Origin of the sequence: Turicibacter sp. GALT-G1 (genome assembly GCF_025594995.1) — a bacterium.
GTDB lineage: Bacteria > Bacillota_I > Bacilli_A > MOL361 > Turicibacteraceae > Turicibacter > Turicibacter bilis.
Map to the genome: position 1 here is coordinate 1 of NZ_JAMQUS010000046.1, position 51,854 is coordinate 51,854.

Sequence of the window (51,854 nt, forward strand, 5' to 3'; positions counted from 1 at the left end):
CATTTTGATACAGCCCCTTGCTTTTATTCTTCTATAAATTCAATGATTCCTTCACCTAATTTACTTACACGTGCTAAGGAATACACGTCATATCCTTTATCGATTAATAATTGACGTCCTGCTTGGAATGATTTTTCAATAACAATTCCAATTCCCGCTACCTTTGCTCCCGCTTCTTCAACTAAGCGAATCGCACCTAAAGCTGCTTCACCATTGGCTAAGAAATCATCAATAATTAAAATATGATCATCTTCTGAGATGTATTTCTTAGATAATGTTAGTTCATAATCTGTTGCTTTTGTAAAAGAATGAACTGTTGTTTGATACACGTCACCTTTTAAAATTTTAGATGCTTGTTTTTTTAATGTCACCATCGGTAAGTTCATTTGCATTGCTGTCATAACCGTCGGTGCAATTCCAGAACTTTCAATCGTAAAGATTTTAGTCACTCCATGATTTTCAAAATATTTCTTAAACTCAGTTCCGATGTTATACATTAAATGAGCATCAACCCCATGATTTAAAAAAGAATCTACCTTTAGAACTGTCTCATTTAATGCCATTCCATCATTTAAAATTCGTTGTTTTAAAGCTTCCACCTAAGCAACCTCCACTTTTTTTAACTTTTCTGCACTCACTTGAGTCTCTTTTAATACTAAATTTAAAACTAATGCAACAATCGTTCCTGTTGAAATTCCTGATGAAAAAATCATTTGTAACGCTTCAGGTAATCCCGAAATAAACTCTGGGCGGAACGTTACACCTAAACCTAATGCCATTGAAGTTGCAATTATTAAAAGATTACGGTCTGTTAACTCAACACGACTTAATGTCTTAATTCCAGCTGCAGCCACCATACCAAACATCACAAGTCCAACCCCGCCTAAAACAGGTTGTGGAATTCCATTAATGACACCTGCTAACTTAGGGAATAGCCCTAAACAAACAAGTAAAATACCTGCCATTACTGCTACATGCTTACTTGCAACTTTCGTTAAAGAAATTAAACCAACATTTTGGCTAAATGATGTATTAGAGAATGACCCTACTAATCCACCACAAATACTACCAAAACCATCAGCTAAAATTCCAGCCCCAATTTTTTTATCTGTCATTTCAACATTAGATGTTTCTCCAATGGCTTTTAAACATCCGACTGTTTCAATCGTCGTTACGAAATAAGCAGGAATAAATGCTAAAACAGCCTTCCAATCAAAAATGATTCCATACTCCAAAATGTTAGGAATCGCAAACCAACTTGCCTCTGTTACTGCTGTAAAGTCAACCATCCCAAATGGAATACAAACCACATAACCAACAATCATCCCAATTAAGATAGAAGCACTACTAATCATTCCTTTACCATAACGATTTAATAATAGTGTAACAACTAAAACTAACATCGCAATAGAGACATTTAATAAACTTCCATAATCAGCTGAACCCGTTCCACCAGCTGCCCAGTCAATAGACACGGGTAATAACGTTAATCCAATTAAACAAACTACTGTTCCTGTTACAATTGGTGGGAATAACTTCATTAACGGTTTAATAAAGAAACTTAAAATAATTTCAAATAATGAACCTAAAATCGTTGCTCCAACAATACCAGCCATTCCTAACGTTGATCCTACTGAAATTGCAGGAGACACAAACGTAAAATCTGTTCCCATAATACAAGCCACGCGAGCCCCAACAGGCCCTACTCCATAAGCTTGAATAATAGTTGCTAGACCGGCTGCTAAAATTGAAGCACTAATTAGTGACGTGGTCATAGCACTATCAAATCCTAATGCTCCTGAAATAACAAGTGGGACGACGACAATTCCTGAAAAAGCTGCAAAAATATGTTGCAACCCAAATAAAACTTTCTTTCCAACCGTCGGATTATCATCGACTCCATAAATTAAATTTGTTTGACTCCCAATTTGTTCTTTGTTACTCATCTTCATCATACACTCCTTTTTCTAATAGAAACAGAGAAATAGTCTACATTATGAAAAATTATCCTCAGTTCCTAGGCCTTTTTTAATTCAAGGCTAACTATAGTCCAGATAAAATTTATCTGGACTTACCTACTTATGGCCAAGTAGTTATAAAAAAAGCAGCACCCCATTTTAAAACGAGGTGCTGCGCGAATAGATATATAATAAAAAATTATATATCAAAAAATCATCCAACAACGCCTCGTAGTCCGCACTTTTACGGTTTGCAGGTAGAAACGCCCAGTCCATATTACCAGGTATATACGAGTCTATATTCATTTTTACCACTTTATTATATTATGTTGTTCTTAAAATTACAATGAATTTCCATATTTATTAATTTTTTTTGTAAATAGCTATCTCAATTTTCATAGAAAAATGAAAAGCCACCTCTATCATTAAGGCGGCTTTTAAATATGATTAATTCCAACGTAATCCTTTTGGATAATGATTCTTTAACATATTGTTTGCAAGTTTAGCCCATCCTAGTGAGTAACCATCGACACAAATTAAATACCATCCCTTTTCTCCTTCAAAGGGAATTGTCTCACCGCGTAAATAAGCACGAATTTCATCACTATCTGCTGCAAATGAGATAGAATGCTTCACGTCTTGTGGACTTAATGATAACGCCAAGGCATGTGAAGGTTCAAAACGATTTTTCTTCATTGTTCCTAAATGCCACCCAGCACGAACCACTTTTAATTTATCAAAGGTTAGCATCTCCTCTGGAACAATATATAATTGATCACCGAATAACACGTAATCCCCTTTAGGAACTTCAACTAATGCAACTTTCGCGAACATTAAAAATTCTTGAATCTTCTTCTTATCATTTAATGGCTTCACATACTGACGTTTTGGCTCTTTAAACTCAGCATCTTCTGTTTTTCTTAATACAGCAACATAGTGTCCTTCCCCATGGATATAGTGTGGCCATAAACGGTAAGTTTCTTCAATGCCTTCAGCCTCACTATTTGACCATTCACGACGTCCCGGTTTAAAGCCCTCATAAGCTTTCATCGATTCAATTTTAAATTCGGGATGTGATTCAATAAACGCGCCAATTGCTTGCTCATTTTCTTCTGGTGCAAACGTACAAGTTGAATAAACAATACGTCCGCCTGGTTTTAACATCGTAGCAGCCTCTTCTAAAATATCAGCTTGACGATCTGCACAAATTCGAACGTTTTCTAAACTCCATTCTTCTTGTGCCACTTCATCTTTTCTAAACATTCCTTCTCCTGAACATGGCGCGTCAACAACGATACGATCGAAATATGAAGGGAAATGCTTTGCTAATTTCTGTGGGCTTTCGTTAACCACAACTGCATTTTTAATTCCCATGCGCTCAATGTTTTGCGAAAGAATTTTAGCACGCTGTGGATAAATTTCATTCGTGATTAACAATCCTTCTTGCTGCAACTGAGAAGCCACATGTGTACTTTTTCCACCTGGAGCTGCACATAAATCTAGCACCTTTTCACCTGGTACAGCTTCAACAAAAGTCCCAACTGACATCGCACTCGGTTCTTGAATATAATAAACACCTGCTTCATGATAAGGATGTTTACCTGGACGGTCAGCTTGCTGATAAAAATAACCTTCAGGGACCCATGGAATTGATTTTAAATCAAACTTATTTAATGTTTCAAACTGGTCTAATGTTGTTTTTAATGTATTAACACGTAGCCCAAGAGACTTCTCTTGTTCATAGCTATTAATAAACGCTTCATACTCCTCTTTAAGTAACGTCTGCATTTTATCTAAAAAGTCTTTTGGTAACGACATTTTGATTCATCCTTTCATCTTTAACTCTATCTATGGATTATAGTACAAAAGACGAAGTCTTTAAACAACTACTCTTTATAAATTTATCGAGATTTAATGCATTTTTTTCTGCATTATAAAAACAGATTATTATCCTGGATAGTTATCTCCCCTATGACCGCTCTCCTGCTGTGGATAAGAAAACTAAAATCATAATCTCTTCCTATGTGATACGCTTGTACCTTGTGGATAATACTGAACTGCTCTAAAAATGGTTATCCACAAATTCATTTATAGCACTCAGTCGATATGAGTCAGATCTTTTCGATTTCCCCGTCAATCCCATCCCGTTAAATAAGCTATTCTATTATTAGTTACTTCAGCGATTTTAATGACTAGTTAGCATCTCCTTTAAATAAGTTCTATCTTACAAATTAAAAAGACGTTCATTTTGAACGTCTTTTTAGCTAGATTTTTTTAACAAATTCAGATTTTAAGCTCATTGCTCCGAATCCATCAATTTTACAATCGATATCATGACCATTTGCTGAATCATGAACTAAACGGATTCCTTTAACTTTAGTTCCTTGCTTAATAGCTGAAGAACTTCCTTTAACTTTTAAATCTTTGATAACTGTAACAGTATCTCCATCAGCTAAGATGTTTCCATTAGCATCACGGATTACGTTTGCTTCTGCAGCTTCTGCCTCAGCAGCAGGGCTCCATTCATGAGCACACATTGGGCAAACTAACATGCTTCCATCTTCATATGTATATTCTGAATTACATTTAGGGCAATTTGGTAAAGCTGACATCTTTATTCCTCCATTCTAACGACTCTCATAAGTCATTATCATATCATAAAAAACAACTTTTTTCAAAGTTGCCTCTACAGTTGAATCATTAAATCTTAATCCTTTATTAGAATATACGACCTTAATGAATCTTAATCATCGTTAAATCCTTAATTCATTAATAAAATTTTTGATTGTATGATAAATCTAAATTTTTATTAATCTTCAAGATTAATTCGTGTCACCTTTATTTCCTTATCTTCTATCGTAACAATAGCCATCGTCAATGACAAGGAAAAGCGTCGTCGTCCACAACCACCTGGATTTAAATAGACCACCCCATCCTTCACTTCATATTCATATTTATGAGAATGCCCATAAATCACTAAATCAAAGTTATCCACATGTTTAGGAATATCTTTTTTATCATGAACCACGTAAATTAACAACTCATTCATCTCAAGCTCTAAATAATCAGGCAAGCCCTCAAATTTATCATTATTTCCACGTACGACAAACGTGTTTGCGATCTCGTTTAATCGTTCAATGATCTCTTCTTTACAAACATCTCCAGCATGAATAATATAATCACATTCTTTTAAATAGATTAACACATCATCTCTTAAAACATTATGCGTATCTGAAATCACTCCAATTTTCATTAAAATCATCCTTTCTGAAATAACTAGATATAAGACAAAATAATCCTCAGTTGAAACTTTTCCAAACCACTCGATGAAACAATCTAAGTTGTGGATAACTTCATCAATAACATAATAATCACTCATCATCATTTCTTTATCATCTAGTATAAATAAAAATTTTCATCCTTCCAAGACCTTTATAACAATTAAAATTTGCCCGTTTTCCACAACCTAACATAACAACATCCCCCTCATAAGCAATTCTTAAAGACTCAATATTCTATCTATTTATTCTCTTATCATGAAAAATTATGGACAAGTGTCCCTCTAACATCTTCCTTCTTATTTAACTCAGTATGGCACTTTTACAAAAGACAGAAAATCATTCATCAATATAGCTGTTCCCCCTTTGGTATATAAAAGTTTAATTTATAGCAAAAAAAATCATATCTTTTGATATGATTTTTCTAATTCTGATCATGGACTGTTAATCTTGTTGGATAAGGAAATAGTTTTAATCCTTTAGCATCTAAATTTTCTTTGTTTAAATCAATGACTTGAATTTGCTGATTACTGCTGGTCTTATAATAATATAATTGAGTCTCTAAACAAAGACATGCACTATACTTAGTCAAATGACACTCTTTTCTTTTTGGAGTCTCAACCACCCCACGTGGTACAACAAAGTTATCTAGTATATGAAAGCATTCACTAATTGCTGATTCATCACCTTCCCCAACGTTCACATGATTTCGTAAAAAAGCAGCCTTTACAAATCGTGACGGAGAAGAAAAATCGCCAGGAAGTCCAATCGTACCAAAGCCATTAGAATAAGGCGATAACATTTGTTGTCCCCATTTAGTTTCCTCTGGCTGCTCTGATTTGACATTAATATAACAATCTAAGTTATTTAAATGCCAATCAAAGGTTGGAGAATTTGCTAAAACGCCTACCTTATTATTATAAACTGTTAACTTATCTCTTGTTCGCTCAATGACGATCGATTGACCACTCGTATCACTAACAAGCCAATGAATTTCTGTCGATAATGCCGTTTGATCATCAGGAAGAGCCACAATATTTAACTGTTTAAGACCTTCCATTAATTCAGAAATCGTTGAAAAATTAGATAAAACCCAAAAAGCTACATCATATGGGGCTATATTGACCTTATCCTTCCTGATTTTATGACTCCAAGTAGAAAACTTAGATAATTGTAACATCAGACAAGATAATCCTTTTTCATTTACTCCATCACAAAAAAGAATATGATTTTCATAAAATAATCCCATTCCTAAAACTGCATATTTCGTTTTCATTTCTTCATTCGTCACACGATTTACATATTCAAATTCTCGTGGAACTAAAGCAACTGATAAATCATTCATTGGGTGAATATCAAAATTCCGTCCAACAAGATGATGATTTTCGCTTGTTTTTAATGTAATGGCTGTACACACCTTATTTCACCCTTTCTCTTATTTAGAATAAACTACATTAAAAAAGAGCCAATATTATAGTCATAAAATACTAGCTCTAACTCCTAAATAGACATCTACTTCATTACACTTATTAATAAGGATAATATGGATACGGATAATAGTAAGGATATGGCGGGAAAAAGAATGGATAAGCTAGTAATGATAAGGCTGCTATGCTAGCAAAAGGAAATCCTCTTGGTCCAAAGCGTCGGAATCTTCCTCCTCCACCACCTAGAGGTCTCCCAAAGCGGCTCTCATCTTCTATGACATTTTCACCTACTAACACAATGACTTGATCATCGTCAACACGTCCAATAATTCCATCAACAGTATTTCCATCTTTCAAGGTTAAGACAACATGATAATATAATAAACGATTGCACTTATCCTGCCATTGCTTAGAATCTTGCTGATAGCTATTCTCTTCTAAATTCATGCTTTATCCTACTCCTTTCTCGTAACATAGTATTCGAATGGATATAAAAGGGTACTTATTCCTAACCAATCTTTTTAATTTAACGCTGTGTTTTAAATAGATGTTAATAAAAATTTAAATGAAGAACCAAAAAAGGTGAGACAAATTATTTGTCCCACTTTTTTATGATCCCCCTTATCCAACCTATAGAATAAAAGTTAATGAAATTCCAAACAATAATTTTATATTTAAAGGAAGGTGACATCATGCCAACACAAGATACTATTAAACTTTTGAACGAATGTAATGCAGGAATCAAAATGGCAGTTGAGAGCTTAGATGAAGTCATCAATAAAGCTAAAAATGAAAAATTAATAACACTTTTAAAAAATTCTCTTGAAGAACACAAAAAATTAGGAAATTTAACACATCAAAAACTAAATGAATTTCATGATAAAGATAAGGAACCAAGTACTATCGCTAAAGCTATGTCTTGGATGAGTACAAATCTAAAACTACTTACGGGTGATGTTGATGAAAAGATAGCTGATATTATAACAGAAGGTTGTAATATGGGAATTAAATCTATCTCTAGATATTTAAATCAATACCCTAATTCACAAGATGATGTAAAAGAAATCGTTCACCAATTAATTAAAATTGAAGACAACTTAGTTCATGAGCTAAGATATTATCTATAATAAAAAAAAATAACTATTAACTGATGAAATGATATAGTACCTTCATGGTAGACAAAAAAATAAAAGCGACACTATCAACTATGATAGAATCACTTTAGAGTCTACTATGGAGGTATTTTTGTTATGCAATCAAAACGTATCAATCGTAACTTTACTTATTCACCAAAATTGAAACTTCAAGCAGTTAAACGTTATTTAAACGGTCAGTCTTGCTCATCTATTTGTGAACAGCTTAAGATTCAAGATCCAAAACGTATTTATGTTTGGACGAAGGCCTATCAAGACAAAGGTGAACTTGCTTTTATTGATCAACGAGGTAAGCAAGCAACAGGACGTCCTAAAACAAAATTTATGAGCCTCGAAGAAGAGGTGGAGTATTTACGTGCTCAAAATTTATTATTAAAAAAGTCCATCGAGAGAAAAAGGGGGTACTAACAAAGCAAGCCGAATTCGAATTTATTCATGAGTACTCAAAAGACTTTTCTTTGTCAGTATTATTTAAACTAACTTCTGTTTCACGAGCAGGATACTATAAGTGGAAGAAAAGCCATTCTACGCCTCAAGTTAATCGTGATGAAGAGCTTTACCGCTTGATTTTAGACGTGTTTAATGAATCAAATAGAACCTATGGTGTTAAACGAATTAAACAAGCGTTACTTAACCAATATGGATGGATTGTTAATCATAAATGTATTCGCCGCATCATGCACAAATACCACTTAGTTTGTGTTCTACCTAAACCAAAATTCAAACGTCGTCCGCAGCCTCATGGGAATATCTCTAATGTTTTAAATCGTGAGTTTCATGCGACAAAACCCCTTCAAAAATTGTGTATGGATATTACCTATATCAAAGTTAAAGCCCCCTATCCAAAATGGGCTTATTTATGTGCGGTAAAAGATTTATATAATCAAGAAATTGTCGCTTATGACGTTTGTGAATCTCAAAATATGATACAGGTGTATCGAGTACTTCACCAGTTGGAACAATTACCTTTAGAACAAAATGCCTTACTTCATACGGATCAAGGCTATCAATTTACCAATAAAAATTACATAAAAAAAGTAGCTGATATAGGACTCACACAGTCAATGTCCCGCAGAGGTAACTGCTGGGATAACGCCTGTATTGAAAATTTCTTCCGTCATCTCAAAGCAGAGATGCCATTCTTTAGTTCACCACAAACTTTAGAGGAAGTTAAACAATTCATATCAAAATACATTAACTATTATAATACAAAACGAATTCAAAATAAATACGGCATGAGCCCAGTTGAATATAGACTTCATGCCGCATAAATTCTCTTTTTATTAACTGTCTACTTGACAGGTATTACTTCAAAATAACTTAAAAAGAACCTATTATTTTTAAAATAATAGGTTCTTTTCATTCAACGTAGCTTTCAGTTTCAAAAATTAAAATACTATGCTTCCTACCTACAAAGGGCTGATAAAATTAAACTAAAGAGGCATCCATTTCAGTTTTGAATAAGAAATCATGACGGTGTCCATCAACAACAGTCATTTACCCACATATGGCATCAAAATGATTTCGTCCATCTCCAATTGGAATAGCTTCACCAGTGACACTATACATTTTCAATAAAAAAGTACTTAAATAAAATAATAGTCCTAAAAAAATAGTAGCATTTAATAAAATGTTACTATTTTTCCCAATAACTCGGCCGAACAATCCATCTAGGTAATTTTGTTGCTGCGTTTCCTTTTGCTGAATTCACCTGAATTTGCGTTAAAAATAAACAGTCCGCTAAATTCGCATCACGAATATCAGCATCACGTAAATCAGCTCCAATTAAATTAGCGCCCGATAAATCCGTATGTCGTAAATTAGCTGCAATTAATAATGAACCCGCAAGATTAGCCCCTCTCAAAGATTTTCTCGTTAAATTTTTTCCGATAAAATCAAATCCTGAAATGACTTGATTTCCTGCTACTTTTTGACTGACATACGCTTGTACTTCTTTTAAACATGTATTAACTTTCAAACGATAAGCATCCACCTCTACGATCGTAGGCTCCTCCGTTAATTTTTCTGTTTCTTTTATCAGCAGATGCAACTTTTCTTTTAATTCTTTAGGTAAAATGAACGTTGAAGCATCTGTTAAATACCACATCATCTCATGGAGCTTTCTAACTATTAGAAAATCATCATACATCTGTTGTGCAACATTTGAATTTTCCTTCCAACTCAAACCTTCATAATTAAATTGCGCCACCTTCTGACCTGCTCCAAAACAGTCATACGTGGTACAACCTTTAAGCCCTTGATTACGAAGGTTTTGATGAATGTAACAACTAAAATCATCCTTTAAATTTAAACAGGGTTTTCCTGCTCCCTTATCCGTTGGAAACCCATCGCACTTCGAAAAAAACAACGCCACACAACAAAGACCAAAACACTTGGAACAATCAATCTTTAAATGATTAAATAACGCCTCATCATATCCTTTTTCACGTAACATCCAACTCCACTCCTATCTATACTTACTAGCTTATCAGACACCTTATTTTTCGTAAACATAAAAAATACCCTGTACGCATCGTACAAGTTATCAATTTTAAGCTTAACTTGGCAATACAGTATCATCGATTCACTGTTTTGATTTTTGAGTAATTTTAATTCTAATTACATCACCTTTATCCGTTCTAAAGAAAATATTCTACGATTATACATCCGATTGATTAAAATCATTTTAATATAGTTTTGAAAAATGAAAAATACCCTGAAGAATTCATAAGCTCATCCTTCATATTATCTGAGATAAACATTTGATATAATAAAAGATGACTATACTAATAGTAGATAAAATTTATATCTAATAGAAAGGATACTATGCTATATGGAGCTTAATTTAAACATCTATGAAACGATGGCATTAGTTTCTATCGTCTTCTATCTTGGTCGATATACGAGAAATAGATTCTCAATTTTATCAAAATATTGCGTTCCACCTGCAGTTGTTGGAGGATTTATTTTTGCCTTATTCATTTTATTACTACATGAAACGAATTTAGCAACGATTAATCTAGATATGAGTTTACAAAATTTATTTATGACTGCTTTCTTTACTAGTATTGGATTCACCGCTAGCTTTAAAATTTTAAAACAAGGAGGTAAACAGGTTATAATCTTCCTTGGTCTTGCTGCATTACTAGTCACTTTACAAAATACAATCGGTGTCATACTAACTTCACTCTTCAATTTAAATCCTTTACTCGGTCTTTGTACGGGATCCATTCCTATGATTGGTGGACATGGAACAGCTGGATCATTTGGACCGATGCTTGAAGGGATGGGGGTTGCTAGAGCAACAACGGTCGCTGTCGCCTCCGCAACTTTTGGGTTAATTATGGGAAGCATTATTGGTGGATTAGTTGCCCGTAACCTAATTATTAGACATCAATTAAAAACAGTTCGTGATGAATCATCATCAACACCTCCAACAGAAATGGGAGACTATAATGAAGAGAATCATAATCTTTTATCATTTAAAAAATTAATGAATGCATCTTGTTTCTTATTTATCGCAATGGGAAGCGGTTCAATTGTCTCAAACCTGATTCAAAAATCAGGATTCACCTTTCCATCTTACATTGGTGCAATGTTAGTCGCAGCTACTATCAGAAACTTCTTTGATTTCAGAGGACGATCAATTGATGAAAAAGAAATCGAGACAATTGGTGGTCTTTCACTATCCTTTTTCTTAACGATGGCATTAATGGGACTTAAACTATGGCAACTACTCGATTTAGCTTTACCACTACTTGTGATGCTTATCGCTCAAGTTGTATTAGTTGGACTATTTGCCTACTTTATTACCTACCGTATCATGGGAAAAAATTACGAAGGAGCTGTCTTTGCCTCTGCAACCTGTGGGTTTGGAATGGGAGCCACACCAAATGCTATTGCTAATATGGGGTTCTATAATATTTGGTGTTGCTGACTAAGCAACGCCTTTTTTCATGGCATAAAAAAAAAGAGACATCACGTCTCTATCCTGTTACAATGTTATCGGCTAAAACAATATTGAAAGGATTGAATTTGATGTCTCACTCATATTTTACTAGAAAACTCTTAAATATTAAAGATAAAAACATTACATTCCCGGAAGATTATCTTGAGGAAGTGAAATTAAATGGTGTGACTAGCTTTATTTTTAAAGGAATTTTATCTTATCACCCCACTCATTGTGAACACTGTGGGACCCTTTTCGATTCAAAGTTTAAAAAGCATGGGTTCAAAACTTCTCGTTTAGTGATCCCCAAAGTATCGTTACACGATACTTATTTAGACTTAAGGAAACAACGTTACTTTTGTGGGCATTGTCATTCCACATTCACACTAAAAACCTCTATCGTTGAAAAGAACTGTTATATTTCTTACAACACCAAACACGCGATTGCGTTAGAGGTTCAAAATAAAATCTCTGAATACGATATTGCCCGTCGTCATCAAGTGTCTCATTCAACAGTTAATCGCATCATTCATAACTTCTATGAATCTCAATCTCTCAACTTTAATTACCTTCCTGAAAACCTTTGTTTTGATGAATTTAAATCGGTTAAGTCTGCTGAGGGTCACCTGGCATGCGAAGCATAAATCCTCCACTGCTAGGGAATGGGTCACATGTCCTTTATCTTTTGTGATGCTGATACGAAACAAATCATTGATATTGTTGAAGATCGTCGTTTAAGCTCTCTTCAGGCTTATTTTAAACGGTATACTGAAGAAGCACGTTCTCGTGTTAAACATATTGTGATTGATATGTACGCCCCTTATATTAGCTTGATTAAGGAGCTTTTTCCTCACGCCAAAATTATTCTTGATAAATTTCATTTAGTTCAACATATCTCCCGTGCGTTGAATAAAACGAGGGTTCGATTCATGAAGCAATTCAAAAAACACAGTCGCAAATTTAAACGTTATTGGCGATTATTTTTAAAATCTCATACCTTGCTCAATACCACCACTTATCGATCGGTTTACTGTTTCAAACAACCGATGCGAGAAATTGATATCTTAAACTTTCTACTCGATCTATCTCCTGAGCTAAAATCGACTTATGATCTTTATCAAGACTTACTTTTCGCTCTTCAAACAAAAAACTTAGATCGATTCAATCACTTACTTGAAATAGAACACCCTCTTATCTCTCCTGAACTTCAAACCGCTTTTCAAACCTTTAAAATGTATCAATCTTACATTAAAAATACGCTCACAACGCCATACACCAATGGTCCGATTGAAGGAATCAATAACAAAATTAAAGTGATTAAGCGTATTGCCTTTGGCTATCGTAGTTTCTATCATTTTAAATTCCGTATTCTCATGATTCAAAACTTAACCAAACCAAAAAGAAAAATCCTAGCAGATTAGCCACTAGGATTTCCATTTAATTATTCATTGTAAGCAGGTCACCATTTAATCAGCAACACTATTTGACAAAGTTCCAAATAAAAAAGAGACTGTATCAGAATAGATACACTCTCTTATGCTTCATTTTTATCGAAATTAACGTCTCTTTTCATTTCATATCCTTGTATATTTCTTTCTATACTTAATCTCTTCCTCTAATTTAATTAATTTTAATGCCTTTAGTTTTATTTCTTCGTCATTCAAATGAACAGATAGATTTTTGAAGCCATTCACGATATCAAATCGAATTAAAGTATAATTTTTTTCATCTGTTCAACTTTTAAAACCCTCAATCAAATGATTCATAATCATATCTTTTTGCTCTTCACCGGCTAATACAACTTGCCAAATTCTTTGCAAACTATGTCTTGCCATCACAAATTTAGGATTTTTAGCCACGTCATATAGTTTAGCAAAATCAACTAACATTCTTTTCTCATGATCACTTATAGCTAAATTAGAAAGAAGTTGAGCAGCTCTAAAACTTTTATGGTTATCTTTCCACGTTAAATCTTCTATTAACTGATTCACACCTCATAAACCCAATCCACAATATGTTCCGTCTCTAATAAAATACGATAATAAACTTCCTATTGAAAGTTTTTATCTTAGGACTCAACATTTTTAAAACAAAATTTTAGTTTATCCTTTATTTCAATCCTCTTTGATTCTCTTATAAAAATTCAAAAAAATACTTCAATGGATGAATAAATTCGTTTAAAATTTAACATAATCAATTGAAGTATTTTTTAATTTATTTTATTTATGATACGGTTCGTTATTATTGATTCGATAGGCACGATAGACTTGTTCTAATAAAATTAACTTAAATAATTGATGAGGGAATGTCATTTTAGAAAAACATAATTTATAATTCGCACGTTTTTTCACTTCGTCAGATAAACCAAGTGAACCACCGATAATGAAAGCCACATTACTATCTCCACTTAAAGCTAATTGACTTAACTGTTTAGCAAATTGCTCAGATGTCTTCATATCACCTTGTAAATCCATCGCAATCACATACATATTATCTTTAATTTTATTTAAAATTTGTTTTCCCTCTTTATCTTTAATCAGTTCCATTTCACGTTCTGACGCATTATCAGGCGTTTTTTCGTCCGGAACTTCAACCATTGTTAACTTACAATAACGAGATAAACGTTTAGAAAACTCCTCAATCCCTAGCTTAATATACTTTTCCTTAATCTTTCCGACTGAAATAATTGTAATATTCATTAAAAAACCTCCAATACATGAAAAGAAATTCCCTCATTTAATCAGGGAATTTTTTATTGTTATCTATTATAAAATCTTCGCAGAGATTATACTAGAATCTCTGCGAAGATTAGAACCTATTATTCAGTATGATTAGTCTAACTTTTCTAGATTTTATAGCTCATCCTCATCTTCGACCATCATACCTTCAATCACTTTATAAACGGCTACTTGATCGCAGTGCTCACATTTATGTTCAATTTCTACTTCAACTAAAATTGGTAACTTTCCATACTCATCTAAAAAACGATCCATTGACTCTTCAATATGTTCTAAACAACTGTACATGCCTATTCCTCCTATAACGTAATCACTTTCGATGGATGCATCGCATACGTCATATGTAAATTTAACTTACTTAAATCAACATTTTCTTCTTTTAAAATATGACGAACTGTCATTTCTGCTAAATCAGGTAAATTAGCATCCTGACTTAAATGAGCTAAATAAATATGTTTCGTCTTTTCCCCAATTAACTGACTCATCGCATACGCTGAATCTTCATTTGATAAATGACCACAATCATCTAAAATACGTTGTTTTAACGACCATGGCCTATTACACATCTGAAGCATCTCTACATTATGATTCGTCTCCATAATATAGGCATCTGCATTTCCTAATGTTTTTAAAATATCACCCGTAATATATCCGGTATCTGTCACATAAACAAGCGTCTTTTCACCTTGCTTAATCATATAACCTACCGGATCAACCGCATCATGAGAAATTCTAAATGGCATAATCGATAAATCCCCTAGATCGAACCAAACATTTTTTTCAACCGCTGTCGTCTGTTCAAAACCTGGTTTGATAATATTTTTACGATACATCTCATCAATCGTTTTTGCCGTTGCACAAACATTTAATTTCCACTTACGAGTACAAACCCCTACACCCTTAATATGGTCACCATGCTCATGAGTAATTAAAATATGTTCTATTCTATTTTCATCAAATCCACTTTTTTTAATCAATTCCTGTAATTTTTTTAACGATAACCCATTATCAATTAAAATTGCTGTCTGTTCCGTTTCAATAATCGTTGCATTTCCGACACTTCCACTCGACAATACACAGATTCTCATTCTATCACCTGTTCTTCTATTCAAAAAACTTTTTTTATACTCCAAATAAGCCTTTTTTATTTCGATTATTCATTTTAACATTTTTATCATGATGAATCCAGTACAAACCCCTATTAAGCATCAATTTGATAAAAAAAGAAAGACTATCTCATAAAAGATAACCACTTATGATGATTAATAAAAACTTAAGGGATTCGATACTCATCACTTAAAACTCTAATCATTTGATTATAAACATACACACGGTTAAATCATATCACTTCTTTGTCTGTTATGTCCACATTACATAGGAATACTGGCAAATGTAGCAAACGAGAAGATAATATACCTGATTACTCAATTTAGATGATCTATTATCCTAATATTTTAATTAAAGATAGAGTATCCTAGTGCATTCCATAAGAAAAAGAGTACCTAAGGTACTCTTTTTCTTATGGAATGCTTATTTAATAACTTCTAAATTACGCATGTATGGACGTAATACTTCTGGAATAACAATGCTTCCATCAGCTTGTTGGTAGTTTTCAATAATAGCAGCTACTGTACGTCCAATTGCAAGCCCTGAACCATTTAATGTATGAACGAATTCAGGTTTAGCTTTTGCATCACGACGGAATTTAATATTTGCACGACGTGCTTGGAAATCTTCAAAGTTTGAACAAGAAGAAATCTCTTTATATTCATTATAAGATGGTAACCACACTTCGATATCGTATGTTTTAGCAGCAGAGAATCCGATATCTCCTGTACATAATTCGATGACACGGTATGGTAATCCTAATAATTGTAATACTTTTTCAGCATTTGCTGTTAAAGTTTCTAATTCTTCATAAGAATCTTCTGGTTTAACGAACTTAACTAATTCAACTTTATTGAATTGATGTTGACGGATAATACCACGAGTATCACGACCAGCTGAACCAGCTTCTGCACGGAAACATGGACTATATGCTGTATATTTAATTGGTAATTGTTCAGCGTTTAAAATCTCATCACGGTGTAAGTTTGTAACTGGAACCTCAGCTGTTGGAATTAAGAAGTAGTCAGTATCCACTAATTTAAATGCATCCTCTTCAAACTTAGGTAATTGTCCAGTCCCTGTCATACTTGCACGATTAACGATAACTGGAGGTAAAATCTCAGTATAGCCATGATCTCCTGTATGTAAATCTAACATAAAGCTAATTAAAGCACGCTCTAAACGAGCTCCTAACCCTTTATATACAGCAAAACGGCTTCCTGTAATTTTTCCAGCACGTTCAAAATCAATAATATCTAAATCAGTTACTAAATCCCAGTGTGCTTTTGGTTCGAAGTCAAACTTAGTTGGTTCTCCAAATTTACGAATTTCAACATTATCATTTTCATCTTTACCAACTGCAATTGTTCCACATGGAACATTTGGAGTACCTAATAAAAGATTTTTGATTTCTTCATCGATGTTGCGTAATTGTTCATCTAATTCTTTAACTTTTTCTCCAACACCATTCATTTGAGCTAATAATTCAGAAGCATCTTTTTTCTCACGTTTATATTGTCCGATTAATTTAGATACTTCATTACGATTTGATTTTAATTGCTCTACTTCTAAAATGATGTTTTTACGTTGTTCATCTAACTCAGTAATTTTATTTAAATAACTGAAATCTCCACCACGTGTTTCTAAGCGATTAATTGTACCTTGTAAATCTTCACGTACTCGTTTTAAATCTAACATGTGTGTTTCCTCCTATTAGTTGATTTTGATTAGTCGTTCTAGAAAACAAAAAAATCCCGTCCCTAAATTAGGGACGAGATTTAACCCGCGTTGCCACCCTAGTTGTTCACTAAGCGTTCCACGTGGAACATTTCAGTGAGACCACTTACAAAGATAACGGTTAGACCGTGAATGAATACTAACCATTGTGTTCTTCATTCCACTCCTAGGTTGATTTCTAGTTACTCATACATCAGTTTCCACCAACCACTGACTCTCTATGCTATCAAGTAAAAAGTACTACTCCTAATCAATGCTTTTTTATTTAATTGTAATATAGCATTAACTATTTTTTTTGTCAATATTAGTATATATCGTGTTTCTAATTATATGCGCATAAGACCTAATTATTTGTATGTAACCATTCTATTCTTCTGTTGAAGTTGTTTCAGTTTCCTCAGCCTCTTCATGTTCAACAACTGCTACACTTGATACTAATTGATCATCTGTTAAACGAATTAATTTAACCCCTTGTGTTGCACGTCCCGTTTGAGAAATCTGATGAATTGGTGTACGGATAATAACACCTTTATTTGTCACGATTAATAAATCTTCATCACCATTTACAGCCTTCATGGCTACTAATGTCCCATTTTTCTCTGTAATTGTTAATGTTTTAACACCTTTTCCACCGCGTTTTGTTTTACGATATTCTTGAATTGAAGTACGTTTACCGAACCCGTTTTCCGTAACAACTAAAATCTCCTGATTCATTGTGACCATTTCCATTCCTACTGCTACTTCTCCCTCTTCTAAGAAGATACCACGGACTCCGGCAGCTGTACGTCCCATCGGACGAACTTCAGTTTCCTCAAACCAAACTGCTTTTCCACCACTTGATGCAATAATAATATCATCGTTACCAGATGTTTTTCTTACACCAATTAGCTCATCATCTTCACGTAAAGAAAGAGCAATTAAACCATTAGTACGAATATGACCAAATGCTGATAATGTGGTACGTTTTACAACCCCTGAACGAGTCGCGAAGAATAAGAATTCTTCATCATTAAACTCTTTAACAGGAATGATTGCACTAATGTACTCATCTTGGGCAATCTCAATAATATTAACAATTGGTAATCCCTTAGCTGTACGACCGTACTCAGGAATTGTATAAGCTTTCTTCTGATAAACTTTTCCTTTACTTGTAAAGAATAATAAATGATCATGAGTAGATGTTGATAATAATTCCTTAACATAATCATCATCATGTGTTCCCATTCCTTGCACACCACGTCCACCACGGTTTTGTGAACGATATGTTGAGATTGGCTGACGCTTAATATAACCATTATTTGTTAATGTAATGATGACTTGTTCTTCTGGAATTAAATCTTCATCTTCAATATCAAAGTCAGATCCACGGACGATTTCTGTACGACGCTCATCTCCATGTTTGTGTTTTACTTCTAACAACTCTTCACGGATAATCGCATGAACACGGTCTTCGTTCGCTAAAATATCTTTTAAATCAGCAATTAATGCGACTAACCCTTGATATTCTTCTTCGATTTTACCGCGCTCTAATCCTGTTAAACGGCGTAAACGCATCTCTAAAATAGCTTTCCCTTGGCGTTCAGATAACGAGAATTCAGACATTAATGAATTTAATGCCTCTTCATCTGTAGATGAACCACGGATAATCGCAATAATACGATCAATATGATCTAAGGCAATACGAAGCCCTTCTAAGATATGAGCACGATCTTCTGCTTTATTTAAATCAAATTGCGTACGACGGACAATAACCTCAACTTGGTGTTTGATATATGCGGCAATAATTTCTTTTAAGTTTAAAACTTTAGGTTGTCCATCTACAAGTGCTAACATATTAATTCCATAAGACACTTGTAATTGAGTTAATTTAAATAAATTATTTAACATCACTTGTGGATTAACATCTTTACGCAATTCAATAACAATACGTGTTCCTTCACGGTTTGACTCATTACGTAAGTCTGTAATTCCATCTAAACGTTTTTCCTTAACTAATTCCGCGATTTTTTCAATTAAACGCTCACGGTTTACTTGATAAGGAATTTCAGTGACTAAAATTGAATATTTTCCACCATGACCTTCAACAATTTCACATTTTGAACGCATCATGATTGATCCATTCCCCGTTTCATACGCCGAACGGATTCCTTTTGTTCCTAAAATTAAAGCACCTGTTGGTAAATCTGGTCCTTTAATAAATTGCATTAATCCTAAAACATCAATTTCAGGATTATCCATATAAGCTAAACATCCATCAATAACTTCAGATAAGTTATGTGGTGGAATATTAGTCGCCATCCCAACAGCAATCCCTGTTGTCCCGTTGACTAATAAGCTTGGAAAACGAGCAGGTAAAACGATAGGTTCTTGTTCTTCACCATCAAAGTTTGGTTGGAAATCAATCGTATTTTTATTGATATCACGCATCATTTCCATCGCAAGCTTAGACATTCTTGCTTCAGTATAACGCATAGCGGCCGCTCCATCACCGTCAATTGAACCGAAGTTTCCATGTCCATCTACTAATGGATAGCGATAACTAAAATCCTGTGCCATACGTACCATTGCATCATAAACTGATGAATCCCCATGAGGGTGATATTTGGCAATAACGTCCCCGACGATACGAGCAGACTTCTTATATGGCTTATCACTGTGCATCCCTAAATCATTCATCGAATACAAAATACGACGGTGAACAGGCTTTAACCCGTCACGAACATCTGGTAAGGCACGTGATACGATAACACTCATCGCATAATCGATGAATGAAGTTCTCATCTCTTTAGCAATATTATGCGGTTTAATTTGATCATATGCAGACATTTTCGTTCCTCCTTATAGATGTGATTGCTTCAAATTAGTAGTCTAGGTTTTTAACGTATTTAGCATTAGCATCTATAAATTCTCGACGTGGCTCTACGCGATCACCCATTAAAATATCAAAAATTTCATCAGCTTCAACAGCATCCTCAAGAGTAACCTGTAATAATGTACGTACTTCTGGATCCATTGTTGTTTCCCATAACTGCTCAGCATTCATCTCTCCAAGCCCTTTGTAACGTTGAACATTTGGACGAGGCGTTGCTGCTAAACTAGACATAATCTCTTCTAATTGTTTTTCATCATAAGCATATTCTACCTTTTTTCCTTGAGAAACTTTATATAAAGGAGGTTGCGCAATATAGACATACCCATGCTCTACTAAAGGTCTCATATAACGGTAGAAGAATGTTAATAATAACGTACGAATATGTGCTCCATCGACATCGGCATCGGTCATGATAACCACTTTATGATAACGAGCTTTCTCGATATCAAATTCATCTCCAACACCTGTTCCAATCGCATGGATCATACTTTTAATTTCGTTATTCGCATAAACTTTATCAATACGAGCTTTTTCAACATTTAAAACCTTACCACGAAGAGGTAAAATTGCTTGGAATTTATTATCTCGACCTTGTTTTGCTGATCCTCCGGCAGAATCTCCCTCGACGATAAATAATTCAGAAATATTCGCATCACGTGACTGACAATCGGCTAACTTGCTCTTAAATCCTAATGATTCAAGTGGAGACTTACGACGTACCATCTCACGCGCACGTTTTGCAGCCATACGAGCACGAGCCGCCATTAATGCTTTATCAATAATGATTTTAGCTGCTTGTGGATTCTCCATCAAGAAACGTTCAAATCCTTCAGAGAAAATATTATCCGCAATACGACGAACTTCGCTATTTCCTAACTTCGTTTTTGTTTGTCCCTCAAACTGTGGATCTGGATGCTTCGCAGAAATAATCGCTGTTAATCCTTCACGAATATCTTCCCCGATTAATGCATCGTCACCTTTTAATAAATTTAATTTTTTCGCATAACTGTTAATAATACGAGTTAATGCGGCACGGAATCCCGCTTCATGCGTTCCACCCTCGTGCGTATTAATGTTATTCGCAAACGAATAAATATTTCCAGCTACACCTGTATTATATTGCATCGCGATTTCAACACTAATTCCATCGCGCTCACCTTCAACATGAATCACTTCTTCATGAATGACTTCTTTATTCTTATTTAAGAAGCGTACATACTCACTAATTCCACCTTCATAATGGAACTCATGGCGTTGTGGTTTATCTGAACGAAGATCTTCTAATGTAATTTTTAATCCTTTGTTTAAAAAGGCTAACTCACGAATACGGTTGCGTAAAATATCATAGTCATAAACTGTCGTTTCTGTGAAAATAGTTGGATCCGGTTTAAACTTAACCTCAGTACCAGTAGAATCAGATTCACCAATGATGTGTAATTCATCACTTGGATTTCCTTTTTCAAACTGTTGGAAATACTTTTTACCATTACGACTTACTGTTACTTCTAAGTGTTCAGATAAGGCATTTACTACAGAGGCACCTACACCATGTAATCCCCCAGAAACTTTATATCCGCCACCACCGAATTTTCCTCCGGCATGTAAAACCGTATAAACTGTCTCAACTGTTGATTTTCCAGTTTGTTTATGAATATCAACTGGAATCCCACGTCCATTATCTTTAACGATGATTTCATTATCTTCAGTAATTGCAACATTAATTTCTGTACAGTATCCAGCTAATGCCTCATCGATTGAGTTATCAACAATTTCCCAAACTAAATGGTGTAATCCACGGCCACTTGTTGAACCGATATACATCCCAGGGCGCTTACGAACCGCTTCAAGACCCTCTAATACTTGAATATTACTAGCATCATACTGTTGTGTTTTCGATACTTCTTGCGTCATTCTTATCACCTATCCTAATCTTCGCGTTATTAATGGTAAAAATATCAGCCAGTTCAATGACATTTTCATCGATTCCATCAATATTCGTTGTCGTTATAAAGGTTTGAACTTTATTTTTTATCGTATTTAATAGCTGTGTTTGACGTGCATCATCTAATTCACTTAAAACATCGTCTAACAATAAAATGGGATACTCATTTAAAACAGAATAAATCAACTCGATTTCAGCTAACTTCATCGATAACGAAGCTGTTCGTTGTTGACCTTGTGAGCCAAACTGATGTGTATTCACACCATTAATTGAAACACTAAAGTCATCTCGATGAGGGCCTAAACTAGTTGATCCTAATTGAATATCCTGATCATATAAATCTTTATATTTCTGTAAAATTGTTTCTTCATTTAACTCAAGGTTCTTAAATGAATTGATATAATCTAAACCTATTTCTTCTAATTGATTTGAAATCTCACCATGAACTTTTTTCGAAAAACTCTCAAGCTTCTTTAAGAACTCAATCCGACTATTTAGCACATAAACCGCATGAGGCACTAATTGCTCTGTAATGACATCTAAAAGCAAATCATTCGAGCGATTCATACGAAGCTGTTTCAATAACTCATTACGTTGCTTTAACAATTTCGAATACTGTCCTAAATGAAATAAGTAAGTTGGGGATAACTGTCCAATCTCCATATCCATAAAGCGTCGACGATACTGTGGTCCACCTTTAACTAGCGATAAATCCTCAGGTGCAAACATCACCACAATAAGCTTACCGACATACTCACTTAATTTCTTTTGATCGATTCCATTATAACTTGCCTTCTTACCTTTTTTAGAAATAACTAAAGATAAATGCAAATCATCCCGTTCTCGCGTAATATCTGCCTCAATACGGGCAAAGTCTTCATTAAATAAAATCAGCTGTGAATCTTTACTTGTTCGATGCGACTTTGTCGTCGATAACACGTAAATTGATTCAATCAAGCTCGTCTTTCCTTGTGCATTATTTCCGATGATGATATTGATATTCTTCTTAAACTCTACACAAGCATCTTGATAATTTCTAAACTGTTTAAGTGACAATCGATTGATAAACAATGATAATCTCCTTTACTACTCAGCTACAATGATAAACTCACCAAATTCTTCAATCGAAACCACATCTCCAGGATAAAGTTTACGACCACGGCGGTTATCTTGCTCGTTGTTAATAAAGACAGGAATTTCTTCTAAGAAGAACTTTACACTTCCACCACTTTCAATAAGATTCTCGAACTTTAAAAACTGTCCAAGAGTAATAAATTCACTTGTAATAAATACTTCAGTTCGCATGCTAATCACCTTTTTCTTTCTATATATATTATAGCATAATTTACATTTTTTTAATACGTTAATCCCAAATAAAAAGCGTTGAAATCCATTGATTTCAACGCTTTTTTTCCAGTTTTAAAATTAGATATTTTCACTCTCTTGTGCTGACTCTAAAACCTTCTTCATCTTTTTCTTAAATTCAGGTCGTGGCATCATTAACATACGCTCACAATGACAACATTTAATCTTGATATCTGCTCCTAAACGGACCACTTGCCAACGATTTGTGCCACAAGGATGTGGCTTTTTCATCTCAACAATATCATTTAAACCAAATGTCACATTATTCATGAGATGGACTCCCTTCATTCTTTTGATAAACCATCATTTTAGAGTAAGGGATTTCAATATTCTCTCGGTCAAACGTCAACTTGATTAAGCGACGTAATTCACGTTGAATGTGCCACTGTTGAAGTGGTGAGACTTCAGCTATCATACGAATCACCACAGCTGAATCTGCTAATTCCTGTACCCCTAAAACTTGAGGAACTTGAAGGATATCGTCATATTGATTAAAAGCTTCTGACGCAACCTTCTGTAAAACTGAAATCGCCTTATCAAGATCCGCCTCATAGGCGATTCCGATATCTAATACCGCTTGACCATTTGAGACCGAATGGTTAATAACTTTTCCAATATTCCCATTTGGAATAATCACGATTTCACCCGTTAAAACACGAATTTTAACTGAACGTAATCCGATTTCTGTAACTGTTCCGGTATTTCCATCAATTTCGATAAAATCTCCAACTGAAAATAAATCTTCAAAAATAATAAAGAATCCCATGGTGATATCATCAAGCATACTCTTTGCCGCAAATCCAATGACCACAACAAGTGCACTTGAAGCGACTAATAACTTATCTAATGAGACAAAAACCGATAATAACCATAAAATTAAAACAATATTCACCGCATAACGCCAAATATTAAGAGCTAAACTTTCAAACGTCTCTTTTCGTCTTTCCGTTCCTCCCGTTACTTTTTGAATACGTTCAATATTCACGGCAAATGCTTTTTTAATCATATTCTTACCGAGTTTTCTGACGATTGACATAATTACAAGGATTAAAATAACACTAACAATTTTAAATCCAGCATTGATTAAAAAAGTATTTAACTGATCTGTTGCCAAAAAGTTCTGAATTTTATCAGCTAATACATTTGATAAAAATAATAAATTCAAATAGCTCACTCCTTAGTTTTTATTCTAAACCCATCTTCTCGAGTAAACGATTTAAATCATCCATAGTCATATAATCAATAATGATTTGACCTTTCCCATTCTTTTCTTTAAGTTTGACTTTCGTTCCAAAATACGATTTCAAATTCGACTCCACGTACTCTAAATGGGGGTTTACTTCTCTTTTCGTCTTTTTATCTTCTTCAGCTTGAGCCGTTCCAACTTGTTTTACTAAATCTTCTAACTCACGCACTGAAATTTGTTTTTCTTTAATAATATTCGTAAACTTTAAAATTAATTCTTCATCTTTTAACCCAGCTAATACTTTTCCATGTCCAACTGAAATGACACCATTTTCAATATCATCTTGCACAGAGCGTGGTAACTGTAATAAACGCATCGTATTGGCAATGTAGGCACGACTCTTTCCAAGACGTTCACCTAAGCGCTCTTGAGTTAAATCTAATTTTTGCATTAACAGACGATAAGCTTCGGCTTCCTCAATGGCTGTTAAATCTTCACGTTGTAAATTTTCAATTAATGCATATTCCATCATTAAATGATCATTAAACTCACGAATGATTGCTGGAATAGTTGGTAATCCCGCTTTTTGAGCAGCTCTAAATCGGCGCTCCCCTGCAATAATAATATAACCTTTAATATCTTTTTTAACGATAATAGGTTGGAACACACCATGTTCTTTAATTGACATCGCTAATTCTTTAATCTTATTCTCATCAAAATACTTTCGTGGTTGATATGGGTTAGGTCTTAAACTCTTCACCTCTAATTGGTGAATCACTTCCCCTTCTTTGACTTGCTCAAACGATTCAAGACTCTCAATATCATGCTCTTGAAATAGTGCACCTAAACCTCTTCCTAATCTATTAGTCGACATTATTTTTAACCACCTCTTTAGCTAAATCAATGTAAAATTGAGCAGCTGACGATTTTTGATCATAAGCAATAATTGACTTTCCGAATGATGGCGCCTCACTTAAACGAACTAAACGTGGAATAATAGTATTAAACACTTTCTCTTTGAAATATAATTTAACTTCATTGATTACATCTAATCCTAAACGAGTACGGCGATCAAGCATTGTTAATAACACCCCTTCAATCGATAAATTTCGATTTAAACGGCGTTGAACAATACGAATTGTATTTAATAATTGTGTTAATCCCTCTAATGCATAATACTCACATTGTACTGGAATCAATGTCGAATCTGCTGCAGATAACGCATTAATTGTCAAAAGTCCAAGTGATGGTGGACAATCGATAATAATATAATCAAAATATTCTTTGACTTGTTCAAGTTTTGGTAATAACTTAAACTCACGGTCTTTTTCCATGACAATCATCGACTCAAATCCTGCTAATTCTTGAGACGATGGAATTAAAAATAAATTTTCTTCATTCGTTTTTAAAATTACTTGATTAGTTGGAATTTCATCCACCAATAAATCAAAAACAGTTAACTCAGCATCGCCTTTATAAACACCAATACCAGTAGAGGCGTTAGCTTGGGGATCCATATCAACAAGTAATACTTTATGACCCAAGTAAGCCAAGGATGCTGATAAGTTAATACTAGATGTCGTCTTACCAACTCCACCTTTTTGGTTCGTTATAGCGATAATTTTCCCCATATTAACCCTCCTAAAGTCATACTTGTTAATATTTTACCACGAAATGATAGGTTATGAAAAATAAATTTGGCGCTTGATCAGTAAATTTTGAACTTTTTGAAATGACTAATCTTATTAGTGATTATTATTTACAAACTTCGATTTTTTTATTAAATAGGTGGTGAAAAATGTCGTAGAAAACTTAATATTAGAAAGCTTTCTTGAAATTATCCTCATTATAAATTTTAATATCCGATTTCTTCAATAAACGGGCTGTCATTCCATCGCCACTCGTTAATTGACCACTAAATGTTCCATCATAAACTTATCCACAACCACACGATGAACTATTACTTTTTAAAATTCCAACCTTAACTTCAAATAAATGAGCAATCTTATCAACCTCTTCTGCCCCTTTCGAAAACTACTCCGTCATATCACATCTAAACTTATCCACAGCACGCCCATTCACCAATTCAACTGATTGCCGTAGAATAATAGGTAACTCCCTAATTGTTCAGGACATAATGGAATCACTTGATGGTCCTTAATTAATTTCAAAATTCCTTCTTGTGGATAACCATCTCCACAATATCTGCAGTCTATCCCTAACAAACACGAACTAACTGTAACTCTCATTTTCTGATCTCCTCTAATTTATCCACAACAAAGAAAAACGACAGGCATTCAATCGCCTGTCTTTTCTCTTTTTATTAATGTTTATGTTTGGGTAATGAAATTTTAATCACATATGAGTCATCTAACTCTTCAGTTTCATGTTCGACTCTCATACCTGTTTTTTCAACCATCATAATAGCTTGTTTAAAAGTATTCATGGCAATACGACAATCTCTTGGCATACGAGAAATCGTTTGTGGTTTTACTGCTTTCTCTTTTGGATTTAACGTTTCATCAATTAAACGCTCAGTTTCTGAAACATTTAAATCCTTCTCAATAATCTTCTCTAAAAGTTGGAATTGCAGTTCTTCATCTTTAACTAATAATAATGCACGCGCATGACGTTCTGTCACTTTACGCTCTAAAACTGCTTGTTGAACATGCTCAGATAAATTTAATAAACGAATTTTATTTGCGACTGTTGATTGAGATTTTCCCATTTGCTTTGCTAATGCAGCTTGAGTAATCCCATGTAAATCAATCAACTGTTTATAAGCTAATGCTTCTTCGATTGCAGTTAAATCCTCTCGCTGAATATTCTCAACAATTGCAATAGAAGCTGATTGCTTATCATCATAGTCTCGGACAATCGCAGGAACTTTATCTAGTCCAATTAACTTAGATGCACGATAACGTCTTTCTCCCGCAATAATTTCATAACCCTCTTTAAACTTACGAACAACAATCGGTTGAATCACACCATGTTCTTTGATAGATTCTGATAATTCCAAAATTTTTTCATCATTAAAAATATTTCGTGGTTGATATTTATTCGGAACGATTTTTGAGATAGGCAATTGAGTTACTTCATCTTTTGGCTGATTACGTGAATCATCTCGTGAAAAAATGTTAAACACCCTATATCCCCCTTATAATAAAAATCGAAAATCAATCTTAATGTTTAAATTATAGCGTATTTTTCTTCTTTTTTCTAGAATTTCTATAGTAATGTCCCTGCCGGTGACATTTAATGCTATTTTAATGGTTTATTTTTGATTTGACCATAAGCTCGAGGATACTTATTCGGCGTCTTCTTGTATTTTTTTGTATAAATATTAGTGCGTGATCCCGCTTCTTCCGGTAACTCAACATGCTTCACATCAATGATTTCTACACCAAATGTATCTAAGGCACGTTTTGACTCTACTAATTCTTCATCACCTGTTTGTCCTTTTAACGCAATGAAATATCCACCTTCTTTAACTAATGGGACACATAACTCAGATAAAATATTTAAACGAGCAACTGCACGAGCTGTGACGATATCAAATGATTCACGATGCTTCGATGCATATTCTTCCGCACGTGAATGATACGCTTTAATATTTTCAAGCTTCGTTTCTGCAATGACATGATTTAAGAAATTAACGCGTTTTCCTAGGGAATCGACTAAATCCATCTTTAAATGTGGAAAAACGATTTTAACAGGTAAAGCTGGGAATCCAGCTCCTGATCCAACATCACATAATGTTTTGCAGTTGTGGATATCTTCAAACATTAAAAAGCCAAGTAACGAATCATAGAAATGCTTTAAATAAACTTCATTTACTTCTGTAATTCCAGTTAAGTTCATTTTCTCGTTCCACTCAACTAATAATTCATAATAACGATGTAACTGCCATTTTTGTTCTTCAGTTAACTCAATTCCAAATTCTTTTACCTTGTCATAAAATTGTTCCGGTGTCATATCTTCCACTCCTTACTACATAAAGAGTTAAGAAAGTCTCCTCTCTTAACTCTGATTTATTATTCACTTACTTTATTTGCACGTCCTGATTCAATGTAAACCATTAAAATTGAAATATCCGCTGGATTTACCCCTGAAATACGACTTGCTTGACCAATCGTTAATGGTCGAATGTCTTTTAACTTTTGTTTTGCTTCAATCGCTAAGTTTGGCACATCATCGTAATCGATATGATCCGGGATTTTTTTCTCTTCAACTTTTTGAACTTTTTCTACTTGTTGAAGAGCCTTATTAATATATCCTTCATACTTAACTTGAATTTCTAATTGCTCAATTGCTTCAGCAGAAATTGATTCATTTTTCTCTTCAATTAAGTTGTGGATATGTTCATAAGTAATCTCTGGACGTTTTAATAATTCTAATGCCGTAATTCCATCCTTTAATGGTGATGATGGAATTGTCGCTAAATACTCATTAGTATTTCCTTTAGGTGTAATTTTAATTTCAGATAAACGTTCTTTTTCTGCTGCAATCTCAGCTTTTTTATCTAAGAATGCTGCGTATTTTTCATCATTAATTAACCCTACTTGACGACCATATTCACGTAAACGCAAATCAGCATTATCATGACGTAATAATAAACGATACTCCGCACGAGAAGTTAATAAACGATAAGGTTCTAATGTTCCTTTTGTAACTAGATCATCAATTAATACCCCAATATAAGCTTCACTACGTTTTAAAATTAATGGATCTTTTCCTTGAACACGAAGGGCAGCATTAATTCCAGCCATGATTCCTTGACCCGCTGCTTCTTCATATCCACTTGTTCCGTTAATTTGTCCAGCACTATATAAGTTTTTAACTAATTTAGTTTCTAATGATGGCCATAATTGGACAGGCTTAATCGCATCATACTCAATAGCGTACGCATATTTAACAATGCGGCAATTTTCAAGACCTGGAATCGTACGAATCATTTGCTCTTGAACATCGCGTGGTAAACTACTTGAGAACCCTTGAACATAAATTTCAGGGATGTGTTTACTTTCTGGCTCTAAAAAGATTTGATGACGAGGCTTATCATTAAAACGAACAATTTTATCCTCAATTGATGGACAATAACGTGGCCCAACCCCTTCAACCACTCCAGAATACATTGACGAACGCTCTAAGTTATCCATAATAATACGATGTGTTTCTTCACCTGTATAAGTTAAATAACATGGCACTTGATCTTCAAGTGGTAAATGATCTTTAGTGTCAAAACTAAACGCACGAATGACGTCATCCCCAGGTTGAATTTCTGTTTTAGAGAAATCAACACTATCCGCTGCAACACGAGGTGGTGTTCCTGTTTTTAAACGGAATAATTCAAACCCTAAATCTTTTAAGTGTTGAGATAATCCTAATGAGGTCTTCGCACCATCTGGGCCACTTAACGTAATCTCATCACTAATCATAACTTTTGAATGCATGTAAGTTCCTGTTGTTAAAATAACCGTTTTTGAGAAAATTTGTTCCCCAGTTTCTAACTGAATTCCCTTCACTTCTGCGTCTTCAACAATTAACTTATCCACAATTGCTTCTTTAACGTCTAAATTTTCTTGTGCTAAAACTGTTTTTTGCATCTCACGAGGGTATTCCACTTTATCTGCTTGAGCACGAAGTGCACGAACCGCTGGACCTTTCCCTGTGTTTAACATACGCATTTGAATATGCGTTTTATCTGTATTAACACCCATTTCTCCACCTAAAGCATCAATCTCACGAACTACGATTCCTTTCGCTGGTCCACCGATGGCTGGATTACATGGCATATGTCCAATACGATTAATATCTCCAGTTACCATTAACGTTTTGCAACCCATTCGTGCTGGAGCAAGAGCTGCTTCAATTCCGGCATGCCCTCCACCTACGACGATTACATCATATATCATAAAGCTCACTCCTTACAGTAAACAAATAAACTTCAACTCTATCAAAAGACTATTCTTATTTTACATCTAAAACTCGACAATAAACAATAAAAATAACATCTGTGTATAAAATAGTAAACAAAAATCGATAATATAAAACAACTTTTTAGCTTTTTTCCTACATTTTTAAATTAAAAATGAAAATCATTATTCAATATCCAGTTTTTGTAACAGAAAAAAGTTGTTATTCAAAACGGTATATATCATAATAGACATATCAATGTCGTATACTCATTCGATTTGAACTTTTATTATGACAACAGGGGGGAGACTTGCATGCTAGTTTTAAAGAATGTGAATAAGATTTTTCATGATACACATGCCGTCGTGGATTTAAATCTTAGTCTTCAAAAAGGAGAAATTTATGGTTTACTTGGCGCGAATGGAGCTGGAAAAACCACAACCTTTCGTATGATTTTAGGTCTTTATGAGCAGACGTCTGGTGAAATTACGTGGGACGGTCAGAAGATGAATGAATCAATTAATGATCTTCTCGGTTATTTACCTGAAGAACGAGCACTACTTCAAAAATTAACGGTTAAAACACAAGTTAGCTATTTAGCCATGCTAAAAGGAATGTCTGAAGATAAAACTGAAAAAGAACTAGATGCGTGGCTTGAAAAATTTAATATCTCCGACTATAAAAACAAAAAAATTAAAGAATTATCAAAAGGTAATCAACAAAAAGTTCAATTTATTTGCGCCGTTATCCACAATCCCGAACTCATTATTTTAGATGAACCCTTCACTGGTCTTGATCCTATTAATCTGGAAATGATGAAAGAAGAAATTATTAACTTTAAAAACCAAGGAAAAACAATTATCTTCTCTTCTCATAGAATGGAACATATTGAAACCCTCTGCGATCGTCTAACAATTCTTCGCAAAGGACGCACCGTTTTACAAGGCCAACTCAAAGAAATTAAACAAAGTTACAATGCAAGAACGATTTTAATTCAAGGAAAGCTTGATGCCGATTACTTAAAATCAATTCCTCATGTCGTTGAGGTGACTCGCCAGCAAGACGATTGGTGCGTCCGAATTGATCATAAACAGCATACCTCAACCATCTTCAATGCTTTAAAACCTGAACATTCCATTGAAAAATTCCTCGTGTGTGAGCCATCACTACATGAAATTTTTATTGAAAAGGTGGGACAAGCCTATGAAGAGTAGTAAGTTTTGGAATTATGTTTTGTATAACTATTTACGTAAAATTAAAAGTAAAGCTTTTATTGGATTTAATATCTTTCTAATCATTGTTGGATTACTCATCAGCCAACTCGGATCCATCGTTAAATTTTTTAATGAAACTTTTGATTACTCTGAAACAATTTATATTGTGGATGAAACAAATCAACTCTATTCACAATTTCAAAAAGATTTTAATAATTTATTACCTGAAGTGATCTTAGAACAAGGGACTGAGTCAGAAGACGTTCTTAACCAAAAAGTCGAAGATGGGGATATCTCAGCCTATTTCATCATCAACTACAATGAACAAAATCTCCTTAGTGCAACCTATGTGGCCAAAGATTTTTCTAACAGCTCTTACTACACCATTGGAGAGCAAGTTCTTTCAGGTTATAACAAGCAAATTGCTATGAAATCGGCGAAGCTGACTCAAGAGCAAGTTAATTTACTCAATCAAAACTTCTCAATGGAAAAAATCTCATTAGATGAAAATGCACAAACCGCTGAGGAATCAATGGGCAACTTAGCCATAGCTTATATTGCCATTATCCTCATCTTCTTATTTTCATATCTTTACTCGGTCTATGCCGGTCAAGAAATCATGGAAGAGAAAACATCAAGAGTCATGGAAATTATTATTACTTCCATTTCGCCAATCAAACAACTTTACGGAAAAATTGTGTATAACAGCTTATACGCCTTAACGCAACTTACCATTTTCATGGTCTTATTCACTATTTCAATTCAATACATGCTAAAGAGTTTGCCTACCGAAGTACTTGATACGGTCTCAGTCATGATTTCTCCCGAACAAGCAAAAATCGTTATTTACATCATTATTTTTGCTATCGTTGCTTACCTAGTCTATCTCGTAAGTGTACTCATTTTAAGCTCAATTATCAGTTCTGTGGAAGAATATCAAATCGCCATTTCACCTATCATGGTCATTGGACTCGTTTCATTCTACATCGGAATCTTTGGAATGACTGCACCTGAGGCACCCTTTATCAAAATCATGTCCATGATTCCATTCATTTCACCTTATATCATGCCACTTCGCGTCGCTACAATGACCGTATCAACCCCAATGATTTGGCTTTCAATTGCCTTAAACATTGTTGTGATCGTCGTGATTCTAACATTTGGAGCACGTGTTTACAAAAATGGAGTCTTGAACTACTCAGGTGATTCAGTCATCAAAAAATTTATTCAGGCAACAAAAAAATCATAACTTGATTACTCCGACCAACTCTTGTAGTTGGTCTTTTTTTAACAAAAAAATCCCCTGAACTGGAGATTTTCTTTCATTTAAACTCGAACGCTCCAATGACTAACCATACCAATTTCTTCTGAAACAATACATTCAAGTTATATCTCCAATCACCTTATGTAAAAAAAAACAAATATCTTGTGGATATAGTTCGCACCACTTCTACTCAAGTTAAAATCACCACAAAAATTCCATTAAATCCTACGTCTAAAATAGACAATAAAACATGATGAATCACTTCAATTGTTGAGTCTGGCGTATCAAGTTTTACCTGATTTTTCAAGGGCAATGATCCGCACTAATTCCCATATATGAGCATAGAAATCCTCCTTACAATTGACCTCTTTTTAACGAGATATTTCCTTGTAGGGGAGATTCACCAAAAGTTATCCATCTTATCCACAAGCTCTTTCTTCTAATTTGAACTAATTTTATGATTAATCATTAGCGAACTTTTGCATAGTTTGTCGAAACTTATCAAATGTATTCCACTAGCCTGTGTATAACTGTTCATTTATCCACACAAAAAAAAGAGCCTAGCGGCTCTTAACTACTCCATACGAACTGGAACAATTAATTGAATTGTTGTTTCATCGTATTGATCACGTAAAATAAATGGACGCATATCACCATTGAAACTCATAATTACATCTGAATTATTGATTGCCTTTAAAGCATCGATGATAAATAAAGCACTACATGCAATACGTAATTCTCCACCTGAAATCATTTCAACTTGAACTTCTTCTTCAACTTTTCCAACCTCTGGAGAATTTGCTGTAATTAATAACTTACCTTCTTCAGGTAAAATATTTAATTTAACAACATTTGAAACTTGATCACGTGCAATTAAAGCAGCACGATCAAATGCATTATATAATTCATGATAATTTGCTTTGATTTCAATCCCGAATGTCGTTGGAACGAATTCTTTTGTTTCTGGATAAATCCCATCTAATAAACGAGATTGGAATGAAATATTTCCAATTTGGAATAAAATTTGATTATTTGCTAAATAGACATCCACTGATTCATGAGAATCATCTAAAATTTTTGATAACTCGATTAAACTACGTCCTGGAATAACAATGTTAAATGGTTCATGTAACTTGTTTAACGGAACAAGCTTTTTCGATAAACGGAAGCTATCTGTTGCTACACACATTAACTCATCTGCATCATAACGGAAATTAACCCCTGTTAACACTGGACGGTTTTCACTATTTGCTGTTGAGAATACCGTTTGACGAATAATCGTTTTTAATAATTGTTTTTCTAAATGAATTGGATTATCATGTTTGATTAACTCAATATTTGGATATTGAGTCACATCAAATCCATTTAACGTATACTCACTTCGTCCACATTTAATTGTGACATAATTTCCTTCAAATGTACTGATTTCGATATTGTCACCATTTAATTTTTTAATAATTTCAATAAAATATTTCCCTGGAATAATGATTGATCCGACAGAATCAATTTGAATCACTTGCGTATCGTTTACCTCTAACGGTAAAAAAGTATTAATCGTAATATCTGAATCACTCGTTGTTAAGTAAAGACCTTCTTCTGCAACAACAAACTTAATCCCTGTTAACACTGGAAGTGGTGTCTTTGTAGGAATTGCCTTGCTAATATACGACAGCTGGGTTAGTAACAATTGACGATCAACTTTAATTTTCAACTTAATCACTCCTATATAATTATATATTATAGCTTTTTAATAATCTTTTTAGTAATAAATTTTGTGGATATAGGGGATAATGACTAAAAACATCATAAAATTGAGGTTTTAGCCTTGTGGATAACTTGTGGATAGTGTGTAGATAAACCGTCATTTTCTCTCCACTTACCTGTTTATAAGTTAAGATAGAACTTGTTTTAAATCGCTAATTGCTTTTTTAAGTTCATCACTTTCTTTAAGCTCTTTTTCAATCTTTTCACAACCATGCATAATCGTTGTGTGATCTCGTCCGCTAAAAGCTTCCCCGATTTTTGGGAACGAGCTTCCCGTTAATTCACGTGTTAAAAACATCGCAACTTGTCGAGCATACGCAATATTTTTCTTACGTTTTTTCGATAAAATGTCAGCAACCGACACATCGTAGTACGCTCCGACTTCTTTAATAATGTTATTCACATCTACTTTTGAATTTTTTTGCTCTGCTTTAAATAGATCTCTTAACGCTTCATTTGCCAGTTCAATCGTAAAGTCTGAATTATTAATTGTCGCATAAAAAATCAATCGTTTCAATGCCCCTTCTAATGTACGAACATTACTATTAAACTTACTTGCGATAAATTCTAAAACTTCCTCTGGGAATTCTTCTAGATTAATATTTTCTCCGGCCAATTTTTTCTTCATGATCTCGATGCGCGTTTGCGTATCTGGAATTTGAATATCAGCTTGCAATCCCCATTCAAAACGTGAAGTTAAACGATCCATGATATCTTTTAAATCAGATGCTGGACGATCTGATGTAATAACAATTTGCTTATTATTATTATAAAGTTCATTGAACGTATTGAAAAACTCAGTTTGTGTTTGTTCTTTTTTAGATAAAAACTGAATATCATCAATTAATAAAACATCAATATTACGATACTTTTCTTTAAATGCTTCAAAATTATTATCTAGCGTCGCATGACGATAATCATCAATAAACTTCTCTGATGTACAATATAAAATTCGAGATGAAGGATTATCATCTAAAATGAAATTTCCAATTGCTTGCATTAAATGTGTCTTTCCTAGACCTACCCCACCGAAAATATAAAGTGGATTGGCAACTTCTCCTGGACGTTCTGCAACCTGTAAAGCAATCATATACGCTAAACGATTGCTTTTCCCCGCAACAAAGCGATCAAACGTATACGTCGTATTTAAGTTTCCACGATAATATTTTGGAAGATTAGGATCGGGTTTGGTTAAATCAAATGCTTGCTGATCATTTTTTACATAATCATTCGTAATAAATTTAACATCGTAGTTGAAACCTGATACTTCAGCAATCATTTCAACAACTTCTTTTAAATAAAATTTATCTAGCATAAATTGTTCGTGATTATTTTGAACCACAACATACATTTTATTATTTTTAACTTTATACACTTTCTTTGGAGTGCTAAAGAACATATCAAAAGATTGTTGAGAAATATTCGATTTTAATCGATCAATAGCATCATCCCATATTCGTTGATATTTTTCCACCGCATACACCTCATCCTAAAGTCTCTTCTATCAACATTATAGCATAACAAAATATTAAAAAAGTCCACAATGTTCAAAAAATCAACAAAAAGTTATAAACATGCTTGTGGATATGTGATATCATTTAACAAACTCCTACACTTTTCGACAATCGACAGTGGATAACTCACAGCAATTTTATTGATAATATCAACGTTTTTCACATTTATCCCCAATATCCACAGAGTAAGGTATAAACACCGTGTCGAATTGTGAATAATATTGTGGAATAAAAAAGTTAAGTGGTGTATAACTCATCTATATTCACATATCCACAATGGATAACTTTTGGATACACATATATCCAAAAAGTAATGATTGACTTTATAGTGATGATTCACTATAATATTGAACTATGCTATGGTATAAAACTCTTAGGAGGTGTTATAGATGAAACGTACTTGGCAACCAAACAAACGTAAACGTGCAAAAACTCATGGTTTCCGCGCTCGTATGGCAACACCAGGAGGACGCAATGTTTTAGCTCGTCGTCGTAAAAAAGGTAGAAAAGTGTTATGTGCATAAGACCACTCTTTAAAGTGGTCTTTTTACTAGCTAAAAAAATATAGCGGGTGAGAACATGCAAAAAAGTTATCGAATTAAAAAAAGTCAAGAAATTGAACAAGTCATGAAACGAGGACGTTCAAAAGCGAATCCTTACTTTATTGTATATAAGTATGCCAATAAAGAGACTGACAACTTCAGAATTGCAATCTCAGTTGGGAAAAAAATCGGAAAAGCCTTTGAACGTAATAAAATCAAACGCTACATCCGTAACGTCACAACTGAACATAAGCATGAAATGAATCCAGATTATGATTACTTCGTAATCGCTCGTAAAGGCGTAAAAGATTTAGACTATGCAACTTTTAAAGAAAAATTAGAACAACTATATAAAAAAATGGATATTATTCCAAAATAAAAAGGATTACAATTGTATTAGGACGTGTCGACCATCTGTTGAAATAAAAACTGGCAGACATTCATAGCATGGATTCAAACGTTGGTCGGAAATATTTCAAAGAAAGAAGTGATTTAGATGAAATCCAAAATATTCGAAGGAAAAGTTATGGATGATATCATTGTGGCAGCACAGAATCATTTTCATCACGACCAACAACATTTGACGATTCATGTATTGGAAGAGAAAAAAGGGATCTTCGGAATTGGAGCCTATGTTAAAGCAAAGGTCACATTAAATCTTGATCCAATCGAAGAAGGAAAAAAATATCTTCTTCAACTACTTAGTGATTTATGTTTAGAAGGAACTGTCGAAGTAGATTCGGCACAACATTCTGTCACATTTAACATAGACAGCAATAACAATGGAATGATTATTGGCCGTGAAGGAAAAACACTTCAAGCCATTCAAACCTTAACTAGCCAAGTCGTGAATCAATATACCAAATCTCATTTAAAAGTACTTGTGGATATTAACGGCTATAAACAACAACACAACCAAAAAATTGAGTACTTCGCACGCAAAATTGCTAAAGAAGTCACTCAAACAAAAATCGATGCTAAACTTGATCCGATGAATGCATACGATCGCCGATTAATCCATCAAGCTTTATCTGATTGGAAACACATCCAGACCGTGTCTGAAGGTGCCGATCCGAACCGATACATTATGATTAAATATAAACGATAAATAGACCTCCAAAGAGGTCTATTTTGACGTTTTTTTAGAGAAAGTGTTAAAATAAATACATCTAGAATAAAATTTAAATAAAATTAACATAACTGTAATGGAGGTGTCCACATGTTACAAGATACAATTGCGGGAATTGCAACCGCAATGGGTGAAGGTGCCATTTCAATTATTCGTGTTAGTGGAGATGACGCTTTACCAATTGCCAATAAACTATTCCGTGGTAAAGATTTAACAACAGTACCGAGCCATACCATTAACTATGGTTTTATATATGATCCTGAAACAAATAAAAAAGTCGATGAAGTATTAGTCTCTGTTATGCGAGCACCTAAAACATTCACAGCCGAAGACGTCGTTGAAATTAACTGTCACGGTGGAATCTTAGTCACAAATAAAATTCTTGAATTATTATTGGTGGCTGGTGCACGAATCGCTGAACCAGGAGAATTTACAAAACGTGCGTTCTTAAATGGACGTATCGACTTAGCACAAGCTGAATCAATCATGGACATTATTCACGCCAAAAGTGAACAATCCTTATCACTTGCTTTAAATGGATTAGATGGACGTGTATCTCGCCTAATCAAAGAAATGCGCGAAGAAATTTTAAATATTGTTGCTAACATCGAAGTTAACATCGACTATCCAGAGTACGATGATGTGGAAGAAATGACGAATGACATTTTACTTCCTCGTTCAATCGAGATTCACGAAAAAATGTTAAAACTACTCGACACAGCTAAAACAGGGAAAATCCTACGAGATGGAATTAAAACTGCAATTATCGGGCGTCCTAACGTCGGAAAATCGAGCCTTCTCAATCAATTAATGCGCGAAGAAAAAGCTATCGTAACCAACATTGCTGGAACAACACGCGACACAGTAGAAGGATATATCAATATCGGGGGATTAACCTTAAACTTAATTGATACAGCTGGAATTCGTGAAACGAAAGATATCGTTGAGGCGATTGGTGTCGAAAAATCTAAGAAATTAATCAATGAAGCCGAATTAGTCTTACTTGTTTTAAATAATAATGAAGCATTAACTGCTGATGATCGTGAATTATTACAATTAACTGCCGATAAAAATCGTATCATCATCTTAAATAAAACTGACTTAGAAACTAACATTGAACGTTCTGAATTACCATCGTATGTAGAAACATCAATGGTACTTGAGCAAGGAATCGAAGTCTTAGAAAATAGTATCAAAAAAATGTTTGAAATCGGGGACATTGGTTCATCTGATATGACTTACTTATCAAATGCACGCCATATTGCAAAATTAAAACAAGCCATTACTTCAATTGAAGATGCCATCAATGCTATGCAAATGGGAATGCTTGTGGATATGGTAGAAATCGATATAAAAAATGCCTGGTATTCACTTGGAGAAATTCTAGGAGAAGAAATTGGAGATTCGTTACTAGATGAACTCTTCAGTAAATTCTGTTTAGGTAAATAAAAAAGATTAGAGAGTTTTATCTCTAATCTTTTTTTATGCACTAATACAGGAAAAATATCTCAAAATTAAAATAAAATGCATCTTATTTTCGTGTTATAATTCCGCTTGCTTCTATTCTAAAATTTCGACAATAAAATAAGTTATCTACACACTGTAAACAACTCTGTGGACAATAATCGACACTTATCTACAACTTATTCACAAGATACACACAGGTATAAACATGGTAAAATCGACATTTTCAGACGTTTATCCACATTATTCACAACATTTATTATTATTGTTATTATTATAAATAAAAAATATATAATATAATATCAAACTTTGTCGTAAATAAAAAAATTCATCCATATTCTTTAATAAAGAATATGGCCAGCTATCTGAATTAAATTAAATTAATTTTATCTTAATATAAATTTCTCAATTAAAATTTAACCCCCAGATATTAAAACAAATTCCTTTAAAATATGTATTAATTCACATCTTATATAAAAAATTAGTTACTTTCTATCTTTTTAACTCTAAATTTGCTGAATAATCTTAAAATGTATAAAATCATTATATTTTAAAAAAAATGTCGAAATTTCCTCATTCCATTTTTATTAAAAATCTCTTATTTTTCATCATAAATCTACGAATTTTAAAAATATAACAGGGAAAATCACTGAAATTTAGATTACTAAAAACCGACAAATAAAAACAACTATCTACAACAAGTTCACACCTATGTGGACAATAATCGACACTTATCTACAACTTATTCACAAGATTTACACAGTCAAAAACATAGGAAAACCGACATTTTCAGACACTTATCCCCACTATCCCCAAACATTATTATTAAAGTTATTATTAAATAAATAATATATTAACTATAAAAAAAAAGGATCAAATCGATCCGACTCCTAAATTAAACCTAAATGTGTTAATGTACGTTTTAATGAAGCAATAGGTAATCCCATCACACTATAATAATCTCCAGAAATAGATTTAACTAATTCAAACCCTTTTCCTTGAATTCCATATGAACCTGCTTTATCCATAGGTTCTCCGCTTTGAATATAATTTAAAATCCATTCATCAGTTACATTATAAAATTCTACTTCGGTAATATTAACGAAACTTGTTAATAACTCTTTATCTTTATTAATAATACTGACTCCAGTCATTACTTGATGTTTACGTCCTGATAATGATTTTAGCATATTAAATGCATCTTCTTCATTTTTAGGTTTCCCTAAAATCTTTCCACCAAATACAACAATCGTATCAGCACCGATAATTGTCTCTTGAGGAAATAACTCAGCAACTGCACAAGCTTTTTGAATCGCAAGATCTTGAACTTGTCCCGCTACATCTAAATCCTCATCTAATATCTCATCCACTTGGCTCACAATCACACGATGTTCAATTCCCGCTAACTCTAATAATTCTTTTCGTCTTGGAGACTGAGAAGCTAATATAATTCCCATCTTAAAAACTCCTTTTATTCAAAATATAATGAGTTATTATAACACAAGTAAAGGGTCCCTATTAACGAACTTTAAAATAATCCCATATATACAATCAAATTATAACGAATTACTTCATATGATGATAAAATTATACAAAGATAAGATTCAACAACAATCTATATCATTAGACAAAATTCAAAAAATATTAAACACTATCCTATTCGTCTACAACTCGACAAAATTCTACTTTTTAAACAACATCGGAAAATAATTGGGTATGCCTTACTTATAAATTATTGGAGTAATGAATATGGAGGAGACATAGTATATGTTGACGAATTATTTGTTAAAGAGTCATATCGTAGTAAGTGAATTAGCACAAAATTTTTTAAATATTTAGAACAAAATGATACAATTTGTTTGGAAACAATATGACAAAATAAAAAAGCACAACGCTTTTATGAAAAGAATAATTTTTCTATTTACGAGAATATTTTTTACTTCAAAAAATTAAACTAAAATGACAGAATATATTTTTTGATAATTCTGGGGATAATTATTGACTAATAATGACTTACAGTATAATATCTTAATTAAGTAAATACTTACGTTGAAAAGGAGAGTAGCTTTTAATTAAGTTATAGCGAATCAGGGACGGTGGAAGCCTGATATGGCGTTGAAAGTGAAGAACACCTTGGAGTTACTTACCGAAAGCAAAATTGTGAGTAGACTAAGTCGTAGATCCTGCGTTAAAGATAAAGGGTAAGAACAGATTAGTTCTTAAACTAGGGTGGTACCGCGGATCAACAGTCATTCGTCCCTTTTGGGCGAAGACTGTTTTTTTGTTGCCCGAGGTGATTCTCAATAACTTATCCACACATTCAAAAAAACATTTGAAATTTCATCTATAGGAATTTAAGACAATCTAGATTATGTATGTTTTTCTTTAAAAAATACTTATTATAGAAGTTTAAAGTTTAATTTGATTTGTGGATATCTTTGAAATATCCAAGCAACAAAATATTGATTTATTATAAAAGGAGGACCTCTTAATGGAAAAAATCGTTGTACGTCAATTATTTAGAAACTTAGATCGTTATGCTAACCAAATCGTTGAATTAAACGGATGGGTTCGTAATAACCGTGCTCAAAAATCATTTGGATTCTTAATGGTGAATGATGGTTCATTCTTCGAGACAATCCAAGTTGTTTATGAGGAAAACTTAGAAAACTTTAAAGAAGTTCAAAAGTTCCGTGTTGGTTCAGCAGTCACAGTTCGTGGATTAGTAGTGCCAACACCAGATGCTAAACAACCATTTGAAATCAAAGCACAGGAGGTAATTTTAGAAGGCGATTGTCCTGAAGATTACCCAATCCAACCAAAACGCCACACACGTGAATTCTTACGTGAAGTTGCACACTTACGCCCACGCACAAACTTATTCGCTGCAGTATTCCGTGTTCGCTCTTTAGTTGCTCATGCTATCCACAGCTACTTCCAAGAGCAAAATTTCGTTTATGTTCATACACCAATTATCACGGGATCTGATGCTGAAGGTGCGGGAGAAATGTTCCAAGTGACAACATTAGATTTTAACAACGTTCCACGTACTGAAGAAGGAGCAGTTGATTTCAAACAAGACTTCTTCGCTAAATCAACAAATTTAACAGTATCAGGACAATTAGAAGCTGAAACATTCGCATTGGCTTTACGTGATGTATACACATTCGGACCAACATTCCGTGCAGAAAACTCTAATACTCAACGCCATGCCGCTGAATTCTGGATGATTGAACCAGAAATTGCATTTGCTGACTTACAAGATGATATGGATTTAGCAGAAGGTATGGTTAAATATATTATCAACTACGTATTAGAGCATGCTCCAGAAGAAATGGCATTCTTTAATCAATTCGTAAGCAAAGGAGTTTTAGAGCGTGTTAAAGCAGTAGCAGCATCTGATTTCAAACGCCTTCCATATACAGAAGCAATCGAAATCTTATTACAAGCTGATAAAAAATTCGAAAACCCAGTATCTTGGGGAATTGACTTATCAACAGAACATGAACGTTACTTAACTGATGAAGTATTTAAAGCACCAGTTTTCGTAACAGACTATCCAAAAGATATCAAAGCCTTCTACATGCGTTTAAATGATGATCAAAAAACTGTTGCTGCGATGGACCTTTTAGTACCAGGTGTTGGTGAATTAATCGGTGGTTCACAACGTGAAGAACGTTTAGAAATCCTAGAACAACGTATGGACGAAATCGGAGTACCAAAAGAAGAATTAGATTGGTATTTAGATTTACGCCGTTATGGTGGAGTCAAACATGCTGGATTCGGTTTAGGGTTTGAACGTATGATCATGTACATCACAGGAGTAGAAAATATCCGTGATGTAGTCCCATTCCCACGTACACCTAAAAATGCAGAATTCTAAAATACTAAAAACTCTCGTGCAAACGAGAGTTTTAATTTTGTAAAATGTGTAATAGCATATATAGTGGGCATTATAAAGAATCCTTGTCCAAAAGTATATCAATTACTAAAGTATAAAAGAGACAAAAAAACACGTCGGCTTAATTGACGTGTTTTTTAACTAATAAATTAATAAGCTTTTATGTTATTTATAATTTAGCGAGATTTTCTTTTTTTCTTTCCACCTTCATAAGCCTTTTTATGACTTGGCTTTTGATAATTTTTTTGTTGTTTTTGATTTGATTTAGTCGTTAGTTTACTTGATTTTACTGGTAATTTTGGTTTTACTGGTCTAATTAAACATTCAGGTTCATAGCCAACTAAATCTAAACGTCCGGCTTTTTGTAAGGCTTCATAAACTAAATCATAATTCTTTGGATTTTTATATTGAATTAAGGCACGTTGCATTGCCTTCTCATTAGGATTTTTTGGAACATAAACTGGTGTCATTGTACGAGGATCGACGCCTGTATAGAACATCGTTGTGGATAACGTACCTGGTGTTGGATAGAAATCTTGTACCTGTTCTGGCTGATGATTAATATCACGTAAATACTCAGCTAATTCAATGGCACCATGTAAATCACAACCTGGATGTGAACTCATTAAATATGGCACTAAGTACTGATCTTTATTTAACTTTTTATTAATTGCATAATATTTTCTTACAAATCGATCATATAAAGAACGTGTTGGTTTCCCCATATAATGTAACACCTTATCTGAAACATGCTCAGGGGCCACTTTTAATTGTCCGCTGACATGATGTTCAACTAATTCATGGAAAAATTCATCATTTTTATCATACATCACATAATCATAACGAATTCCTGAACGAACAAATACTTTCTTCACATTTGGTAAAGTTCTTAATTGTCGAAGAAGATCAAGATACTCACTATGATCTACTTTTAATTGTTTACATGGATTAGGATGTAAACATTGCTTTTTCTTACAAACACCTTTTGTTATTTGTTTATCACAACTTGGGGCATAGAAATTAGCTGTTGGTCCTCCAACATCATGAATATATCCTTTAAAATTAACATCTTCCGTGATCTTCTTAGCTTCCTCAATAATTGATTCTTTAGAACGTGTTTGAATGGTACGTCCTTGATGGAAGGTTAGAGCACAGAAATTACACCCACCATAACATCCGCGATTAGAAATTAAACTAAATTTCACTTCATCAATTGCTGGAATATGTCCTAATTCTTTATACATTGGGTGATATTCTCTTGTATAAGGAAGAGCGTACGTATAATCCATTTCTTCTTGAGTTAAACGTTCACCTGGTGGATTTTGAACTACATACCAACCTTGGCAAGGCTCAACTAATGTTTTTGCGACAATTGAATCCGTATTCTCATATTGGATATTAAAACTTTTTGCATAAGTCATTTTATCCGCTACAATTTCTTCGTAGCTTGGAAGCATGATGTAATCATAAGCACGACTTAAATCTTTAGTTTTCCAAACAGATCCACGAATATAAACTAAGTCTTCAACTGCAATTCCAGCATTTAAAGCATCAGCAACCTCAATAATAATTTTTTCGCCCATCCCATAAAGTAATAAATCAGCTTTAGCATCTAATAATAAAGAACGACGAACTTTATCATCCCAATAATCATAGTGAGCCAGACGACGTAAAGATGCCTCAATTCCACCTACAATAATCGGAACATCTGGATAAGCTTGACGTGCCATATGAGAATAAACAATAGTTGCACGGTCAGGACGTTTTCCCATTTCCCCATTAGGAGTATAAGAATCTTTTTTACGACGGCGTTTAGATACCGAATAATGATTGACCATCGAATCAATATTTCCAGAAGAAATTAAAAAACCTAAACGAGGCTTTCCAAAACGTCTAAACTCTTCAACCTCTTTCCAATTTGGTTGTGAAATAATACAAACCTTATAACCATATGCTTCAAGTGTTCTTGTAATAATCGCAGCACCAAATGAAGGATGATCCACATAAGCATCACCCGTAATATAAACGAAGTCAGCCTGTTCCCAACCACGAGCCTTCATTTCCTCGTGTGTTACTGGTAAAAATTCTGACATATTATCACCTCGTCAAATTCAGTCTATCGACATTATAACAGGTTTCTTCTTAAAACATGAAACACATTTATTAGCAATAGTTATAAAAAAGTCTAGGTATCTATTAAAATTTAAGGAAAATTAAAAGAGACTAATCTCATCGACTAGTCTCTTTTAGAAATTATTTAGAAGCTTTCTTTTTTTTATCGTAAATAATATAACTAGCTGTTCCAGCAATAACAAGTAATGCTGCTCCAGCAATTAATAATAATTGGTTAAAGTTTTCTGTTGTATTCATTGAATCATCAATCATTAATACATAAGAAGAATGTGGCGTTACTGTTATTGAATCACCTTTAATAACTTCAATTACTTCAGTTCCAGCTGTCTCACCATTTACAACTAATTGCCAGTCTGCAGATTTCGGTAAAGAAATGACTTGTTCGCTATCTGTAGCATTGTGGATAACTGTAATATCTGATGCTGAATCCCCGTTTGCATTATTTTCTAAATTGAAAGCAACAACTCCAAGAGGAATATCTTCCATGAATGTTAAATTATTTTGAATATCTTCTTGTGCAGACATACGGAAGGCCGGATGTGCCCTACGAAGTGAAATTAATCCTTTATAGTAATTATAAACATCTTGATTTTCGTTTTTCCAATTCCAATGAATTTGATTAACTTCATCCGAAGCATTGTAACTATTATGATCTCCATCTTTTGTACGCATCATTTCAACACCTGCATGTAAGAAAGGAACACCTTGTGCAGTTAATATGATAGCATTTGCTTGCTTTTGCATTAATTTAATTGTTTCTTCATCCGCATCTGGAAGAGTTGCGATTAATTTATCATAAAGCGTGTTGTTATCGTGTGCTGAGACATAGTTAATTGATTGAGCTGCCTCAGTTGCCCAAGGACCACTTGCTCCACCTGCTAAAGCTACGCGATTATAATCGATTTGAGAATGTTCTGTTGCACCAACAATACCAAATTTAACACGCTCATCAAAAGTAAATTGCCCATTTACAAAACCAGGCTCTTCAGCATTAAACACGCTACCTTTTATACCATCACGAATATCATCACTAAACATCGCAACTCCTGGCATTTGAGAAGCATAGATTTTTAATGCAGCTTCAGTTGGTTTTAATGCTGAACCACCTGCATCCCAACCTTCACCATAAGTAATGATTGTTGGATCAATTTCAGTTAAAGCATTACGAATTTCATTTATTGTGTCAATATCATGTAAAGCCATTAAATCGAAACGGAATCCATCAATATTATATTCTGTTGCCCAGTATGTAACTGAATCAATCATGAACTTACGCATCATTGAACGATCAGAAGCTGTTTCATTACCACAACCAGAACCATTTGAGAATCCACCATCTGTTGTTTGACGATAATAATATCCTGGAACAATTTTATTAAAATCTGAATCGGCGGTTGCACCTGTATGATTATAAACAACATCCATTACAACACGAACTCCATTTTGATGTAATGATTGAACCATTTGTTTAAACTCATTAATACGAACTTCACCATTTTCAGGATCTGTTGAATAAGAACCTTCAGGAACATTATAATTTTGAGGATCATAACCCCAGTTAAATTGTGCTTCATCTAAATTCGTTTCATCAATTGAACGATGATCAAATGCTGGAAGTAAGTGAAGGTGTGTAATTCCTAAATCTGTTAAGTGATCTGTTCCACCTTCTTCAGTAAATTGTAAAAACTTCCCGACATTTTCTAATCCTGACGATTCATGAGTTGACCAGTCACGCATATGTAACTCATAGATAATAGCATCTGTTGGATTTCCGCTAAATTCAGGAGCTACATCTTCAGCCCAATTTTCAGGGTCTGTTAAATCTAAATCTACAACCATCGCACGATTTCCATTGACTCCAACTGCACGTGCATAAGGATCAACAGCTTCGTTTGTTTGATTTCCAACTGTTACTTCATATGTATAATATGTAAGATTTAAATCACCAGAAACTTCTGCTACCCATGTTCCTTTAACATCGCGAGTCATATCGATTTTTTCAATTAAGTTATCCCCACTACCCGCTTCATATAAATTTAAAATGACTTTACTAGCAGTGGGTGCCCATACTCTAAATGATGTATTATCTTTAGAATAAGTAAATCCTAAATCATCACCATCATAATAAAATGCATCATGAAATTCTTCTGAATCAAAAAGTCCTGTATAAGATACCTCGATTGCATCTTTAAATCCTTCTTTTGAAATTGTATAAGAGTTTTCTAAGTTAATATCTTCTTTTAATAATACTACAATCGTAGAACCTGTTTGATCTACCAACACTTGATCTAATTCAAGTATATTTCCTGAATTATCTTTTATTTCGATTCCATCTGTTGAAGTGAATGGAATTGGTGCTGTTAGAATAACCTTTTTTAATGACGTAAAAGTAGCTGAAGATAAACGAGGTCTTAAATCTACATCATCCTCATTATAGTAAATATTAGGATCTCCTTCTAATAAATAAACATGTAATACCTCATCTTTCGCTTTTGTTAAATCAATAAAACGATCTTGATCAATATCTCTGGAGTCCCAATCTCCCTTTCTCATAATAATTCCAAGTTGTTGAGCCCCATTTAAATCTTTTAAATTCATTTTAAAAATCTTTCCGTAATCATCTTCATCGTTAAATGCATAAGATAATCCCTCTTTATCTCCAATCCATCCCCAAATATTCCACTTCTTATATTTATCATCATATCGGCAATAGTGTACAAATACTTGCATCTCAGCTTCTTCATCACTTACTGTAGATTCATTAGCATTTGCAGCAGTTGGTAATTGTACAACTTCACCACCTGCACCTTCTGGTGCTTCAGTTAAATATCCACATTGTCCTTCTGTTACCCAAATTTCAGTATCTTGTTCAACTAAGATACGTTGATCTTCATCACAGTTTTTAGCTACCCAATCCCCTTTACGAATAATGAATCCCGATTCATTACCTACAGCTACTTCGATTTCTGCAATGTAACCAAAGTCATCTCTAGCAGTAAAGTCAATTTGTTCCATATCTTCCGTTCCCGTATCCCAAGCCCAGATATTCCAATCATCATATACTCCATCAGTTCGTTGATAATGGATTGTTAGTTTTGCATTATCTGTTGCATAAATCCTCCCATTTGGTAAAAGTGATGTTACTACAATCGCTATTGCTAGTAGTAATGAAATTAAACGCTTCATATTATCCCCCCTATATTAAATTACATTTTAAATTGTACCATTTTTTGGTCAATCAAAGTATACGCTTACAGTGGTGTGTAAACGATTACTTTGAAAATAAAAGAGATGTCTGACTTTAATAGCATTTCAAAGATTATAACCTATTAAAAATATTCCTTTTTCAAAAATAAATTTTTGTAAATTAAAACTACTTTACATATCAGATAATCTTATAAATTTAAGACTTATTTCTTATGCAAATAGGAGAAAAAAATTAATGATTCTTTACAATAGAGCTTTTAAAGAACAAATAGATTAATCTACATAACTGTTAAATGATAGTTTGTATTGTATATATTTATAAAGTTATTGCAATAATCATATAGAATCGATAAAATAAATTGTGCTATAATTAATAGATAAACTTACACATTATGGATGATGGTAAAATGAGTATGAATAAAATATCTGGATTAGTTAGTTTTTGTATGAAAGTTATACAAGGATTAGATGTAACTGAGACTAATTATGAGACTTCAGGGATTCTTTATAAAAAAAATGATAAATATTATCTATTTTTCGATGAAACAAACTTTGATGATAATTCAACTACAAAGTGTAGGATTGAGTTTAATCATGATCAAATTCGTGTGCGTCGTGATGGTCAAGTCATTATAGATCAAACATATAGAACTACTGAAACTGTACAAGGTTATATTAAAACAGTTTATGGTCAGTTAGATAGTGAAGTTAAAACACACTGCTATATGTTAGAAGAAAATGATACATCTATCCGGTTAACGTTGGACTATGATCTATTTGTATCAGGTGAAAGATCAGGGAATTATAAATTAATAATTCAATTTAATAAGGAGGATATTTAATATATATGATCCAAACATTAAAAGATAATTTAAGAAAAGAAATTAAAGACGCAGTATTAAAGTGTGGATATATTCAAGCTGAAGATGAATTTAACATCATTTTAGAAAATTCAAAAGATGTAAATCATGGGGATTATTCTACAAACGTAGCAATGCAACTTACTAAATTAGCAAGAAAAAATCCACGTATGATTGCAGAAGAATTATTAAGCAATTTTAATAATGAAAATGCTAATGTTGAAAAAGTAGAAATTGCGGGACCAGGATTTATTAACTTTTTCATGAATAAAAATGCATTTACTAAATCAATTAAAAATATTATTGAATTAGGTCAAGAATATGGAAAAAGTAATTCAGGGAATGGTTTAAAATACAATGTAGAATACGTTTCAGCAAATCCTACAGGTGATTTACACTTAGGGCATGCACGTGGAGCAGCATTAGGTGATTCATTATGTCGTATTTTATCTAAAGCTGGATATGATGTAACACGTGAATATTATGTTAATGATGCTGGAAATCAAATTCATAACTTAGTAATCTCGGCATATGCTCGTTATTTACAAGCATTAGGTAAAGACGCCGAAATGCCTGAAGATGGTTACTATGGACCTGACATCATCTCATTAGGAAAAATGATGGCAGAACAATATCAAGATCAATTTGTTGATAAATTAGATGAAAATTATGATTTAATTCGTCAAATCTCTTTAGACTATGAATTAAACAAAATCAAACAAGATTTAAATATGTTTGGTGTGGAATTTGACTTATTTACAAGTGAAAAAGCTATTTATGATAAAAATCTAGTAAAAGAGTCAATTGATCTATTACAGGAAAAAGGATATATCTATGAGGAAGATGGAGCTGTTTGGTTCCGTTCAACAGATTTTGGAGATGATAAAAATCGTGTATTAAGAAAATCTGATGGCTCATATACATATTTAACACCAGATATCGCTAACCATATCGAAAAATTAAATCGTGGAAATGATAAATTAGTCGATATTTGGGGAGCAGATCATCATGGATATATTGCCCGCGTAAAAGCAGCAATGCAAGCTTTAGGTTATGAAGCAGATAAATTAGAAGTAGATATTATTCAAATGGTTCGTTTAATTAAAGATGGCGAAGAATTTAAAATGTCAAAACGTACAGGAAAAGCTGTTACGATACGTGATTTAGTTGACGAAGTAGGTGTAGATGCTGTTCGTTACTTCTTCGTAATGCGTAGTGGAGAAACACAAATGGACTTCGATTTAGATTTAGCAACTAAGAAATCAAACGAAAATCCAGTATACTATGCACAATATGCACATGCTAGAACATGTTCAATCTTAAGACAAGCAGAAGAAAAAGGATTCTCTCCAGTCTTAAAAGATGAATATGAGTTTATTTCACATGAAAAAGAATATGAAGTAATTAAGTTAATGGGAGAATTCCCAATGGTAATCGCAGATGCAGCTGCAAAACGTAAACCACACTTAATCTGTAATTATATTAATGACTTAGCAACAGCATTCCATAGTTTATATAATGCAGAAAAAGTTATTAATGAAGAAAATACAGAAAAAACAAATGAAAAATTAGCTTTAATCAAAGCATTAGAAGTAACAATTAAGAATGCATTGGAATTAATCGGTGTAGATGCACCGGAAAGAATGTAATTTATTAGAGGAGGACTTAAAATGACTACACATAATGAAGAAATGTCAATGTTAGAAGTAGCGGAATTACTTATTCAACGTAAAATTAAACCTCAAAAATTCGAGAAAATTGCTAAAGAAGTATGTGAAATTATGGGATTAACAGATGAACAATTCCAATCTAAATTAGCTCAGTTCTATACAGATCTTACATTAAGTGGTAAGTTCGTAACTGTTGGTGAAGATAAATGGGATTTAAAATCACGCCAAAAATATGAAGTAGCTAACTATGATACATATGATATTGACTTTGATGATGAAGAAGTAGAACCTATTACAGAAGATGGGTTTGATTCGTATGATACAGAAATGGATTATAAAGAAGATGATACAGACAAAGATGAAAATGATGACTTTGTTGACGAAGAAGAAGCTGAAGATGATTATAGTGATGAGAGTAATGCTGAAGTTGGAGAAGATTCAGATGAATTCGAAGGTTTAGCTATTTATCACGAGGATGAGATGGAGTAATCATTAGAAAATATAATATCTATAAAAGATTGTACTCAATATTGGAGTGCAATCTTTTTATGTGCGCCCGGCAT

Annotated in this window: 46 protein-coding genes, 1 riboswitch and 2 other annotated features; of the genes, 16 read left to right on the forward strand and 30 right to left on the reverse strand. The window is 33.5% G+C overall.

What is annotated here, in order from left to right; translation table 11 throughout:
* Positions 1-23: 23 nt before the first annotated feature.
* The 7 genes from NEH74_RS08385 to NEH74_RS08415 form a co-directional block, all read right to left on the reverse strand.
* Positions 24-599: a xanthine phosphoribosyltransferase gene (locus tag NEH74_RS08385; RefSeq protein WP_055276604.1), complete on the reverse strand. Its 576-nt coding sequence runs from the start codon at positions 597-599 to the stop codon at positions 24-26.
* Positions 600-1,952 carry a uracil-xanthine permease family protein gene (locus NEH74_RS08390; RefSeq protein WP_237257891.1) on the reverse strand — a complete coding sequence of 451 codons (1,353 nt, stop codon included), beginning with the start codon at positions 1,950-1,952 and terminating at the stop codon, positions 600-602. It lies immediately after the preceding gene.
* A 218-nt stretch (positions 1,953-2,170) separates the two neighbouring features.
* A riboswitch (purine riboswitch) is annotated at positions 2,171-2,272 on the reverse strand.
* Between the two features lie 133 nt (positions 2,273-2,405).
* On the reverse strand, positions 2,406-3,776 hold the full coding sequence (locus tag NEH74_RS08395; protein WP_055304557.1) for an RsmF rRNA methyltransferase first C-terminal domain-containing protein: 1,371 nt from the start codon (positions 3,774-3,776) through the stop codon (positions 2,406-2,408).
* 446 nt (positions 3,777-4,222) lie between these two features.
* Complete coding sequence (locus NEH74_RS08400; protein ID WP_055245279.1) at positions 4,223-4,570, reverse strand: zinc ribbon domain-containing protein YjdM; 348 nt, start codon at positions 4,568-4,570, stop codon at positions 4,223-4,225.
* 197 nt (positions 4,571-4,767) lie between these two features.
* On the reverse strand, positions 4,768-5,337 hold the full coding sequence (locus tag NEH74_RS08405) for a metallophosphoesterase family protein (RefSeq protein WP_237297224.1): 570 nt from the start codon (positions 5,335-5,337) through the stop codon (positions 4,768-4,770).
* 323 nt (positions 5,338-5,660) lie between these two features.
* Positions 5,661-6,653, reverse strand: a complete 993-nt coding sequence (gene bsh, locus NEH74_RS08410) for a choloylglycine hydrolase (protein WP_055245130.1) — start codon at positions 6,651-6,653, stop codon at positions 5,661-5,663.
* 112 nt (positions 6,654-6,765) lie between these two features.
* Entirely contained in the window at positions 6,766-7,110 is a 345-nt protein-coding gene (locus NEH74_RS08415; RefSeq protein ID WP_262941269.1) for a hypothetical protein, read from the reverse strand.
* 245 nt (positions 7,111-7,355) lie between these two features.
* Between NEH74_RS08415 and NEH74_RS08420 the strand changes: the two genes are divergently transcribed.
* The 3 genes from NEH74_RS08420 (at position 7,356) to NEH74_RS08430 (ending at position 9,088) form a co-directional block, all read left to right on the forward strand.
* Positions 7,356-7,790, forward strand: a complete 435-nt coding sequence (locus NEH74_RS08420) for a hypothetical protein (protein ID WP_055245133.1) — start codon at positions 7,356-7,358, stop codon at positions 7,788-7,790.
* A gap of 123 nt (positions 7,791-7,913) precedes the next feature.
* The gene (locus tag NEH74_RS08425) at positions 7,914-8,225 is read left to right on the forward strand and encodes a helix-turn-helix domain-containing protein (RefSeq protein WP_055245135.1); all 312 of its coding nucleotides are present in this window, start codon (positions 7,914-7,916) and stop codon (positions 8,223-8,225) included.
* Positions 8,189-9,088 carry an IS3 family transposase gene (locus tag NEH74_RS08430; protein ID WP_262941280.1) on the forward strand — a complete coding sequence of 300 codons (900 nt, stop codon included), beginning with the start codon at positions 8,189-8,191 and terminating at the stop codon, positions 9,086-9,088. The genes NEH74_RS08425 and NEH74_RS08430 overlap by 37 nt, the downstream gene beginning before the upstream one ends.
* Before the next feature lie 365 nt (positions 9,089-9,453).
* Here NEH74_RS08430 and NEH74_RS08435 read toward each other — a convergent pair whose 3' ends face one another.
* Complete coding sequence (locus NEH74_RS08435; protein WP_262941270.1) at positions 9,454-10,272, reverse strand: pentapeptide repeat-containing protein; 819 nt, start codon at positions 10,270-10,272, stop codon at positions 9,454-9,456.
* A 378-nt stretch (positions 10,273-10,650) separates the two neighbouring features.
* Between NEH74_RS08435 and gltS the strand changes: the two genes are divergently transcribed.
* The 3 genes from gltS (at position 10,651) to NEH74_RS08450 (ending at position 13,187) form a co-directional block, all read left to right on the forward strand.
* Positions 10,651-11,754 (forward strand): sodium/glutamate symporter, encoded by a 1,104-nt coding sequence (gltS, locus tag NEH74_RS08440; protein ID WP_262941271.1) that lies wholly within the window; start codon positions 10,651-10,653, stop codon positions 11,752-11,754.
* Between the two features lie 101 nt (positions 11,755-11,855).
* Positions 11,856-12,410: a transposase family protein gene (locus NEH74_RS08445; protein ID WP_262941273.1), complete on the forward strand. Its 555-nt coding sequence runs from the start codon at positions 11,856-11,858 to the stop codon at positions 12,408-12,410.
* 27 nt (positions 12,411-12,437) lie between these two features.
* Complete coding sequence (locus tag NEH74_RS08450; RefSeq protein WP_262941274.1) at positions 12,438-13,187, forward strand: ISL3 family transposase; 750 nt, start codon at positions 12,438-12,440, stop codon at positions 13,185-13,187.
* Between the two features lie 312 nt (positions 13,188-13,499).
* On the opposite strand, the gene NEH74_RS08455 is transcribed toward NEH74_RS08450, so the two are convergent.
* The 17 genes from NEH74_RS08455 to mnmG form a co-directional block, all read right to left on the reverse strand.
* Positions 13,500-13,757, reverse strand: a complete 258-nt coding sequence (locus tag NEH74_RS08455; protein WP_202966252.1) for a hypothetical protein — start codon at positions 13,755-13,757, stop codon at positions 13,500-13,502.
* Positions 13,758-13,985: 228 nt separating this feature from the next.
* Complete coding sequence (rlmH, locus tag NEH74_RS08460; protein WP_055243386.1) at positions 13,986-14,465, reverse strand: 23S rRNA (pseudouridine(1915)-N(3))-methyltransferase RlmH; 480 nt, start codon at positions 14,463-14,465, stop codon at positions 13,986-13,988.
* Positions 14,466-14,618: 153 nt separating this feature from the next.
* Entirely contained in the window at positions 14,619-14,792 is a 174-nt protein-coding gene (locus NEH74_RS08465) for a CxxH/CxxC protein (protein ID WP_070099762.1), read from the reverse strand.
* An 11-nt stretch (positions 14,793-14,803) separates the two neighbouring features.
* Complete coding sequence (locus NEH74_RS08470) at positions 14,804-15,592, reverse strand: MBL fold metallo-hydrolase (RefSeq protein WP_055243387.1); 789 nt, start codon at positions 15,590-15,592, stop codon at positions 14,804-14,806.
* A gap of 442 nt (positions 15,593-16,034) precedes the next feature.
* Positions 16,035-17,309 (reverse strand): serine--tRNA ligase, encoded by a 1,275-nt coding sequence (gene serS / locus NEH74_RS08475; RefSeq protein ID WP_055243388.1) that lies wholly within the window; start codon positions 17,307-17,309, stop codon positions 16,035-16,037.
* Positions 17,310-17,375: 66 nt separating this feature from the next.
* Positions 17,376-17,611: a binding site (T-box leader), on the reverse strand.
* A gap of 103 nt (positions 17,612-17,714) precedes the next feature.
* The gene (gene gyrA / locus NEH74_RS08480; protein WP_212724741.1) at positions 17,715-20,174 is read right to left on the reverse strand and encodes a DNA gyrase subunit A; all 2,460 of its coding nucleotides are present in this window, start codon (positions 20,172-20,174) and stop codon (positions 17,715-17,717) included.
* A gap of 34 nt (positions 20,175-20,208) precedes the next feature.
* Complete coding sequence (gene gyrB, locus NEH74_RS08485; protein ID WP_411040514.1) at positions 20,209-22,137, reverse strand: DNA topoisomerase (ATP-hydrolyzing) subunit B; 1,929 nt, start codon at positions 22,135-22,137, stop codon at positions 20,209-20,211.
* Positions 22,097-23,233: a DNA replication/repair protein RecF gene (gene recF / locus NEH74_RS08490; RefSeq protein WP_055276619.1), complete on the reverse strand. Its 1,137-nt coding sequence runs from the start codon at positions 23,231-23,233 to the stop codon at positions 22,097-22,099. The genes gyrB and recF overlap by 41 nt, the downstream gene beginning before the upstream one ends.
* A gap of 15 nt (positions 23,234-23,248) precedes the next feature.
* Positions 23,249-23,467, reverse strand: coding sequence for a S4 domain-containing protein YaaA (yaaA, locus tag NEH74_RS08495; protein WP_055243392.1), 219 nt, complete (start codon positions 23,465-23,467; stop codon positions 23,249-23,251).
* A 120-nt stretch (positions 23,468-23,587) separates the two neighbouring features.
* Complete coding sequence (locus NEH74_RS08500) at positions 23,588-23,797, reverse strand: DUF951 domain-containing protein (protein WP_055243393.1); 210 nt, start codon at positions 23,795-23,797, stop codon at positions 23,588-23,590.
* Complete coding sequence (locus tag NEH74_RS08505) at positions 23,790-24,692, reverse strand: mechanosensitive ion channel family protein (protein ID WP_055243394.1); 903 nt, start codon at positions 24,690-24,692, stop codon at positions 23,790-23,792. Before NEH74_RS08505 ends, NEH74_RS08500 begins: the two co-directional genes overlap by 8 nt.
* A 19-nt stretch (positions 24,693-24,711) precedes the next feature.
* Positions 24,712-25,587, reverse strand: coding sequence for a ParB/RepB/Spo0J family partition protein (locus tag NEH74_RS08510; protein ID WP_055304570.1), 876 nt, complete (start codon positions 25,585-25,587; stop codon positions 24,712-24,714).
* The gene (locus NEH74_RS08515; protein WP_055243396.1) at positions 25,577-26,344 is read right to left on the reverse strand and encodes a ParA family protein; all 768 of its coding nucleotides are present in this window, start codon (positions 26,342-26,344) and stop codon (positions 25,577-25,579) included. Before NEH74_RS08515 ends, NEH74_RS08510 begins: the two co-directional genes overlap by 11 nt.
* A 447-nt stretch (positions 26,345-26,791) precedes the next feature.
* Entirely contained in the window at positions 26,792-26,962 is a 171-nt protein-coding gene (locus tag NEH74_RS08520) for a 2-thiouracil desulfurase family protein (RefSeq protein ID WP_202966272.1), read from the reverse strand.
* Positions 26,963-27,036: 74 nt separating this feature from the next.
* Positions 27,037-27,858: a nucleoid occlusion protein gene (gene noc / locus NEH74_RS08525; RefSeq protein WP_055243397.1), complete on the reverse strand. Its 822-nt coding sequence runs from the start codon at positions 27,856-27,858 to the stop codon at positions 27,037-27,039.
* Positions 27,859-27,974: 116 nt separating this feature from the next.
* The gene (gene rsmG, locus NEH74_RS08530) at positions 27,975-28,688 is read right to left on the reverse strand and encodes a 16S rRNA (guanine(527)-N(7))-methyltransferase RsmG (protein ID WP_055243398.1); all 714 of its coding nucleotides are present in this window, start codon (positions 28,686-28,688) and stop codon (positions 27,975-27,977) included.
* A gap of 59 nt (positions 28,689-28,747) precedes the next feature.
* Entirely contained in the window at positions 28,748-30,628 is a 1,881-nt protein-coding gene (gene mnmG / locus NEH74_RS08535) for a tRNA uridine-5-carboxymethylaminomethyl(34) synthesis enzyme MnmG (protein ID WP_055243399.1), read from the reverse strand.
* Between the two features lie 315 nt (positions 30,629-30,943).
* Between mnmG and NEH74_RS08540 the strand changes: the two genes are divergently transcribed.
* Positions 30,944-31,843, forward strand: a complete 900-nt coding sequence (locus NEH74_RS08540) for an ABC transporter ATP-binding protein (RefSeq protein ID WP_055304572.1) — start codon at positions 30,944-30,946, stop codon at positions 31,841-31,843.
* Positions 31,833-33,092, forward strand: coding sequence for an ABC transporter permease (locus NEH74_RS08545; protein WP_055243401.1), 1,260 nt, complete (start codon positions 31,833-31,835; stop codon positions 33,090-33,092). The genes NEH74_RS08540 and NEH74_RS08545 overlap by 11 nt, the downstream gene beginning before the upstream one ends.
* 589 nt (positions 33,093-33,681) lie before the next feature.
* Here NEH74_RS08545 and dnaN read toward each other — a convergent pair.
* Positions 33,682-34,818, reverse strand: coding sequence for a DNA polymerase III subunit beta (dnaN, locus tag NEH74_RS08550; protein ID WP_055243402.1), 1,137 nt, complete (start codon positions 34,816-34,818; stop codon positions 33,682-33,684).
* A 180-nt stretch (positions 34,819-34,998) separates the two neighbouring features.
* Entirely contained in the window at positions 34,999-36,345 is a 1,347-nt protein-coding gene (gene dnaA / locus NEH74_RS08555; protein WP_055243403.1) for a chromosomal replication initiator protein DnaA, read from the reverse strand.
* Positions 36,346-36,774: 429 nt separating this feature from the next.
* On the opposite strand from dnaA, the gene rpmH reads away from it, so the two are divergent.
* The 4 genes from rpmH to mnmE all read left to right on the forward strand — a co-directional run bounded on the left by rpmH (position 36,775) and on the right by mnmE (position 39,505).
* The gene (rpmH, locus tag NEH74_RS08560; protein ID WP_006784010.1) at positions 36,775-36,909 is read left to right on the forward strand and encodes a 50S ribosomal protein L34; all 135 of its coding nucleotides are present in this window, start codon (positions 36,775-36,777) and stop codon (positions 36,907-36,909) included.
* A gap of 55 nt (positions 36,910-36,964) precedes the next feature.
* Positions 36,965-37,306 (forward strand): ribonuclease P protein component, encoded by a 342-nt coding sequence (rnpA, locus tag NEH74_RS08565; protein WP_055243404.1) that lies wholly within the window; start codon positions 36,965-36,967, stop codon positions 37,304-37,306.
* Between the two features lie 117 nt (positions 37,307-37,423).
* A complete protein-coding gene (gene jag, locus NEH74_RS08570; RefSeq protein ID WP_055243405.1) occupies positions 37,424-38,035 on the forward strand; it encodes an RNA-binding cell elongation regulator Jag/EloR in 612 nt (203 codons plus the stop codon).
* Between the two features lie 111 nt (positions 38,036-38,146).
* Entirely contained in the window at positions 38,147-39,505 is a 1,359-nt protein-coding gene (mnmE, locus tag NEH74_RS08575; RefSeq protein WP_055276631.1) for a tRNA uridine-5-carboxymethylaminomethyl(34) synthesis GTPase MnmE, read from the forward strand.
* A 905-nt stretch (positions 39,506-40,410) separates the two neighbouring features.
* Here the strand turns inward: mnmE and NEH74_RS08580 are convergent.
* The gene (locus NEH74_RS08580; RefSeq protein ID WP_055304575.1) at positions 40,411-40,977 is read right to left on the reverse strand and encodes a Maf family protein; all 567 of its coding nucleotides are present in this window, start codon (positions 40,975-40,977) and stop codon (positions 40,411-40,413) included.
* 583 nt (positions 40,978-41,560) lie between these two features.
* Positions 41,561-41,784 (forward strand) — a binding site (T-box leader).
* 227 nt (positions 41,785-42,011) lie between these two features.
* Between NEH74_RS08580 and asnS the strand changes: the two genes are divergently transcribed.
* On the forward strand, positions 42,012-43,403 hold the full coding sequence (gene asnS / locus NEH74_RS08585) for an asparagine--tRNA ligase (RefSeq protein ID WP_055304577.1): 1,392 nt from the start codon (positions 42,012-42,014) through the stop codon (positions 43,401-43,403).
* A gap of 194 nt (positions 43,404-43,597) precedes the next feature.
* Here the strand turns inward: asnS and NEH74_RS08590 are convergent, their stop codons facing one another.
* Entirely contained in the window at positions 43,598-45,514 is a 1,917-nt protein-coding gene (locus NEH74_RS08590; RefSeq protein WP_055241360.1) for a YgiQ family radical SAM protein, read from the reverse strand.
* A gap of 160 nt (positions 45,515-45,674) precedes the next feature.
* Positions 45,675-48,740 carry a type I pullulanase gene (pulA, locus tag NEH74_RS08595; protein ID WP_055304579.1) on the reverse strand — a complete coding sequence of 1,022 codons (3,066 nt, stop codon included), beginning with the start codon at positions 48,738-48,740 and terminating at the stop codon, positions 45,675-45,677.
* A gap of 434 nt (positions 48,741-49,174) precedes the next feature.
* Here pulA and NEH74_RS08600 point away from each other — a divergent pair, with 434 nt between their 5' ends.
* From NEH74_RS08600 to rpoE, 3 genes are read left to right on the forward strand one after another with little or no spacing between them, the layout of a single operon-like run.
* Positions 49,175-49,603: a DUF1934 domain-containing protein gene (locus tag NEH74_RS08600; protein WP_262941279.1), complete on the forward strand. Its 429-nt coding sequence runs from the start codon at positions 49,175-49,177 to the stop codon at positions 49,601-49,603.
* 5 nt (positions 49,604-49,608) lie between these two features.
* Entirely contained in the window at positions 49,609-51,270 is a 1,662-nt protein-coding gene (argS, locus tag NEH74_RS08605; protein WP_082427791.1) for an arginine--tRNA ligase, read from the forward strand.
* Positions 51,271-51,291: 21 nt separating this feature from the next.
* The gene (rpoE, locus tag NEH74_RS08610; protein ID WP_055276636.1) at positions 51,292-51,780 is read left to right on the forward strand and encodes a DNA-directed RNA polymerase subunit delta; all 489 of its coding nucleotides are present in this window, start codon (positions 51,292-51,294) and stop codon (positions 51,778-51,780) included.
* Positions 51,781-51,854 lie beyond the last annotated feature (74 nt).

Coding starts and splice junctions, on each gene's coding strand:
- NEH74_RS08425 (WP_055245135.1), top strand. CDS start 7,914: ATGCAATCAAAACGTATCAATCGTAACTTTACTTATTCACCAAAATTG.
- NEH74_RS08420 (WP_055245133.1), top strand. CDS start 7,356: ATGCCAACACAAGATACTATTAAACTTTTGAACGAATGTAATGCAGGA.
- NEH74_RS08400 (WP_055245279.1), bottom strand. CDS start 4,570: ATGTCAGCTTTACCAAATTGCCCTAAATGTAATTCAGAATATACATAT.
- NEH74_RS08510 (WP_055304570.1), bottom strand. CDS start 25,587: ATGTCGACTAATAGATTAGGAAGAGGTTTAGGTGCACTATTTCAAGAG.
- argS (WP_082427791.1), top strand. CDS start 49,609: ATGATCCAAACATTAAAAGATAATTTAAGAAAAGAAATTAAAGACGCA.
- serS (WP_055243388.1), bottom strand. CDS start 17,309: ATGTTAGATTTAAAACGAGTACGTGAAGATTTACAAGGTACAATTAAT.
- NEH74_RS08465 (WP_070099762.1), bottom strand. CDS start 14,792: ATGTACAGTTGTTTAGAACATATTGAAGAGTCAATGGATCGTTTTTTA.
- NEH74_RS08390 (WP_237257891.1), bottom strand. CDS start 1,952: ATGAAGATGAGTAACAAAGAACAAATTGGGAGTCAAACAAATTTAATT.
- NEH74_RS08435 (WP_262941270.1), bottom strand. CDS start 10,272: ATGTTACGTGAAAAAGGATATGATGAGGCGTTATTTAATCATTTAAAG.
- NEH74_RS08450 (WP_262941274.1), top strand. CDS start 12,438: ATGTCCTTTATCTTTTGTGATGCTGATACGAAACAAATCATTGATATT.
- asnS (WP_055304577.1), top strand. CDS start 42,012: ATGGAAAAAATCGTTGTACGTCAATTATTTAGAAACTTAGATCGTTAT.
- pulA (WP_055304579.1), bottom strand. CDS start 48,740: ATGAAGCGTTTAATTTCATTACTACTAGCAATAGCGATTGTAGTAACA.
- rlmH (WP_055243386.1), bottom strand. CDS start 14,465: ATGAATATTACAATTATTTCAGTCGGAAAGATTAAGGAAAAGTATATT.
- NEH74_RS08600 (WP_262941279.1), top strand. CDS start 49,175: ATGAATAAAATATCTGGATTAGTTAGTTTTTGTATGAAAGTTATACAA.
- mnmE (WP_055276631.1), top strand. CDS start 38,147: ATGTTACAAGATACAATTGCGGGAATTGCAACCGCAATGGGTGAAGGT.
- gyrA (WP_212724741.1), bottom strand. CDS start 20,174: ATGTCTGCATATGATCAAATTAAACCGCATAATATTGCTAAAGAGATG.
- NEH74_RS08580 (WP_055304575.1), bottom strand. CDS start 40,977: ATGGGAATTATATTAGCTTCTCAGTCTCCAAGACGAAAAGAATTATTA.
- NEH74_RS08540 (WP_055304572.1), top strand. CDS start 30,944: ATGCTAGTTTTAAAGAATGTGAATAAGATTTTTCATGATACACATGCC.
- mnmG (WP_055243399.1), bottom strand. CDS start 30,628: ATGATATATGATGTAATCGTCGTAGGTGGAGGGCATGCCGGAATTGAA.
- NEH74_RS08500 (WP_055243393.1), bottom strand. CDS start 23,797: ATGAATAATGTGACATTTGGTTTAAATGATATTGTTGAGATGAAAAAG.
- NEH74_RS08590 (WP_055241360.1), bottom strand. CDS start 45,514: ATGTCAGAATTTTTACCAGTAACACACGAGGAAATGAAGGCTCGTGGT.
- NEH74_RS08405 (WP_237297224.1), bottom strand. CDS start 5,337: ATGAGTGATTATTATGTTATTGATGAAGTTATCCACAACTTAGATTGT.
- NEH74_RS08415 (WP_262941269.1), bottom strand. CDS start 7,110: ATGAATTTAGAAGAGAATAGCTATCAGCAAGATTCTAAGCAATGGCAG.
- NEH74_RS08445 (WP_262941273.1), top strand. CDS start 11,856: ATGTCTCACTCATATTTTACTAGAAAACTCTTAAATATTAAAGATAAA.
- NEH74_RS08515 (WP_055243396.1), bottom strand. CDS start 26,344: ATGGGGAAAATTATCGCTATAACGAACCAAAAAGGTGGAGTTGGTAAG.
- NEH74_RS08470 (WP_055243387.1), bottom strand. CDS start 15,592: ATGAGAATCTGTGTATTGTCGAGTGGAAGTGTCGGAAATGCAACGATT.
- NEH74_RS08395 (WP_055304557.1), bottom strand. CDS start 3,776: ATGTCGTTACCAAAAGACTTTTTAGATAAAATGCAGACGTTACTTAAA.
- NEH74_RS08545 (WP_055243401.1), top strand. CDS start 31,833: ATGAAGAGTAGTAAGTTTTGGAATTATGTTTTGTATAACTATTTACGT.
- gltS (WP_262941271.1), top strand. CDS start 10,651: ATGGAGCTTAATTTAAACATCTATGAAACGATGGCATTAGTTTCTATC.
- yaaA (WP_055243392.1), bottom strand. CDS start 23,467: ATGCGAACTGAAGTATTTATTACAAGTGAATTTATTACTCTTGGACAG.
- rpmH (WP_006784010.1), top strand. CDS start 36,775: ATGAAACGTACTTGGCAACCAAACAAACGTAAACGTGCAAAAACTCAT.
- NEH74_RS08520 (WP_202966272.1), bottom strand. CDS start 26,962: ATGAGAGTTACAGTTAGTTCGTGTTTGTTAGGGATAGACTGCAGATAT.
- rsmG (WP_055243398.1), bottom strand. CDS start 28,688: ATGACACCGGAACAATTTTATGACAAGGTAAAAGAATTTGGAATTGAG.
- jag (WP_055243405.1), top strand. CDS start 37,424: ATGAAATCCAAAATATTCGAAGGAAAAGTTATGGATGATATCATTGTG.
- rnpA (WP_055243404.1), top strand. CDS start 36,965: ATGCAAAAAAGTTATCGAATTAAAAAAAGTCAAGAAATTGAACAAGTC.
- rpoE (WP_055276636.1), top strand. CDS start 51,292: ATGACTACACATAATGAAGAAATGTCAATGTTAGAAGTAGCGGAATTA.